At 71.2% G+C, this 57,671-nt stretch carries 42 protein-coding genes and 2 tRNA genes (1 of these 44 running past the window's edge); 30 read left to right on the top strand and 14 right to left on the bottom strand.

Annotated features, from left to right (window positions below; genetic code table 11):
* The 6 genes from ACQEVM_RS29145 to pepN all read right to left on the bottom strand — a co-directional run.
* A protein-coding gene (locus tag ACQEVM_RS29145; RefSeq protein ID WP_433083874.1) for an FG-GAP repeat domain-containing protein crosses the window boundary here: on the bottom strand, nucleotides 1-57 show its 5' end (the start). Its footprint begins 1,704 nt before the window's first position; the window shows 57 of its 1,761 coding nt (coding positions 1-57); the start codon lies at nucleotides 55-57; its stop codon lies off the left edge, out of view.
* Between the two features lie 281 nt (nucleotides 58-338).
* Nucleotides 339-1,367 (bottom strand): aspartate-semialdehyde dehydrogenase, encoded by a 1,029-nt coding sequence (locus tag ACQEVM_RS29140; RefSeq protein WP_433083872.1) that lies wholly within the window; start codon nucleotides 1,365-1,367, stop codon nucleotides 339-341.
* Between the two features lie 298 nt (nucleotides 1,368-1,665).
* Nucleotides 1,666-5,001 carry a S8 family serine peptidase gene (locus tag ACQEVM_RS29135; RefSeq protein ID WP_433083870.1) on the bottom strand — a complete coding sequence of 1,112 codons (3,336 nt, stop codon included), beginning with the start codon at nucleotides 4,999-5,001 and terminating at the stop codon, nucleotides 1,666-1,668.
* Between the two features lie 274 nt (nucleotides 5,002-5,275).
* On the bottom strand, nucleotides 5,276-5,842 hold the full coding sequence (locus ACQEVM_RS29130) for a CGNR zinc finger domain-containing protein (protein WP_433083868.1): 567 nt from the start codon (nucleotides 5,840-5,842) through the stop codon (nucleotides 5,276-5,278).
* 104 nt (nucleotides 5,843-5,946) lie between these two features.
* Nucleotides 5,947-6,909, bottom strand: coding sequence for a hypothetical protein (locus tag ACQEVM_RS29125; protein ID WP_433083866.1), 963 nt, complete (start codon nucleotides 6,907-6,909; stop codon nucleotides 5,947-5,949).
* Nucleotides 6,910-7,165: 256 nt separating this feature from the next.
* Nucleotides 7,166-9,721 (bottom strand): aminopeptidase N, encoded by a 2,556-nt coding sequence (pepN, locus tag ACQEVM_RS29120; protein WP_433083864.1) that lies wholly within the window; start codon nucleotides 9,719-9,721, stop codon nucleotides 7,166-7,168.
* Nucleotides 9,722-9,847: 126 nt separating this feature from the next.
* On the opposite strand from pepN, the gene ACQEVM_RS29115 reads away from it, so the two are divergent.
* Complete coding sequence (locus ACQEVM_RS29115) at nucleotides 9,848-10,495, top strand: mycothiol-dependent nitroreductase Rv2466c family protein (RefSeq protein WP_053674892.1); 648 nt, start codon at nucleotides 9,848-9,850, stop codon at nucleotides 10,493-10,495.
* Between the two features lie 148 nt (nucleotides 10,496-10,643).
* On the opposite strand, the gene ACQEVM_RS29110 is transcribed toward ACQEVM_RS29115, so the two are convergent.
* The 3 genes from ACQEVM_RS29110 to ACQEVM_RS29100 all read right to left on the bottom strand — a co-directional run bounded on the left by ACQEVM_RS29110 (nucleotide 10,644) and on the right by ACQEVM_RS29100 (nucleotide 14,539).
* Entirely contained in the window at nucleotides 10,644-11,300 is a 657-nt protein-coding gene (locus tag ACQEVM_RS29110) for a superoxide dismutase (protein ID WP_433083862.1), read from the bottom strand.
* 241 nt (nucleotides 11,301-11,541) lie between these two features.
* Entirely contained in the window at nucleotides 11,542-12,957 is a 1,416-nt protein-coding gene (locus ACQEVM_RS29105) for an amino acid permease (RefSeq protein ID WP_433083860.1), read from the bottom strand.
* A 184-nt stretch (nucleotides 12,958-13,141) separates the two neighbouring features.
* Entirely contained in the window at nucleotides 13,142-14,539 is a 1,398-nt protein-coding gene (locus tag ACQEVM_RS29100) for an amino acid permease (RefSeq protein WP_433083858.1), read from the bottom strand.
* Nucleotides 14,540-14,822: 283 nt separating this feature from the next.
* On the opposite strand from ACQEVM_RS29100, the gene ACQEVM_RS29095 reads away from it, so the two are divergent.
* On the top strand, nucleotides 14,823-15,407 hold the full coding sequence (locus ACQEVM_RS29095; protein ID WP_433083856.1) for a biotin transporter BioY: 585 nt from the start codon (nucleotides 14,823-14,825) through the stop codon (nucleotides 15,405-15,407).
* Nucleotides 15,408-15,490: 83 nt separating this feature from the next.
* Here ACQEVM_RS29095 and ACQEVM_RS29090 read toward each other — a convergent pair whose 3' ends face one another.
* The gene (locus ACQEVM_RS29090) at nucleotides 15,491-16,924 is read right to left on the bottom strand and encodes an amino acid permease (RefSeq protein ID WP_433083854.1); all 1,434 of its coding nucleotides are present in this window, start codon (nucleotides 16,922-16,924) and stop codon (nucleotides 15,491-15,493) included.
* A gap of 218 nt (nucleotides 16,925-17,142) precedes the next feature.
* On the opposite strand from ACQEVM_RS29090, the gene ACQEVM_RS29085 reads away from it, so the two are divergent.
* The gene (locus ACQEVM_RS29085) at nucleotides 17,143-17,628 is read left to right on the top strand and encodes a ribose-5-phosphate isomerase (RefSeq protein ID WP_433083852.1); all 486 of its coding nucleotides are present in this window, start codon (nucleotides 17,143-17,145) and stop codon (nucleotides 17,626-17,628) included.
* 191 nt (nucleotides 17,629-17,819) lie between these two features.
* Complete coding sequence (locus ACQEVM_RS29080) at nucleotides 17,820-18,626, top strand: Fpg/Nei family DNA glycosylase (protein ID WP_433083850.1); 807 nt, start codon at nucleotides 17,820-17,822, stop codon at nucleotides 18,624-18,626.
* A 55-nt stretch (nucleotides 18,627-18,681) separates the two neighbouring features.
* On the opposite strand, the gene ACQEVM_RS29075 is transcribed toward ACQEVM_RS29080, so the two are convergent.
* Nucleotides 18,682-19,917: a GNAT family N-acetyltransferase gene (locus ACQEVM_RS29075; protein ID WP_433083848.1), complete on the bottom strand. Its 1,236-nt coding sequence runs from the start codon at nucleotides 19,915-19,917 to the stop codon at nucleotides 18,682-18,684.
* A gap of 144 nt (nucleotides 19,918-20,061) precedes the next feature.
* Between ACQEVM_RS29075 and ACQEVM_RS29070 the strand changes: the two genes are divergently transcribed.
* The 6 genes from ACQEVM_RS29070 (at nucleotide 20,062) to ACQEVM_RS29045 (ending at nucleotide 26,839) form a co-directional block, all read left to right on the top strand.
* Nucleotides 20,062-21,177, top strand: a complete 1,116-nt coding sequence (locus ACQEVM_RS29070; protein WP_371591377.1) for a PP2C family protein-serine/threonine phosphatase — start codon at nucleotides 20,062-20,064, stop codon at nucleotides 21,175-21,177.
* Between the two features lie 126 nt (nucleotides 21,178-21,303).
* Entirely contained in the window at nucleotides 21,304-22,167 is an 864-nt protein-coding gene (locus tag ACQEVM_RS29065) for an ABC transporter ATP-binding protein (protein ID WP_433083845.1), read from the top strand.
* Nucleotides 22,167-24,533 (top strand): FtsX-like permease family protein, encoded by a 2,367-nt coding sequence (locus ACQEVM_RS29060; RefSeq protein WP_433083843.1) that lies wholly within the window; start codon nucleotides 22,167-22,169, stop codon nucleotides 24,531-24,533. Before ACQEVM_RS29065 ends, ACQEVM_RS29060 begins: the two co-directional genes overlap by 1 nt.
* Before the next feature lie 101 nt (nucleotides 24,534-24,634).
* Nucleotides 24,635-26,026, top strand: a complete 1,392-nt coding sequence (locus tag ACQEVM_RS29055; RefSeq protein WP_433083841.1) for a pyridoxal phosphate-dependent decarboxylase family protein — start codon at nucleotides 24,635-24,637, stop codon at nucleotides 26,024-26,026.
* Nucleotides 26,023-26,478 carry an HD domain-containing protein gene (locus ACQEVM_RS29050; RefSeq protein WP_433083839.1) on the top strand — a complete coding sequence of 152 codons (456 nt, stop codon included), beginning with the start codon at nucleotides 26,023-26,025 and terminating at the stop codon, nucleotides 26,476-26,478. Before ACQEVM_RS29055 ends, ACQEVM_RS29050 begins: the two co-directional genes overlap by 4 nt.
* A gap of 166 nt (nucleotides 26,479-26,644) precedes the next feature.
* Nucleotides 26,645-26,839, top strand: a complete 195-nt coding sequence (locus ACQEVM_RS29045; RefSeq protein ID WP_388947059.1) for a hypothetical protein — start codon at nucleotides 26,645-26,647, stop codon at nucleotides 26,837-26,839.
* Between the two features lie 410 nt (nucleotides 26,840-27,249).
* Here ACQEVM_RS29045 and ACQEVM_RS29040 read toward each other — a convergent pair.
* Nucleotides 27,250-27,320, bottom strand: a tRNA-Gly gene (locus tag ACQEVM_RS29040).
* Nucleotides 27,321-27,533: 213 nt separating this feature from the next.
* Between ACQEVM_RS29040 and ACQEVM_RS29035 the strand changes: the two genes are divergently transcribed.
* From ACQEVM_RS29035 to clpX, 5 genes are all read left to right on the top strand, one after another.
* A tRNA-Pro gene (locus tag ACQEVM_RS29035) sits at nucleotides 27,534-27,610 on the top strand.
* A 163-nt stretch (nucleotides 27,611-27,773) separates the two neighbouring features.
* Nucleotides 27,774-29,180 (top strand): trigger factor, encoded by a 1,407-nt coding sequence (gene tig, locus ACQEVM_RS29030; protein ID WP_433083837.1) that lies wholly within the window; start codon nucleotides 27,774-27,776, stop codon nucleotides 29,178-29,180.
* A gap of 298 nt (nucleotides 29,181-29,478) precedes the next feature.
* Nucleotides 29,479-30,096, top strand: coding sequence for an ATP-dependent Clp protease proteolytic subunit (locus ACQEVM_RS29025; protein ID WP_053674923.1), 618 nt, complete (start codon nucleotides 29,479-29,481; stop codon nucleotides 30,094-30,096).
* Nucleotides 30,097-30,149: 53 nt separating this feature from the next.
* The gene (locus ACQEVM_RS29020) at nucleotides 30,150-30,824 is read left to right on the top strand and encodes an ATP-dependent Clp protease proteolytic subunit (protein ID WP_053674925.1); all 675 of its coding nucleotides are present in this window, start codon (nucleotides 30,150-30,152) and stop codon (nucleotides 30,822-30,824) included.
* Between the two features lie 153 nt (nucleotides 30,825-30,977).
* A complete protein-coding gene (gene clpX / locus ACQEVM_RS29015; RefSeq protein WP_053674927.1) occupies nucleotides 30,978-32,264 on the top strand; it encodes an ATP-dependent Clp protease ATP-binding subunit ClpX in 1,287 nt (428 codons plus the stop codon).
* An 84-nt stretch (nucleotides 32,265-32,348) separates the two neighbouring features.
* On the opposite strand, the gene ACQEVM_RS29010 is transcribed toward clpX, so the two are convergent.
* Complete coding sequence (locus tag ACQEVM_RS29010; protein WP_433083834.1) at nucleotides 32,349-33,314, bottom strand: hypothetical protein; 966 nt, start codon at nucleotides 33,312-33,314, stop codon at nucleotides 32,349-32,351.
* 194 nt (nucleotides 33,315-33,508) lie between these two features.
* Between ACQEVM_RS29010 and ACQEVM_RS29005 the strand changes: the two genes are divergently transcribed.
* Nucleotides 33,509-36,130, top strand: a complete 2,622-nt coding sequence (locus ACQEVM_RS29005; RefSeq protein ID WP_433083832.1) for a valine--tRNA ligase — start codon at nucleotides 33,509-33,511, stop codon at nucleotides 36,128-36,130.
* Between the two features lie 184 nt (nucleotides 36,131-36,314).
* The gene (locus ACQEVM_RS29000; protein WP_433083830.1) at nucleotides 36,315-37,463 is read left to right on the top strand and encodes a sensor histidine kinase; all 1,149 of its coding nucleotides are present in this window, start codon (nucleotides 36,315-36,317) and stop codon (nucleotides 37,461-37,463) included.
* A gap of 30 nt (nucleotides 37,464-37,493) precedes the next feature.
* Here the strand turns inward: ACQEVM_RS29000 and ACQEVM_RS28995 are convergent, their stop codons facing one another.
* Nucleotides 37,494-38,543 (bottom strand): rod shape-determining protein, encoded by a 1,050-nt coding sequence (locus tag ACQEVM_RS28995; RefSeq protein WP_433083828.1) that lies wholly within the window; start codon nucleotides 38,541-38,543, stop codon nucleotides 37,494-37,496.
* 117 nt (nucleotides 38,544-38,660) lie between these two features.
* Here ACQEVM_RS28995 and folC point away from each other — a divergent pair, with 117 nt between their 5' ends.
* The 13 genes from folC (at nucleotide 38,661) to ACQEVM_RS28930 (ending at nucleotide 57,659) form a co-directional block, all read left to right on the top strand.
* The gene (gene folC, locus ACQEVM_RS28990; RefSeq protein ID WP_433083826.1) at nucleotides 38,661-40,199 is read left to right on the top strand and encodes a bifunctional tetrahydrofolate synthase/dihydrofolate synthase; all 1,539 of its coding nucleotides are present in this window, start codon (nucleotides 38,661-38,663) and stop codon (nucleotides 40,197-40,199) included.
* Nucleotides 40,200-40,203: 4 nt separating this feature from the next.
* Nucleotides 40,204-40,557, top strand: a complete 354-nt coding sequence (locus ACQEVM_RS28985) for a DUF4233 domain-containing protein (protein WP_053674940.1) — start codon at nucleotides 40,204-40,206, stop codon at nucleotides 40,555-40,557.
* A gap of 109 nt (nucleotides 40,558-40,666) precedes the next feature.
* Nucleotides 40,667-41,077: a nucleoside-diphosphate kinase gene (gene ndk / locus ACQEVM_RS28980; RefSeq protein WP_053674942.1), complete on the top strand. Its 411-nt coding sequence runs from the start codon at nucleotides 40,667-40,669 to the stop codon at nucleotides 41,075-41,077.
* Nucleotides 41,078-41,406: 329 nt separating this feature from the next.
* A complete protein-coding gene (locus tag ACQEVM_RS28975) occupies nucleotides 41,407-42,426 on the top strand; it encodes a rod shape-determining protein (RefSeq protein WP_008738981.1) in 1,020 nt (339 codons plus the stop codon).
* Between the two features lie 174 nt (nucleotides 42,427-42,600).
* Nucleotides 42,601-43,542: a rod shape-determining protein MreC gene (mreC, locus tag ACQEVM_RS28970; RefSeq protein WP_433083823.1), complete on the top strand. Its 942-nt coding sequence runs from the start codon at nucleotides 42,601-42,603 to the stop codon at nucleotides 43,540-43,542.
* 13 nt (nucleotides 43,543-43,555) lie between these two features.
* Complete coding sequence (mreD, locus tag ACQEVM_RS28965; RefSeq protein ID WP_433083821.1) at nucleotides 43,556-44,251, top strand: rod shape-determining protein MreD; 696 nt, start codon at nucleotides 43,556-43,558, stop codon at nucleotides 44,249-44,251.
* A gap of 13 nt (nucleotides 44,252-44,264) precedes the next feature.
* Complete coding sequence (mrdA, locus tag ACQEVM_RS28960) at nucleotides 44,265-46,436, top strand: penicillin-binding protein 2 (RefSeq protein ID WP_433083819.1); 2,172 nt, start codon at nucleotides 44,265-44,267, stop codon at nucleotides 46,434-46,436.
* The gene (gene rodA / locus ACQEVM_RS28955) at nucleotides 46,436-47,635 is read left to right on the top strand and encodes a rod shape-determining protein RodA (RefSeq protein ID WP_433083817.1); all 1,200 of its coding nucleotides are present in this window, start codon (nucleotides 46,436-46,438) and stop codon (nucleotides 47,633-47,635) included. The genes mrdA and rodA overlap by 1 nt, the downstream gene beginning before the upstream one ends.
* A 69-nt stretch (nucleotides 47,636-47,704) precedes the next feature.
* Nucleotides 47,705-49,294, top strand: coding sequence for a CHAD domain-containing protein (locus ACQEVM_RS28950; RefSeq protein WP_433083815.1), 1,590 nt, complete (start codon nucleotides 47,705-47,707; stop codon nucleotides 49,292-49,294).
* Nucleotides 49,295-49,386: 92 nt separating this feature from the next.
* Complete coding sequence (locus ACQEVM_RS28945; RefSeq protein ID WP_433083813.1) at nucleotides 49,387-51,312, top strand: TIGR03960 family B12-binding radical SAM protein; 1,926 nt, start codon at nucleotides 49,387-49,389, stop codon at nucleotides 51,310-51,312.
* 136 nt (nucleotides 51,313-51,448) lie between these two features.
* Nucleotides 51,449-52,399: a hypothetical protein gene (locus ACQEVM_RS28940; RefSeq protein ID WP_433083811.1), complete on the top strand. Its 951-nt coding sequence runs from the start codon at nucleotides 51,449-51,451 to the stop codon at nucleotides 52,397-52,399.
* A 127-nt stretch (nucleotides 52,400-52,526) separates the two neighbouring features.
* Complete coding sequence (locus ACQEVM_RS28935) at nucleotides 52,527-53,306, top strand: TIGR03936 family radical SAM-associated protein (RefSeq protein WP_433085445.1); 780 nt, start codon at nucleotides 52,527-52,529, stop codon at nucleotides 53,304-53,306.
* A 237-nt stretch (nucleotides 53,307-53,543) separates the two neighbouring features.
* Nucleotides 53,544-57,659, top strand: coding sequence for an Rne/Rng family ribonuclease (locus ACQEVM_RS28930; RefSeq protein WP_433083809.1), 4,116 nt, complete (start codon nucleotides 53,544-53,546; stop codon nucleotides 57,657-57,659).
* The last annotated feature ends 12 nt before the right edge of the window (nucleotides 57,660-57,671 follow it).

The following is a 57,671-nucleotide window of genomic DNA, read 5'->3' as shown; positions in this document are numbered from 1 at the left end:
GGCGAGGGCGGTGCAGGTGAGCACGCGGAAGCGGCGAGAGGTGGTGCGGGCGTTCATGAAGTTGTCCCCCAGGACTGCTGACTCGACCTCCCCCCCTGGGAGGCAAGATGAAATGTAGATCATGCAAAGCCGCTGGTGGAAGGGGGTTCTGGGGGGCGGGTGGGGCTGCGGCGGCGCGGTGACGGCCCTGTGACGGCGCGGTGACAATCGGGTCGGGAAGGGGTCGTTCCGACACGCCGGCGGACGCCCCGGCCGACACGACGCGGGGGCGGACACGACGCCGGCCCGTCCCACCGAGGCGGTGGGGCGGGCCGGCGTCGTACGGCGGGGCGGGCGGATCAGCCGCGCAGTTCCTCGGCGACCAGCTCCGCGATCTGGACGGCGTTCAGCGCCGCGCCCTTGCGGAGGTTGTCGTTCGAGAGGAACAGCGCCAGGCCGTTCTCGGCCGTCTCGTCGGTGCGGATGCGACCCACGTACGAGGCGTCCTTGCCGGCGGCCTGGAGCGGGGTCGGGATCTCGGAGAGCTCGACGCCCGGGGCGTCCGCCAGCAGCTCGTGGGCGCGCTCGACGCTCAGCGGTCGCGCGAAGCGGACGTTGACCTGGAGCGAGTGGCCGGAGAAGACCGGCACGCGCACGCAGGTGCCCGAGACCTTGAGATCCGGGAGTTCGAGGATCTTGCGGGACTCGTTGCGGAGCTTCTGCTCCTCGTCGGTCTCGAAGGAACCGTCGTCGACGATCGAGCCCGCGAGCGGCAGCACGTTGAAGGCGATCGGACGCTTGTAGACGCCCGGCTCGGGGAAGGTCACGGCCTCGCCGTCGTGCACCAGCGCGGTGGCCTCGCCCGCGACGGCCTTGACCTGGCCGTCGAGCTCCGCGACGCCCGCGACGCCCGAGCCGGAGACTGCCTGGTAGGTGGTGGCGATCAGCGCGATCAGACCGGCCTCGTCGTGCAGGGGGCGCAGCACGGGCATGGCCGCCATGGTGGTGCAGTTCGGGTTCGCGATGATGCCCTTGGGACGGTTCTTGATCGCGTGCGGGTTGACCTCGGAGACGACGAGGGGGACCTCGGGGTCCTTGCGCCAGGCGGAGGAGTTGTCGATCACGACGGCGCCCTGGGAGGCGACCTTCTCGGCGAGGGCCTTGGAGGTGGCGCCGCCGGCGGAGAAGAGCACGATGTCCAGGCCCGAGTAGTCGGCCGTGGAGGCGTCCTCGATGGTGATCTCGCGGCCCTCCCACTCCAGCGTCGAGCCCGCCGAACGGGCCGAGGCGAACAGCCGCAGCTCGTCCACCGGGAACTTGCGCTCGGCGAGGATGCCGCGCATGACTCCGCCGACCTGTCCGGTGGCTCCGACGATTCCGACCCTCACGGTGACTCCTTTTGGTACGTACGACGCGGGCGCGCGTGAAGCCATCATGCGTTCGACCCCACGAGCCTTGTCCAATCCATTGTCCGAGGTGCGGACGGTGTCCTGAACGTGAACGCCCGTGACGACTCCGCGGCGGGAGTGTCGCCCCACCCCGTGAGGGCCGTTTACCCAGCTCAGAGACGATTAGCGCCCGATCGGGCCATGACCGTCATCCGGACACGGCGCATCGGACGTCGAAACGAAGGAGGGGGCGGTGCTCGTCAGAGCACCGCCCCCTGTTCTTCAGGGTCCTACGGGGTTACGGCAGGACCTTCTCGATCTGCACGCTGCCGGTGCCGGCGGCGGTGCCGCGGGCGTTGAGCAGCTTGACCTGGCCGAAGAACTGACGGCCCTCGGGGGCCGCGCTGTTGACCAGGACGTTCGCCGAGACCTGCGCGGTGGCGCCGGTGGCGAGGTTCACCGCGGCGGCCTCGTCGACCTGGACGGAGCCCAGGGCGGCCGAGAAGAACACGTCGCGGTAGTCGTACGTGGTGGTACCGGCCGGGATCGCGTAGCCGATGACCTTCACGGAGTAGGTGCCGGCGGCCGGGTTGACCAGGCTCACGGCCTCCTCGGAGTCGCCGTCGGCGGAGGTGCCGACCTTGACGCCGTCCTTGTAGACCTCGAGGTCGAGGTCCGCACCGGTGTCGGAGACCTTGCCGATCGCGACGTCGAGGCGGGAGACGCCCTCGCCGATCGTGACCTCGCTGGTCTGGGTCTCACCGTTGGCGATGGTCGGCTTGGCGACCTTCGCGGAACCGAGCGGGCCGCCCTGGAGCTTGCCGGCGGAGATGGCCGCGGCCTCGTTCTTGACGCTCAGCTGGACCGGCGCCGGGGTGCCCTGCTTGACCTCGGGCAGCACCTTGACGGCCGGGTCGAAGACCGCGCCGAGGACGGAGACGTCGAGCTTGTACGGGTTGTCGAGCAGCGGCGACGTGCGGCGCGACTCGACCTCGATCTCCCAGACACCGGGCTGCGGCTCGGCGTACGAGCGCAGGTCGGGGCGGCAGGTGTTCGCCGGGTTGTTGTAGTTCGGGTAGCACTGGGTCGTCGCGCTGTCCTCGACGCCCGTGCCGTACGGGTGGATCGAGATGAAGCGCGTCTGGCTGCCGTCCTTCAGACCGCCCAGGGCGACCTCAAGGGTCTTGGCGCCCTGCGGGACCGTCACGAAGTACGACTTGTGGCTGTTGCGCTGCACCGACGAGGTGTCCGACATCGTGAACGACGGCTTCGTCAGCGGGGTGGAGGCGACGACCGTGGCGAGGATCTGCTTGTCGATGCCCTCGGTGGTCGGGTCGTCGAGCTGCAGGATGCCGCTGTGGACGCCGGCCGACTTGGCGTTGGCCTCGACCTTGATGGTGACGGGCTTGTTCAGCGGCAGCGTGACGTAGTCGTAGCCGCCGATGACCTTGAAGGTCCCGTCGTTGTTGCGCCAGGTCAGGTCGTGCCGGGTGCCGTACTTGACGCCCGTGGTGCGGGTGACGACGACGTCGTAGACCTTCTTCTGGCCGACCTTCAGGCCGCCCTCGCGGTCGTAGAGGCCGGTGCCGAAGCCCGGGGTCTTCAGGAACTGGTCGATCGCGGTGTCGACCGGGGCCTTGACCGTGAACTCCTCGGCCTTGGCGTTGCGCTGGATGGACTCCCACGCGCCGACGATGTCGATCAGACCGGAGCCCTGGGCGTGTGCCGGGACGTCGGCGATCTTCTTCGCGGTGCTGGTGAGCGCCACCCGCAGGCTCGCCGGGGTCAGCGCGATGTGCTGCTGCTTGGCGGCCGAGATCAGCAGGGCGCTGGCGCCCGTCGCCTGCGGCGAGGACATCGAGGTGCCCTGGAGCATGGAGTAGCCGGCCGGCAGGGTGTAGCCCGCCTCGGCCACCGGCGAACCGGGCAGCCAGGTCTGGGTGGTGTTGATGGCCGCGCCGGGGGCGGTGATGGTCGGCGTGAAGCCGCCGTCCTCACGCGGACCGCGCGAGGAGAACGGGAACATGTTGTACTTCTTGCTCACGCCGGAGCCGTAGTTGGCCGCCCAGGTGTCCTTGGAGACGGCGGCACCCACGGAGATGACCTTGTCCGCGAGACCGGGGTCGCCGATGGTGTTGACACCGGGGCCCTCGTTGCCCGCCGAGATGACGAGCTGGACACCGTAGGTGTCGATGAGGTTCTTGTAGAGCTCGGAGCGCGCGTTGTTGCCGTCGTTCAGCGCCGGCAGGCCGCCGATCGACATGTTGACGATGTCCACGCCGCGGTTGACGACGAGGTCGATCATGCCCTCGGTCAGCGCGATGTTGGTGCAGCCGCCCGACCAGGAGCAGGCGCGCGAGGAGACGAGCTTGGCGCCGGGCGCCTCGCCGTTCATCTTGCCGCCGAAGAGGCTGTTGGCGGCGGTGATGCCGGCGACGTGCGTGCCGTGCTCGGACTCGATGATGCCGACGTTGACGAAGTCGGCCTTCTTGCCGACCCAGTCACCGCCCAGCGGGTCCATCGGGACGTCCTTGCGGATCTCGATCACGAACGGGATGCGCTCGGCGACGTCGGTCGCCGGGTTGTCCGTGCCGAAGTAGCCGATCTGGTAGCCGTCCTTGTACGGCTTCATCGGCTCGTTGTTCGTGAAGTCGCCGTCCTGGTCGGTGTCGACGCGGACGGTCCCGGCGACCGGGTCGTAGAGCAGGCCGAACCGGTCGGTGGTGTCGCCGTCGCGGTTGACGTCGCCCTTGGCGTCGCCGGTCGCGGTGATCGACTCGCTGAAGCGGCTCCACTGGAAGTTGCCCGCGGGGGCCTTCCAGCTCTGGCCGCCGGCGGTGAAGCTGCCGCCGGAGGGGGTGACCGGGGTGATCTGGGCGCGCCAGGTGGCGTCGTTGTCCGTGATCGGGTCGGTCGCGGTGACCCAGTCGACGATCTTGCGCTCGCCGGTGGTGGTCTTCTGCAGGGCCGGGTGGCCGAGGTCGACACCCGAGTCCATGATGCCGATGGTCACGCCGCGGCCGTCGGCCTGCGGGTTCTTCTTGACGAAGTCGACCGCGCCGGTCTCGAAGGACGGGTTGTACGGGTTCTTCGCGGGGGTGTCCTTGCCCGGCCCCGGGTAGGTCTCGGCCGCGGTCTTCTTGGCCTTGCCGGTGTCCTTGCCCGCGTCGGGACGCGGGTCCGGGAGCTGGATCTCGTGCCGCAGGTCGATGCCGTGCACCGAGGACAGCTTGCCGGCCGCCTTCAGCGCGGCCTCGGCCTTGTCGGTCGGCAGCGTGGCGCGTACGTAGCCCAGCTTGTCGTACGTCCGGCCCACCGAGGCGCCCTGGACGGCGTCGAGCTGCTGTGCGACCTGCTTGGTCTCGCCCGGAGCGGTCGCGACCATGACGGTGACGTTCTTGTCACCCTTGGCCTTGGCCTCCTGGAGCAGTTCGGCGTCGGCCGAACCGAGCTTCTGGTCCGCGGACTTGACCGGCGCGGAGGAGCCGGGGTCAGTGGCTCCCGTCGCGGCGAAGACGGGAACGGCTCCGGTCGCGCAGAGCGCGGCCACCAGGCCTGCGGCGGCCGCGACGCGGGCGACGCGTCTGGCGCCGGGTATGGCCCCGGGCGTGGAGCTGGGGGATTCGAGGGTCATCAGCATCCCTGGCTAAGTGAAAGATACGGTCCGGATTTCGGTGCCGGATGACCGGTCAGCTTTGCGCAAGTGACAGCTGTTTGGGGAGTGTTGTCATTGACCGAGACCTGACATGGCGGACTCCCGCCGGCGCGGGGAACCCGCCAAGGGCCCCGGACCGGGGCATAGCAGGACGCATCGCAGGGGTCGGAGAGTGGATTTATCGACTTACCGGTCGCATGTCGGCATCACGGTGGACTTCAGCCGCGGGGCAGGTGTGACAACTTTCTGGCGTTCAGCGCTCGCGCGTGCGCGCGTTGTGTCGCGGGTCCTCGACGCGGTCGTCGCACGCCGTCGAGCACCACCGTCGGGTGCCGTCGCGCGAGCCGTCGAGGAAGTGCGTCCCGCACGTCGGCGAGGCGCACACACGGATCCGATCCGGGGCGGTGGCCGTCAGGTCGAGGTGGCCGCGGACGGCGGTCCAGGCCGGGCCCCAGGTCGGGTCGGCGAACTCGGCGCGCTCGCCCGTGCCTTCGGCGGTGAGGGTGATCCGGATCCGACCGTGCTCCAACACGGCGTCGAGCAGGGCCCGCGCGCTCGCGTCGGCCGGATCCGCGACGGCCCGCGCCAGGGCCTCGCGGGCGGTCAGCAGGTGGACGAGGGTCGAGGCGTCGGCCCGGAAGCGTTCGGCCAGACCGACGCTCCCCAACCAGACCGCGAGCCCTTGCACCCGGGTCAGCCCGGCGGCGCCCGCGAAGAGGTCGACGGGTTCCCCGTCCTCGATCCATCGGGTGTTCAGCAGGTCGAGCGACACCGGCTCGCCGGTCATCGGGCGCGGGTCCGCGCCGGTCCCTGTCGCCATGCCCCCGCCTCCCGCCGCCCCTCGCCAACCCTGCGAGGGTACGTGACCGCTCCGCCCCGCCGGTGGTTCCGCGTCCGGGGCCCGGGCGCTCGGGCGCTCCGCGCTCACCGGGGAAGGACGACCAGGTAGGCCGCGGGCTCGCGGTCTCCCGATGCCGTCAGGGCCGTCCGTACCACCGAGGCCTGCTGCTCGGGCCAGTCGCGGAGCTTGCGGGGGGTGAGGTGCAGGACGGTCACCCCGAGCCGCTCCAGCGTCTCGCGCTTGCGGGCGCACTCCGACCACTCCTCGTCCTGATCCTGGCGCGGGGCGCGGGTGTCGATCTCGATGGCGACGGCCTGCTCGGGCCAGTACGCGTCGACCCCGCCGAGGTGCGGGCCGCCGGGCAGTCGCAGGTCCACGTTCCAGACGGGCTCGGGGAGGCCGTGGCCCCGAACGAGCTGGTACAGCCGGTCCTCGGCGATGGCCCGGCCCTCGGCGAGCAGGGATTCGACGGCGTCGACGACGTGGGGCCGGTTCAGCAGCCGGGCCACGGTCAGCTCCCGGACGACGGCGGCCGGTTCGCAGTGCCCGCCGCGCACCGCCTCGCTCAGCAGCCGGCGCACGACCCCGGCGTCGGAGATCCGGGCGACGGCGTCGGCGACGGCCCGGGCGACGGGGGCCAGGGGGATGCCGGACACCTCCTGTGACCGGGGCGGGGTGTGGGTCCGCAGGATCCGCACGTCGCCGGTGGAGCGCAGCCGGCGGGTGCCGGGCACGAGGACGTCGATGTGCGGGAGTCCGGCGAGCGGGGGAGCGGCGGTGAACCGGTACAGGGCCAGGGCCGCCATGCCGGTGATCATGGCCTCGCCGGCGCCGCGGCGGCCCGCGTAGAGCAGCGCCGCGTGCAGCCGCTCCTCGCTGGTCGCCGCGCCCGGGTGGAGCAGGAACACCCCGGGCAGGATCTGCCGCCAGGGCCGCCCGGCGGCGTCGGAGGCGCTGACGCCGTGCTCGCGGAGCTGCGCGAGGGTGAGCACGCGGGGACGGCTGCCGGTGAGGTGGGCGAGGGGGAGGGGCGCGTTGTGGTTCATGTGCCGGAGGTTCCCGCACGGCGGGGGCCCGCTAACCCTTGTTACAGTCCCGTCGACAAATCGGGACAACACCGCACTAAAGTACGGGCGTTCGACTGCCGATAGCGCCGTTCGCCCCGGGGCCGTTCACCTGCGCGGACCCGGCGCGTCGGCCCGAGGCCGCCGTCCGACCGCCGTCCGACCGCCGCCCGGCCCCCGAGCTGCCCGCGCCCGCCTCGCGTACGAGGCGGGCGCGGGCTCCGGGACGCCGCGGGGTCTAAGCCGTCGCCGCCGCCGCGTCACAGGCCTGGGCGCGCAGGGCACGGGCCAGGTCGTCGCGGGACTCCAGAACCAGTCGGCGCAGCGCCGGCGGGGCCGACTCGTGTGCGGCCAGCCACGCGTCGGTGGCGTCGACCGTGCTCTGCGAGTCCTGGAGGGACGGGTACATCCCCTTCACCACGTGCATGCCGATCTGGATCGAACGGTCGGCCCACACCCGCTCGATGACCTCGAAGTAGCGGCCCACGTACGGGGCCAACAGCCCCCGCTGCGAGGACTGCTGGGAACCGGAGATGGTCGCCTCGACCAGTGCGTTCGACAGCGCGTCGGACTCCACGACCGCGGCCCACGCCTGGTCCTTGACCGCGGCCGACGGGCGCGCCGCCAGGCACCGGACCTGGTGCCGCTTGCCCGACGCCGTGTCGTCGCGGGCGAGTTCCGCGGTCAGGGCCGCCTCGTCCACCGCCCCGTGTGTCGCCAGCGGCAGCAGGAAGTCCCAGCGCAGCTCCTGGTCCACGTCCAGCCCGTCGATCCGCGCCGAACCGTCCATCAGCCCCAGCAGCAACTGGAAGTCGCCCTCGGTCGCCGCGCTCGCCGCGAAGAACCGGGCCCACGTCAACTGGGACTCGGAGCCCGGCTCGGCCATCCGCAGTTCCTGGAGCGCGACCGCCGACAGCACCCGGCCGCCCTGCTCGCGCCACGGCGCCGCCGCGTAGTGGGAGACCGCCGACAGCGCCTGCGCGTGCAGTTGCTGGAGCACGCCGACGTCCGTCTCGCGCCCCGCGTGCGCCAGCACCAGGGACACGAAGTCCCGGGCCGGCATCAGCCCGTCGCGGGTCAGGTTCCACAGCGCCGACCAGCACAGGGCCCGCGCCAGCGGGTCGGTCAGGCTGCCCAGGTGCGAGCGCAGGGTGGACAGCGAGCGCTCGTCGAAGCGGATCTTGCAGTAGGTGAGGTCCTCGTCGTTGACCAGCACCAGGTCGGGCCGCTCCTGCCCGGCGAGTTCGGCCACGGCCGTCCGCGCGCCCGCCACGTCCGTCTCGGCGCGCGCGAAGCGCACCAGGGCGCCGTCCTCGATCCGGTACAGGCCCACCGCGACCCGGTGCGGACGGAGTTCGTCGCCCTCCTGCACCACCGCGAGTTCGGTGATCCGGCCGCCCGCGTCGTGGGTCACCACCGGCGTCAGCGCGTTCACTCCGGCCGTCTGGAGCCAGGCCCGCGACCACTCGCCCATGTCCCGCCCGGAGACCTCGCCGAGCACCGACAGCAGGTCGTCCAGGGTGGTGTTCCCGTACGCGTTCGCCTTGAAGTAGCGCCGCGCGCCCTCCAGGAACGCCTCCCGGCCGACGTACGCCACGAGCTGCTTGAGGACCGCCGCGCCCTTGGCGTAGGTGATCCCGTCGAAGTTGAGCTTCGCGTCCTCCAGGTCACGGATGTCGGCCGTGATCGGATGCGTGGACGGCAGCTGGTCGGCCCGGTAGGCCCACGCCTTGCGGTTGTTGGCGAAGGTCACCCACGCCTGGTCGAAGCGGGTGGCCTCGACGAGCGCGAAGGAGCCCATGAAGTCCGCGAAGGACTCCTTGAGCCACAGGTCGTCCCACCACTTCATCGTGACGAGGTCGCCGAACCACATGTGCGCCATCTCGTGCAGGATGACGTTCGCGCGGCGTTCGTACGAGGCCTGCGTGACCTTCCCGCGGAAGATGTACTCCTCCCGGAAGGTCACCATCCCCGGGTTCTCCATCGCGCCGAGGTTGTACTCGGGCACGAAGGCCTGGTCGTACTTCCCGAAGGGGTACGGGTAGTCGAACAGCTCGTGGAAGAGGTCGAAGCCCTGCTTGGTGACCAGGAAGACGTCGTCCGCGTCGAAGTGCTTCGCGAGCCCCTTGCGGCACATCGCGCCGAGCGGGATCGTCAGGTCCCCGCGCGTGTAGGTGTCCGTCACGTAGTGGTACGGACCGGCGACCACGCAGGTGATGTACGTGGAGATCGGCGCGGTCTCGGCGAACCGGCGGGTCGGCCCCTCGCGGGACTCCTCGACGCCGTTGCTCCACACCTGCCAGCCCTCGGGCGCGGTCACCTCGAAGCGGTACGGGGCCTTCAGGTCGGGCTGCTCGAAGTTCGCGTACACCCGCCGGGCGTCCGCCGGCTCGTACTGGGTGTAGAGGTAGACCTCGCCGTCCTCGGGGTCGACGAAGCGGTGCATGCCCTCGCCGGTCCGGCTGTACGCGCAGTTCGCGTCCACGACCAGGACGTTCTCGGGGGCCAGCGTGTCCAGTGCGATCCGGGAGCCGTCGAAGACGGCGGCGGTGTCCAGCCCGGTCCCGTTCAGGGTCACGGCGTTCACCGACGGGGCGATCAGGTCCACGAACGTGGTGGCGCCGGCGGTGGCCCGGAAGCGGATCGTCGTCACCGAGCGGAAGGTCCGGGGGCCCTCGGCCGGCTCGGCCTCGTCCACCGCCGACCGCAGGTCCAGGACCACCTCGTACCCGTCGACGGACAACAGCGCGGCCCGTTCGCGGGCCTCGTCACGGGACAGATTCTCTCCGGGCACGTGCACTCCTTCGTGCGTGATCGTCGTCTTCCGTCGAATCCTCGCACGGGGGGAATGCGGGGGGTCCCGGTCTGGTTGGCGAGGGGGAACACGACCAGAGACGCCTTATGTGACTTGAGGAGAGACATGCCCGACACGCAGGTGCGCGAGAAGACCCCGGTCGATTTCTGGTTCGACCCGCTCTGCCCCTGGGCCTGGATGACGTCCCGCTGGATGCTCGAAGTCGAGAAGGTGCGCGACGTCGAGGTCCGCTGGCACGTGATGAGCCTCGGCGTGCTCAACGAGAACAAGCTGGACGAGCTGCCCGAGTCCTACCGCAAGCTCCTCGGCCCCGAGGCCTGGATCCCGGTCCGCGTGGTCATAGCGGCGCAGCAGAAGCACGGCTCCGAGCTGACCGGCAAGCTCTACACGGCGCTCGGCACCCGTATCCACAACGAGGGCCGCGGCAACACCCCCGAGGTGATCGCCGAGGCGCTGGCCGAGGTCGGTCTCCCGGTGGAGCTGGCCGCGTACGGAACCTCCGACGAGTACGACGAGGCCCTGCGCGAGTCGCACAACGAGGGCATCAACCGGGTCGGCCAGGAGGTCGGCACCCCGGTGATCTCGGTGCCCGGCGACAACGGCAAGGACGTCGCCTTCTTCGGTCCCGTCGTCACGCCCGCCCCGCGCGGAGAGGACGCCGCCCGCCTGTGGGACGGCACCCTGCTCGTCGCCTCCACCCCGGGCTTCTTCGAGATCAAGCGGACCCGCGACAAGGGCCCGTCCTTCGAGTAGTCCCGAGAGCGGTACCCGGCCGGTCCGCCGGCCCGACACCACGAAAAGCCCCCGCGAGTCACGTCCTCGCGGGGGCTTTCCGTTGGACACGCCCGTACGTGAAGGTTGAGAAGACGATCACGAGGCGGACGGGACGGTGGCGCGCCGATCAGCCCTTGGCGGGGATCAGCAGCGGGGTGTTGGCCTTGGCGTCGGCGTAGCGCTTGGAGACGTCCTGCCAGTTGACGACGTTCCACATGGCCTCGATGAAGTCCACCTTCTGGTTCTTGTACTGAAGGTAGAAGGCGTGCTCCCAGGCATCGAAGACGAGCACCGGCACGGAGGCCTGGCCGACGTTGCCCTGGTGGTCGTAGACCTGCTCGACGATCAGACGGCCGCTGATGGGCTCGTACGCCAGCACGCCCCAGCCGGAGCCCTGCGTGGCGGACGCGGCGAAGGTCAGCTGCTTCTTGAACTTCGCGAAGGAGCCGAACGATTCGGTGATCGCGTCGGTCAGGTCGCCCAGGCCGTCGGCCGCGGTCGGCTCGCCGCCGCCCTCGCCGGTCTTGGGGCTGGCCATGTTGTGCCAGTAGATGCTGTGGAGGATGTGGCCGGAGAGGTGGAACGCGAGGTTCTTCTCGAGCCCGTTCAGCGCGCCCCAGTTCTCCTTGTCGCGCGCCTCCGCCAGCTGCTCCAGCGTGTTGTTGGCCCCGGTCACGTAGGCCGCGTGGTGCTTGTCGTGGTGCAGCTCGACGATCTGCGGGTTGATCACCGGCTCCAGCGCCGCGTAGTCGTACGGAAGCTCAGGAAGCGTGTAGATGGCCATGCGTGTATCCGGTCCCCTCAGCGTGCCAACCGCTCATGGTGCGACAGTTATTGCAATCAATGCGCAACTGCACGCTAGCAGTATCTATTCCTGACGACGAGTAAGGGTTGCCTCTCTTGTCAAGACCGCCGGAACGTCGAAGGCCGGGCCCGTGCGATCGCACGGGCCCGGCCTTCGACCAGGGGTGGAGCGGGGGTGGAACGGCGGTGGAGGAGCGGTGGAGCGGGAGGGTGTCGGAGGGTCAGACCGCTTCGCGCGACCCGGCCCGACGCTGCATCACGTATCCGGTGACGGCGAGGGCGACGGTCAGTCCGCCGGTGAACAGGACCTGGACCCGGGTGTCGTCACCGCGGACCATCAACGCCAGCACGCCGACGACCCCGGCGAGCGCCACCCAGGTCAGATACGGGAAGCCCCACATCCGCACGACCAGCCTCTCGGGGGCCTCCCGCTCCAACCGGCGGCGCAGCACGAACTGGGAGACGGCGATGAAGCCCCAGACCACCAGGATCACGCCGCCGACCATGTTGAGCAGCCAGGCGAACAGGGTGTCCGGGTACCAGTAGGACAGCAGCACGGTGACGAAGCCGAAGCCCGAGGAGGCGAGCACCGCGCGCCGCGGCACGCCGCCGGAGACCTTGCCGAGCGCCTTGGGGCCCTGTCCGCGGGCGACCAGCGAGTAGGCCATGCGGGAGGAGCCGTAGATGTTGGCGTTCATCGCGGAGAGCAGCGCGATGAGGATGACCACGTTCATGATCTCGCCGGCCGCGGGGATGCCCAGGTGGTCCAGGGTCGCGGCGTACGGTCCGTCCTCGGGCACCGCCGGGTCGTTCCACGGCAGCAGGGTGACGATGACCAGCATCGAGCCGACGTAGACGATCGCGATCCGCCACATGGTGGTCTTCACGGCCCTGGCGACGCCCTTGACGGGGTTCTCCGACTCGGCCGCCGCGATGGTCACCGTCTCCAGGCCGCCGTACGCGACGACCGAGGCGAGCAGGCCGACCAGCAGTCCGTCCATGCCGTTGGGCAGGAAGCCGCCGTCGTGGAGCAGGTTCGCGGAACCGGGGGAGGAGGTCCCGGGCAGCAGACCCAGGACGGCGAGCACGCCCAGACCCAGGAACAGCGCGATGGCGCCGATCTTGAGGGCGGCGAACCAGAACTCGAACTCGCCGAAGTTGGAGACCGCCGCCAGGTTGGACCCGCAGAAGAGCGCCATGAACGCCAGCACCCACATCCACGAGGGGGTGCCCGGGAACCAGCCCGTCATGATGTGCGCCGCGCCGATCGCCTCGATGGCCACGCCCACGCACAGCAGGGTCCAGAACATCCAGCCGGCCGTGAATCCGGCCCACGGGCCGATGGCGCGGTCGGCGTGCACGGAGAAGGAGCCGGAGGCGGGGTTGGCGGCGGACATCTCGCCGAGCATCCGCATCACGAACATCACGAGGATCCCGGACGCGGCGTACGCGATCACGATCGACGGGCCCGCGGCGGCGATGCCGGCCCCGGAGCCCACGAAGAGCCCGGCGCCGATGACCCCACCGAGGGCGATCATCGAGAGGTGGCGCTGCTTGAGGCCGTTGCCGAGGGGGGAGGACCCCGGTTCGGTCGGCGGGGACGGCCGGTCGGACGGGTTCAGGGTGCTCTGACTCATGGGGGTGGTGCCTTGTCCGGTGCGGGGACGGGAGGGCGCCCAGTGTGCCGATCGTCCGATAACCGGACGTTCGCCGTCCAGCATGCGGACGCCCGCCTCACGGGACGTGATCACCCCCGCGCGGAGACGGAACAGGCCCGGGACACCGGTCCCGGGCCTGTTCCGCGTACGGCGTCGAGGGGGCTCAGGCCCGCCGGGCCCGCAGCTCCCGCACTCCCGCCACGACCAGCACCGCGGCGGCCGCGCCCGTCGACCACAGCAACTGCGGTCGCGCCGAGTCGTCGAACAGCATCAGGACCAGCACCACGGCCATCCCGACCAGCGCCGCCCACGTCAGGTACGGGAACAGCCACATCCGCAGCGTCAGCCGCTCCGGCATCTCACGCTCCAGCACGCGCCGCAGCCGCAACTGCGAGACCGCGATCAGCGCCCACACGAACAGCAGCACCGCGCCGACCGCGTTGAGCATGTAGAGGAAGACCGTGTCGGGCCACAGCAGGTTCAGCACCACCGAGACGAACCCGAACGCCACCGAGGCGAACACCGCGCGCCGCGGCACCCCGCCGCCCGAGACCCGCAGCAGCCCCCTGGGCGCCTCGCCCCGTTCGGCCAGCGAGAACACCATCCGCGAGGACCCGTACAGGTTGGCGTTGAGGGCCGAGAGCAGCGCCACGAAGACCACGATGTTCATGATCTGACCGGCCGCCGGGATGCCGATCGAGTCCAGGACGGCCACGTACGGGCTCTGCCCCGGCTCCAGCGAATCCCACGGCAACAGGGTCACGATGACCACCATCGAGCCGACGTAGAAGAAGAGGATGCGCCACACCGCGCTGCGCACCGCGCGGGCGACCGAGCGGGCCGGGTCGTCGGACTCGGCCGCGGCGATGGTGACGACCTCCAGGCCGCCGAAGGCGAAGACCACGGCGAGCATGCCGGCGACCACGCCGCCCATCCCCTGGGGGAAGAAGCCGCCGTGGCCGGTCAGGTTGGCCGCGCCGATCGGGTCCGTGTCGGGCAGCAGCCCGAAGACGGCGAGGGTGCCCAGGATCAGGAAGAGGACGATCGCGCCGACCTTCAGTGCGGCGAACCAGAACTCGAACTCGCCGAAGTTCTTCACGGCGGCCAGGTTGCTCACGGTGAAGACCACCATGAAGATCAACACCCAGATCCACTGGTCGACCGACGGCACCCAGCCGTTGGCGATCTTCGCGGCCCCGGTGGCCTCCACGGCGAGCACCACGACCAGCAGGAACCAGTACAGCCAGCCGGCGGAGAAGCCGGCCCACCGCCCCAGGGCCTTCTCCGCGTACACGGAGAAGGATCCGGAGGCGGGCATCGCGGCCGACATCTCGCCGAGCATCCGCATCACGAGCATCGCGAGGACGCCCGCGAGCAGGTACGAGCAGATGATCGCGGGGCCGGCGATGCCGATGCCGGCGCCGGAGCCGACGAAGAGCCCGGCGCCGATGACGCCGCCGAGGCCCAGCATGGTCAGGTGGCGCTGCTTCAGGCTGTGGCTGAGGGGTTCGGAAGGGAGCTCACCCGTGGTGGCGGGCGGGTCGGGCAGGAGGTCGCGCATGAGGAGTGCTCGTACTCTCGTTCGGCCTGGCGGCGGTGGGGGCTCCGCGACTGGTTGGAGGGAACCTACAGTCTCGCTGGAGGCCGTCCATCCGCGCAAAACGGACGTGCGGGCGGTAGTTGCTCGTGATGCGGATCACTTCAACTGGGGTGTGACCCGGGCTCTTTGTGTACTCCCCACCAAACCGGGGAGTACGGCTTTGTCCCGGCCGGCGGTGGGGCGGAGCCCTGCTCCGGACTAACGTCGGTGATCGTCCCGTCACCACCACCCCCGGAGCCTCCCGATGAGCACCGCTTCCGTCTCCTTCCGACCCGGCGCCGTCCTCGCCGACCTGCTGCCCGCGAGCCGCGTCCGCGACATCGCGCTCGTCGTCGGCGGCGCCGCGCTCACCGGCATCGCCGCGCAGATCGCCGTGCCCGTCCCCGGCTCCCCGGTCCCGGTCACCGGCCAGACCTTCGCGGCCCTGCTGGTCGGCACCGCGTTCGGCGCGCGCCGCGGCTTCCTCGCGCTGGCCCTGTACGCGCTCCTGGGCATGGCGGGCCTGCCGTGGTTCGCGAACGGCACCTCCGGCGCCGGCGGCGCCTCCTTCGGCTACGTGCTCGGCATGCTGCTGGCCGCCACCGTCGTGGGCGCCCTCGCGCGGCGCGGCGCCGACCGCTCGGTCGCGCGCACGGCGGGCACGATGGTGCTCGGGTCCGCGCTCATCTACGCCGTCGGCGTGCCCTACCTGGCGCTGTCCACCGGGATGTCCCTCGGCGCGGCCGTCGCGGCGGGCCTGACCCCGTTCCTGCTCGGTGACGCCCTCAAGGCCGCGCTGGCCATGGGCGCCCTGCCGGCCGCCTGGAAGCTGGCCGGCCGCCGCGGCTGATCCCGCACGCGTCGACCACGACGCAGCCCCCGGACCGCGAGCGGCGGTCCGGGGGCTGCTGTCGTTCACGTGCGGGCAGGTGCTCAGACGCCCGCGATGGCCTTGCGGCGCTTGTCGCGCACCACGCCGATGACCAGCACGACGGCCGCCACCAGCAGCGACAGCAGGACGACCTCGCGGTTGTCCTTGTCGTAGACCATGTAGGCCAGGACGAAGGTGATCATGGCCGCGGTGGCCCAGGTGAGGTACGGGAAGAGCCACATCTTGACCGTGAGCTTCTCCGGGGCCTCGCGCTCCAGGATCTTGCGCATGCGCAGCTGGGTCAGGCAGATGACCAGCCACACGAAGAGGGCGATGGCGCCCGAGGAGTTCAGCAGGAAGCTGAAGACCGTGTCCTTGAAGGCGTAGTTGAAGTAGACGGCGGCGAAGCCGAACACCACGGAGCCCAGGATCGCGGCCGTCGGGACGCCCCGCTTGTTGACCTTGGCGAAGACCTTCGGGGCGTCACCGCGCTCGCCCAGCGAGAACGCCATGCGGGAGGCGGTGTACAGGCCCGAGTTCAGGCAGGACAGCACGGCGGTCAGCACGATCACGTTCATGATCTGGCCGGCGTGGGCGATGCCGATGGAGTCCAGGGCGGCCACGTAGGAGCCCTTTTCGACGATCGACTTGTCGTTCCACGGCAGCAGGGTCAGGACGATGAAGATCGAGCCCAGGTAGAAGATGCCGATGCGCCAGATCACCGAGTTGGTGGCCTTGGTGACCGCGCGGCGCGGGTCCTCGGACTCGCCGGCGGCCAGGGTGACGATCTCGCTGCCCATGAAGGAGAAGACGACCATCAGCACACCGGTGAGGATCGAGCCCCAGCCGTTGGGCATGAATCCGCCCGCGTCGGTGAGGTGCGCGAATCCGGCGCCGGGGTTGTCCGAGCCCGGCAGCACGCCGAAGACGGCCAGCATGCCGATGATCACGAACGCGCCGATGGCGACGACCTTGATGCCCGCGAACCAGAACTCGAACTCGCCGTACGAGGCGACCGAGCCGAGGTTGGTGACGGTCAGGACCGCCATGACGATCAGAGCCCAGGCCCACTGCGGGACGGCCGGGACCCAGCCTTCGAGGATCACCGCGCCGGCGGTGGCCTCCACGGCCAGCACGACGACCCAGAAGAACCAGTACAGCCAGCCGATGGAGAATCCGGCCCAGCGGCCGAGCGCACGGTCGGCGTAAGCGGAGAACGAGCCCGAGTTCGGGCTGGCGGCGGCCATCTCGCCGAGCATCCGCATCACGAAGACGACCATGGCGCCGACGAGTGCGTACGAGACGAGGATGGCGGGACCGGCCTTGGCGATGCCGCCGCCGGAGCCGACGAAAAGACCGGCGCCGATGACGCCGCCAATGGCGATCATGGACAGGTGGCGGTTCTTGAGACCGGCCTTCAGACCGTCGGAGGGCTTGGCGTCGCCGGGGGTGCCGGAGGGGTCGCCTGCCTTCTGAAGGGTCGTCGTGGAGCTCATGGACGATTCCTTAGGTTCTCGGGTTGCGAGCCCCGGCATTCAAACCTGAGTTACCTCCAATACGGAAGAGTTTCTTCCGATGGTTGCCTTGGGCACTGGGTCCGGGACGAAGGTCCCGGCCCGTCCCGTCTGGGTTCTTTGGGTTTATTTGAGCTTGAGACGTGATTTACGCGACACCCGCTGCGAGCCGCGGGCCCGGCTCGTGCCACACTCGACCCATGCGCGTGTACCTCGGATCCGACCATGCCGGCTTTGAGCTCAAGAACCACCTGGTGGACTGGCTCAAGAACAACGGCCACGAGCCCGTCGACTGCGGGCCCCACATCTACGACGCGGTGGACGACTACCCGCCCTTCTGCCTGCGGGCCGCGGAGCGGACCGCAACGGACGGCGAGAGCCTCGGCATCGTGATCGGCGGCTCCGGCAACGGCGAGCAGATCGCCGCGAACAAGGTCAAGGGCGTCCGCGCGATCCTCGCCTGGAGCGTGGAGACCGCCAAGCTCGGCCGTGAGCACAACAACGCCAACGTGATCTCCGTCGGCGGTCGGATGCATACCCAGGACGAGGCCGTCAGCTTCATCGAGGCCTTCCTGGCGACCCCGTACTCCGGCGAGGAGCGCCACACCCGCCGCATCGACATGCTCTCCGCCTACGAGCTGACCGGCGAGCTGCCCCCGATCCCGGCCCACCACCCGCAGGCCTGACACCCCGAACCGCCGCGCCGCCGGAAGCCCCGGTGGCGCGGCGGTTTCGTGTCGCCGTCCGGCCGCTCGGCGCCGCCGCGGTGCGTCCGCCCGGCCGCCCGGCGGTCGTGTCGCCCCGCGGTCGTGTCGTCCCGCCGTCGTGTCGTCCCGCCGTCGTGTCGTCCCGTCGTCGTGTCTCAAGGAGCAGCGCCGTGCCCGAGGGGCATACGATCCACCGCCTCGCCCAGGACCACACCGAGCGCTTCGCCGCCCGCCCGGTCCGGGTCAGCAGCCCGCAGGGCCGGTTCGCCGAGAGCGCCGCACTGCTCGACGGCCGCGAGCTGGAGAGCGCCGAGGCGCACGGCAAGCACCTCTTCCTGGAACTCGGGGACGCCTGGATCCACATCCACCTCGGCCTCTTCGGCAAGCTCGGCTTCGGCCCCGCCCCGGCCCCGCCCGCCACGGACACCGTGCGGCTGCGCCTGCTGAACGCGGACCACTGGGCCGACCTGCGCGGCCCCACCGCCTGCGCGCTGATCGGCGACGGCGAGAAGAAGGCGATACACGACCGGCTCGGCCCCGACCCGCTGCGCCCGGACGACGACCCCGACCGGGCCTGGGCGCGGATCTCCCGCTCCCGCACCACCGTGGCGGCCCTCCTCATGGACCAGAAGGTGATCGCGGGCGTCGGCAACGTCTACCGCGCCGAGGTCCTCTTCCGGCACGGGATCGACCCGTACCGCCTCGGCAGGGACCTCGCCCGCCGCGAATGGGACGCGATCTGGGCCGACCTGGTCCTGCTGATGCGCGAGGGCGTACGGAACAACCGGATCGACACCGTCCGTGACGAACACCTGCCCGAGGCCATGGGGCGCCCGCCCAGGGTGGACGACCACGGCGGCGAGGTGTACGTCTACCGGAGGGCGAACATGCCCTGTCACATCTGCGGGGGCGAGATCCGCACCGCCGATCTCGCCGCCCGCAACCTCTTCTGGTGCCCCGACTGCCAGACGCGCTAGCCGTGTCGTCCCGGCACCGGCCACCGGAACCCGCGCCGCGCTGGAACCCGTGCCGCTAGAACCCGTGCGGCAGCCATGGGGCGACATCGCCCCGGAAGGCGCGCGAGGCCTCCGCCAGGGCGCCCGGGCGCAGCTCGCGGACCCGTCCGGCGGCGGCCAGCGAGCCCAGCGTGATTCCGCCCAGGTAGGCGGACCCGAGCTCCCGGACGGACAGCTCCAGCTCGGCCGGCTCGGCCGTCCGCACGCAGGACGCACCGCCCTTGCCGTCGACGGTCAGCCGCCACCGCCCCTCGTTCCACGGGCAGAACGCGTCCTCCACCTCCAGGACCACGTCCAGCGGCGCCCCGTACGCCCGCGCCTCCAGCGCCGCGCTGACGTCCACGAGCCGCACGTGCAGCGCGTCGCGCGGGAACGGCCGGGACCGTCGGATGTCGCTGACCAGGTGCAGCACCGGATCGTCGACCGGCCGCCTGGTCGCCCGTACGGAAGAGGTCAGGTCGATCTCGAAGAGGTAGCGCCACAGCGCGGCCGTGGCCGCCGGATCCAGCGCGTCCAGGTCGGCCAGGTCGACACGGCCCTCGGCGCCGGTCAGCTCCCAACCGGGCTTCACCCGATAGCGGGCGTACCCGACCACCTCACCGTCCGGGCGCCGTGCCACCACGCACTTCAGCGGAGACGCCCCGTCCCGCATGCTCTGCGGGTCCAACAGCGCCTGCCGCTCCCAGCCCGGCTGCCGGGCCGGCATCCCGGGCCGCCGGGAGACCAGCTCGGCGTACACCCGCTCGCAGTCGGGCAGCGCCTTCTCCGGGTCCGCGAGCCGCAGCACCACCTCGTCCGTGCCCGGCGGCACGGCGAGCCGCACCCGGACCGTGTCGATGTCGACGGCCAGGCCGTACGCACCGGTGCCGTAGCCGAAGCGCCCGTAGATGGCCGGTTCCGAGGCCGTCAGCACGGCGAGCGCCTCACCACCCGCCCGGATGTCGTCCAATTGGCGGCGCATCATCGACGTCAACACCCCGCGCCGACGGTGCGTCGGCGCCACACCCACCATGGTCACCCCGGCCGCCGGCACCACCGAGCCGCCGGGTACGGAGAGTCGGAAGCTGAACGCGCCGGCCGAACCCACGCAGGTCTCGCCGTCCCAGACGCCGAGCGAACGCTCGGCCTCCGTCAGAGACTTGTACAGTTCCCGCTCCGCCGGGGATTCGGGCACACCTCCGAACGCCAGTTCCAAATGGTCGTACCAGGCATCCCACTCATCAGCCTTCAATACGCGCGTCTCAAGAGCCATATGGCCATCCTTACCAGGGCATTCCGTCCCAGTCGAAATGATTTCGACCGGCGATGTGTCCCAGGTCCGGGGGTACCCCTGCGCACGCACAGCCAGGATGGATAGGGTCCCGATGCAATGGCCGGAGCACGTGTGGAGACGCTCATGGCCCGGACACGCATGCTGTGGCACCGGGCCCGCACCACCCTGCGCAAATCGGCGGTCGACTACTTCCGCGGCGACGGCTCGGACTGGCTCGCCTTCGGCGGCCTGCTCCTGACCATTCCCGCGATTGCCTGCGGCACGCTGATGATGCCCGTCTGGTTCTCGCCGGCCGCGCTGGTCCTGCCCATCGTGGCCGGCGGCCTGCTGCTGAGACCCGCCAGCCTGCTCGCGCTCTACGCCGCCTCCGCGGCCGCCCTGATCGTCGAGGCCCTGGTCCTCGGCCCGTACACACAGGGCCCCGCCCGGGTCACCCCGGGCACCGTGCTCGTCGTCGCCGCCTGCGGGTTCTTCGGCCTGGTCATCGCCCAGTTCCGCAGTCGCGTAGGAGTGCCCTGGCGGCGCGGCGGCACCATGCTCTTCGACCTGCGCGAACGGATCCGGGTCCAGAGCAAACTGCCCTCCCTGCCACCCGGCTGGCACCGCGAGATGGCCCTGCGCCCGGCCGGCGGCCAGTCCTTCTCCGGCGACTTCGTCGTCGCCGCCCGCACCAACGGCGGTCGCACCCTGGAGATCGTCCTGACCGACGTCTCCGGCAAGGGCATGGAAGCCGGCTCCCGCGCCCTCCTGCTGTCCGGCGCGTTCGGCGGCCTCCTCGGCGCCCTCCCGCCCCACGGCTTCCTGCCCGCCGCCAACGGCTACCTCCTGCGCCAGGACTGGGAGGAGGGCTTCGCCACCTCCATCCACCTCGTCCTGGACCTGGAGAGCGGCGACTACGAACTGCTGTCCGCCGGCCACCTCCCCGCCCTCCAACTCTCCGCGGGCACCGGCCGCTGGCAGGAGGTCTCCGGCGAGGGCCCGCTCCTCGGCGTCTACGACGGGGCCGAGTTCGAGCCCGCCCGCGGCAACCTCCGGCGCGGCGACGTCCTCATGCTCTTCACCGACGGCCTCGTCGAGACCGCCGACCGCGACATCAGCGAGGGCATCGACCGCCTCACCGGCGAAGCCGACCGGTACGTCGCCGCGGGCTGGGAGGGCGCGGCCTGGCACCTCATCGAGAAGGTCGCCAAGGACGTCAACGACGACCGCGCCCTGCTGCTCATCCGCCGCTCCATGTGACCCGGTGGTGGGGTTTACCCCACCACCGACCCGCCTGGTTCCGCCATGGTCCGCACCCCCGCGTGCTCCGTAGCGTCGGAACCACGATCAGGACCTGATCGGCGGACACGGACGGACGGGCACACCATGGGGATCCTGCGGAACAAGCGGCGGCGCGAGGAGCGGGAGCCCGCGGACTCCCGGTACGGATCCCCGTCCCCGGCACGCGCCCCGTACGACACCCCGTCCCCGACCGCCGCCGTCGAACTGCGCGGCGTGCGGCGACGCTACGGGCGCGGCACCGGCGCCGTGCACGCCCTGCGCGGCATCGACCTCAGCCTGCCGCGCGGCAGCTTCACCGCCGTCATGGGCCCGTCCGGCTCCGGCAAGTCCACCTTCCTCCAGTGCGCCGCCGGCCTCGACCTGCCCACCGAGGGCTCCGTCCGCCTCGGCGGCACCGAGATCACCGGCATGAACGAGAACCAACTGACCGAACTGCGCCGCAGCCGCCTCGGTTTCGTCTTCCAGGCCTTCAACCTGCTGCCCTCCCTGACCGTCGAACAGAACGTCCTGCTCCCGACGCGCCTCGCCGGCGGCGGATCCGCACGCCAGGGCCGGGCCCACGCCGCCGAACTGCTCGCCCGCGTCGGCCTGGAGGGCAAGGGCCACCGCCGCCCCACCGAACTCTCCGGCGGTCAACAGCAGCGCGTGGCCATCGCCCGCGCCCTCGTCACCCGCCCCGACGTGATCTTCGCCGACGAGCCCACCGGCGCCCTCGACACCACCACCGCCGGCGAGGTCCTCGACCTGCTGCGCTCCGCCGTCGACGCCCTCGGCGCCACCGTCGTCATGGTCACCCACGACCCCGTCGCCGCCACCCACGCCGACCAGGTGCTCTTCCTGGCCGACGGCCTCATCGCGGACCGGCTGCCGCGCACCGACGCCACCACCATCGCCGCCCGGATGCGCACCCTCGCCACCCGCCCCGCCCTCGCGGGAGCGGCTGCCTGATGCCCACCCCGAACGGACTGGCCCGCGCCGCCCTGCGGTTTCGCCCCGCGGCGTTCGCCGGCACCTTCATCGCCCTCCTCCTGACCGTCGCCATCGTGTCCGCCTGCGGGATCCTGCTGGAGAGCGGACTGCGGGCGAGCGTCCCGCCCACCCGCTACGCCCGAGCCCCCGTCGTGGTCGCCGCCGACCAGCAGGTCCACCTGCGGGCGGGCGCCGGCGAGGGCACCTACGAGGTCACCGCCGCCGTCCCCGAACGGGCCCGCGTCGACGCAGCCCTGCTGGAGCGGCTCACCCCGCTCGGCCGGACCGTCCCCGACGTGAGCTTCCCCGTACGGGACGCCGCCGGGGCCACCCTCGACGCGTCCGGCTGGGGCTCCACCGCCTTCACCGGCGAGCACCTCGCCGCGGGCCGGGCCCCGACCCGCCCCGGAGAGGTCGCCCTCGGCACGGCCGGCCCCGACCGGATACGCCTGGACACCCCCGCGGGCCCCCGGGAGTTCCGCGTCGTCGGACGCGCCGACCGGCCCGGAGCCTGGTTCTCCGACACCGAGGCCCGCGCCCTGTCCGGCCACCCCGACGCGCTCGACGCCATCGTGCTCCTCGACGCGGACCCGCAGGCCGACACCCCGGCGGTGCGCGCCGCCGTCGGGAACCGCGCCCAGGTCCTCACCGGCCCCGCCCGCGTCATGGACCCGCGGCTGGACGGCGCCAAGGCGCTGCTGTCCGGCCTCGGCGGCTCCTTCGGCGGCGTCGCCACGCTCGTCGCCGTCTTCACCGCAGCAGGCACCGTCGCGCTCTCCGTCGGCCAACGCTCCCGCGAGTTCGCCCTGCTGCGGGCCATCGGCGCCACCCCCCGCCAGATCCGACGCACCGTCGCCACCGAGGCCCTGCTCATCGCACCCGTCGCCGGCGCGCTCGGCTGCGTACCCGGCATCGCCCTGGCCTCCTGGTGGTTCGGGCAACTCCAGGCGAAGGGCGCCATCCCCGACACCGTCGAACTGTCCGTGTCCTGGATCCCCCCGCTGTCCGCCGTCGGCATCGGCCTCGCCACCGCCCTGCTCGCCGGCTGGGCCGCCGCCCGCCGACCCGCCCGGATCCGGCCCGGACAGGCACTCGCCGCAGCCGCCGTCGAGCGCCTGCGCCCCGGCTGGATCCGCACCCCGCTCGGCCTCGCCGCCCTCGCCGGCGGGATCGTCTGCGCGGGCCTGGCCGCCGGGAACACCGGCGAGGACGCCGCCAACGCCTCCCTCGGCGTGGTCATGCTCTTCATGCTCGCCGTCGCCCTGCTCGGCCCGCTCGTCGCCCGCGCCTGCGCGGCCGTGTTCGGCCTCCCGCTGCGCGCCACCGGACCCGCCGGCCGCCTGGCCGCCGCCAACTCCCGTACCAACGCCCGCAGGCTCGCCTCCGCGATCACCCCCATCGTGCTCGCCATGGCCTTCTCCTCGACCCTGGTCTTCCTGCACACCAGCGAGGACCGGGCCACCCGCCGACAACAGGAGGCAGGGCTGATCGCCGACCACGTCGTCACCGACCCGCGCTCCACCGACGGCGGCATCGCCGTCACCCGGACCTCCGTCCTCGCCGTGACGGGCTCCGGCGCCGACCGATGGCTCCAGTCCGCCACCGCCCAGGGCGTCTCCGGCGACCCGACCCCCGTCCAGGACCTGGGCGTACGCTCCGGCTCCCTCGCCCGCCTGCGCCCCGGAACCGTCGCCGTCGACCGCACCCTCGCCGACTCCGCGCACGCCTCGGTGGGCGACCGCATCGACCTGCGGCTCCCCGACGGCACCCCGACCCGCCCCGAGATCACCGCCGTCTACACCCGCGGCCTCGGATTCGCGCAGGTCACCCTCCCCGCCGCGGACCTCGCCGGGCACACCACCTCCGGCCGCCCCACCGAACTCCTCGTCCGCGGTCCCGTACCGGCCGACGCCGGTCCGGCGCTCCCCGCGGCCCGATGGACCGCCGCCCAGAACCTCGACCGCGCCCTCAACGCCTGGGCCAACACCACCATGGCCGCCGTACTCGGCGGCTTCGCGGCCGTCGCCGCCGCCAACACCCTCGTGATGACCGTCCTCGACCGCCGCCACGAACTGCGCATGCTGCGCCTCGTCGGCTCCACCCGCCGGCAGGTCCTGCGCATGCTCCGCTGGGAGGCCCTGCTGATCACCGGCGCGGGCATCGCCCTCGGCTCCGCCATCGCCCTGGTCACCCTGATCCCGCTGACCAAGGCCGTCACCGGTGAGGCCCCGTACGTCCCACCCCTGGTCTACGCGTCCTTCGCGGCGTCCGCGCTGCTCCTGGGCCTCACCGCCACGGCCCTCCCCGGCCGTCTCCTCACCCGCCGCCCGTCGCCGACGACCTGACCCGCGGTCCGGGGGAGGGGACACGACCCGGGCCCAGGGGGCGGGCCAATCCCACCCGATTGGCCCGCCACCGCGGCCCCGCGACGACCTAACGTGCCCCCATGCACCACACGCTCGCCGCCGACCTCGCCCGCCTCCCGGACCTCCTCGACGCCACCCGCCGGGCCGCCGTCGAGGCCCTCGCCGACCTGGACGCGCGTCCCGTCGTACCCCCGCGCCCCGCGACGGACCCGCACCCCGAACCCCTCCCCGTCCAGGGCGCCGGCGCCGCCGCCGCCCTGGACGCCTTCCAACACCGCTGGGCGCCCCTCCTGTCGGCCTCCGCCGGCCCCCGCTACCTCGGCTTCGTCACCGGCGGCGCCACCCCCGCCGCCCTCGCCGGCGACTGGCTGACCGCCGCCCACGACCAGAACTCCAACTCCGCCCTCGACGGCGCCGGCCAAGACCTGGAACGCGAGACCGTCTCCTGGCTCCGCGAGCTGTTCGGCCTCTCCGACGCCCATACCGGCACCTTCCTCAGCGGCGCCACGATGTCCAACACCACCGGCCTCGCCATCGCCCGCGAATGGCTCGGCGAGCGGCGCGGGATCTCCGTCTCCGAGGACGGCGCGGCAGCGCTCGGCCCCGTCCGCGTCCTCTCCGGCGCCCCGCACTCCTCCATCGCCAAGGCCCTCTCCGTCCTCGGCCTCGGCCGCAACGCCCTGGTGCCCGTCCCCACCCTCCCCGGCCGGGAGGCCGTCGACCCCGCCGCCCTGGACCGGGCCCTCGCCGACACCCCCGGCCCGGCCGTCGTCGTCGCCAACGCCGGCACCGTCAACACCGTCGACTTCGACGACCTCCGCGCCATCGCCGCCCTGCGCGAACGCCACGACTTCTGGCTCCACACCGACGCCGCCTTCGGCGCCTTCGCCGCCCTCTCCCCGGAACACGCCCACCTCGTCGACGGGCTCGACGCCTCGGACTCGGTCTGCGTCGACCTGCACAAGTGGCTGAACGTCCCCTACGACAGCGCCGTCCAGTTCACCCGCCGCCGCGACCTCCAGGCCCGCGTCTTCCAGAACGCCGCCGCCTACCTCGGACCGCTCGGCGAACACCCCGACCTGGTCCACCTCACCCCGGAGAACTCCCGCCGACTGCGCGCCCTCGCCGCCTGGTTCACGCTCCACGCCTACGGCCGCGAGGGCCACCGGGAGATCGTCGAACGCGACATCGCCTGCGCCCGCTCCCTGGCCGCGGAACTCGCCGAGGACCCCGCCCTGCGCATCCTGGCCCCGGTCCGCCTCAACGTCGTCTGCCTCACCCTCGCCGAGGCCCCCACCGCGTCCCGCCTGACGGCCCTGCGCGAAGCCGTCCGGACGGAGGTCTTCCTCACCCCCACCGTCTACGCGGGAACCCCCGCCCTGCGCGCGGCGTTCTCCAACTGGCGTACCACGCAGGCTGACGTACGCCGAGCCGCACAGGCTCTCCGCACGGCGGCAAGGGAACTCACATGACCGATCGCGCCCTGACCCTCATCGAGGTCGAGGCCCTCGCCCGCGCGGCGCACGAGGGCCAGACCGACAAGGCCGGCCGCCCCTACGCCGAGCACCTCGCGGCCGTCGCCGAAGGCGTCCGCCTACGCGGAGGCACCGCCGAACAACAGGCGGCGGCCTGGCTCCACGACGCGATCGAGGACGACGCCCTCACCCCGGCCTGGCTGGAATCGGCCGCCCTGCCCACCCCGGTCAAGGACATGGTCCTCGCCCTCACCAAGACCCCGGGCGAACCGGTCGAGGCGTACGCCGCCCGCATCCTCGCCACCCCGGGCGCCCTCCTGATCAAGGAAGCCGACCTGGCGCACAACGCCGACCCGGTACGCCTGTCCGTACTCGACGCCCCCACCCGCGACCGCCTGTCGGCCAAGTACGCGCACGTGCGCGCGCTCCTCGGCCTCACCACCCCGTGACCCCCGCGCCGCGCCCGAAACACGCGACCCACACATCCCATTGACGGCAAAGTCACCATGCCCATTCGTCACGGGACGGATAGTCAGGCCCCGTTGGTGGGAGGATGGTGCATGTGGGGGCATGGGCCCCAGGCCGACCAGGGGACGACCGAAGGTGTGATCAGTAGTGGCCATTTCGCTGTCAGTGGTGGTTCTGTTGGCGATCATCCTGGTGATCCTGATCCGCGGCAAGCACATGAAGGCCGGCCCCGCGATCATCGCGGTCCTCTTCGGCTTCTTCCTGGCGTCCAGCTCCATCGCCCCGGACGTCAACCGCTTCCTCAACTCCCTGGCGGACACGATCGCCGGCATCAAACTCTGAACCCGGGTCGCGCAATCCGAACGAGCCGGCGCACCACGGGTGCGCCGGCTCGTTCGTGACCCCCTGATCCTCCGACGCCCCGGCCCGTCACAAGGTTTCGACCGTCGCGGAGTTGACGATGACCTCGGCCGGACGCCTGTCCCTCGGACCGAGGAGGGGGATCCTCCCGCGTGGGCAGTCTCCGGCTTTGACCACGGCCGGGAGTGTCAGGTATTCCCGCTCGGGCGGATCGCCCCCGTTCAGCCCGGTCACCTGAATCGCGGTTCGGATGCTCATGCCCTCCCCCAAGAGGTCCTCTCCAGGGGACGCTCCCGCCCGCCCCGCCGACTTCGGCTCCGGGCGGGCCTTCCCGGGAACGACGAAGGGCCAGGTCGAGGAAACATCCTCTGACCTGGCCCTTTTCGCTTCAGAGCGGGTGACGGGAATCGAACCCGCGTAGCTAGTTTGGAAGACTAGGGCTCTACCATTGAGCTACACCCGCAAGACGTGCGACGCAGGTCCGGGGACCGCGGCACGGACAGCATCCTAGCGGGTCGTGGCGGGGGATCGCACACCGCTTTCCGGGGTGGCGTCGCGTTCGGTGTCGGTCCGCGGCCGCGTGCGTGTTTCGGTCCGCGGCCACGCGCGCGTACGCCTCTGTGGGAAACGCGCGCGTCGGAGGGTCTCCGGGCATGTACCCTACGTGTCGCACCGACGGGGTGTGGCGCAGCTTGGTAGCGCGTCCGCTTTGGGAGCGGAAGGTCGTCGGTTCGAATCCGGCCACCCCGACCAGCCAGCCTTACCCGCACGATGATCGCGTTGTGGGCTGATTGCCGCTTGCGGTTACTATGCAAGCTGCGTGCCCGTGTGTCCGATGCCGGGCCGAATCCGCTGAACCGCTGAATCACAGCGTGACGGCAGAACCCCCAGCAGTCAGCCACAAGGAGACCGAACCGTGAAGAGCGCCGTGGAGACCCTGAACCCGACTCGGGTTCGGCTCACTGTTGAGGTGCCCTTCGAGGAGCTCAAGGACAGCCTCGACGCGGCCTACAAGAAGATCAACCAGCAGGTCACGGTGAAGGGCTTCCGCAAGGGCAAGATCCCGGCCCGCGTCATCGACCAGCGCTTCGGCCGCGGTGCGGTGCTGGAGGAGGCCGTCAACGACGCCCTCCCGAAGTTCTACACCGAGGCCGTCAACGAGGCCGACCTGAACCCGCTGGGCCAGCCCGAGGTCGACATCAAGGAGCTGAAGGACGGCGAGCTGCTGTCCTTCACCGCCGAGGTGGACGTCCGCCCCGAGATCGAGATCCCGGACTTCGCCGGCATCGAGGTCGAGGTCGACGCGATCGACGTCTCCGACGAAGAGGTCGAGAAGGCCGTCGAGCAGCTGCGCGGTCGCTTCGCGTCCTCCAAGGACGTCGAGCGCGCGGCCGAGGACGGCGACGTCGTCACCATCGACCTTGAGGCCAAGGTCGACGGCGAGGTCCTCGAGGACGGCGTCGCCCAGGACGTCTCCTACACCATCGGCTCGGGCGAGCTTCTCGAAGGCATCGACGAGGCCGTCAAGGGCCTGGAGGCCGGTGGCGAGGCCACCTTCACCTCCCAGCTGAAGGGCGGCTCCGCCGAGGGCCAGGACGCCGAGGTCACCGTCAAGGTCACCAAGGTCTCCGCCCGTGAGCTGCCGGAGCTGGACGACGAGTTCGCGCAGATGGCGAGCGAGTTCGACACCCTCGACGAGCTCAAGGCGGACAGCCGTACCCGCCTGGAGAGCCAGAAGCAGTTCGACCAGGCCACCCAGGCCCAGGAGCGCGTGCTGGAGAAGTTCCTGGAGCTCGCGGAGATCCCCGTTCCCGAGAAGCTGCTCGCGGACGAGGTCCAGACCCGCAAGCACAACCTGGAGCACCACCAGCTCGGCCAGATGGGTCTGACCATCGAGAAGTTCCTGGAGATCCAGGGCAAGACGGTCGAGGAGTTCGAGGCCGAGACCGGCGAGCAGGCCGTCAAGGGCATCAAGACCCAGTTCCTGCTGGACGCCCTGGTCAACAAGGAGAAGCTGGGCGTGACCCAGGAGGAGCTCACCGAGCACCTCATGCGCCGCGCGCAGTCCTCCGGCATGTCCCCCGACCAGTTCGCCCAGGCGGTCGTCGAGGGTGGCCAGGTTCCGATGCTGGTCGGCGAGGTCGCTCGCGGCAAGGCCCTCGCGGTCGTCGTCGAGAAGGCCAAGGTCACCGACACCAACGGTGAGGTCGTCGACCTGTCCGACGAGGACGAGGACGAGGCCGCCGTCGAGGCGAACGCCGAGGTCGTCGAAGCCGACGCCGACGCGGATGCCGACGAGGCCAAGGCCGACGAGGCCAAGTAACACCTCGGGCGACGCCTCGCGCGGAGCCCGCCCCGCATTGGCGTGAAACATGCCCCGAAGGGCCCGGACGCAGCAGCGTGCGGGCCCTTCTGCGCTTGTCGGCGAGGGCTCTGACCTTGCGCTCCGAGCGAACAGTTCGGGAAGCGGGATGGCGTTGTCCCACCTGCGCGTTAGGGTCCATGAATACGAGGGCACGGGAGTACCCGAAGCCGGCGGACGTCGTCCGTACCGGTTGGTCCGCGCCCCAGAACGAGACGCTGAGACGGCATGTGGCCGTCGGAGACGAGCAGGTGGATACGTGACGAATCTGAAGCCTTACGCCGCGGGTGAGCCGTCCATCGGTGGCGGCCTCGGCGACCATGTCTACAACCGGCTGCTCGGCGAGCGCATCATCTTCCTCGGCCAGCAGGTAGACGACGACATCGCGAACAAGATCACGGCGCAGCTCCTGCTCCTGGCCGCCGAGCCGGAGAAGGACATCTTCCTGTACATCAACAGCCCCGGCGGCTCGGTGACGGCCGGCATGGCGGTCTACGACACCATGCAGTACATCCCCAACGACGTCGTCACCATCGGCATGGGCATGGCGGCCTCCATGGGCCAGTTCCTGCTGACCGGTGGCGCCAAGGGCAAGCGCTTCGCCCTGCCGAACACCGACATCCTGATGCACCAGGGTTCCGCCGGCATCGGTGGCACCGCGTCCGACATCAAGATCCAGGCCCAGTACCTGCTGCGCACCAAGCAGCGCATGGCCGAGATCACGGCGTTCCACTCGGGCCAGACTGTCGAGGCGATCATCCGCGACGGTGACCGCGACCGTTGGTTCACCTCCGAGGAGGCCAAGGAGTACGGCCTCATCGACGAGATCATCTCGGCCGCGTCCAACGTTCCGGGCGGCGGCGGCACCGGGGCCTGATCCCCGGCAAGCACCGTCAGTCCCCAGTCGACAGCCCGCAGAACGCCACCAGGATGGTGAACACCCAGATGCACATGAACAACCTCTCTCCCGCGAGCGGCCTTTACACCGGCGCTCAGGTGGACAACCGCTACGTCATCCCGCGCTTCGTCGAGCGCACCTCGCAGGGCGTGCGCGAGTACGACCCGTACGCGAAGCTCTTCGAGGAGCGCGTGATCTTCCTCGGCGTGCAGATCGACGACGCCTCCGCCAACGACGTGATGGCGCAGCTGCTGTGCCTGGAGTCGATGGACCCGGACCGCGACATCTCCATCTACATCAACAGCCCCGGTGGCTCCTTCACCGCGCTGACGGCGATCTACGACACCATGCAGTTCGTGAAGCCGGACATCCAGACGGTCTGCATGGGCCAGGCGGCCTCCGCCGCCGCGGTCCTGCTCGCCGCCGGCAGCCCCGGCAAGCGCATGGCCCTTCCGAACGCCCGTGTGCTGATCCACCAGCCCTCCGGCGGCACCGGTCGCGAGCAGCTCTCCGACCTGGAGATCGCGGCCAACGAGATCCTGCGCATGCGCGACCAGCTGGAGACCATGCTGGCCAAGCACTCGACGACGCCGCTGGAGAAGATCCGCGACGACATCGAGCGCGACAAGATCCTGACGGCCGAGGACGCCCTCGCGTACGGCCTGATCGACCAGATCGTTTCCACCCGCAAGAGCAACGCGGTCTGATCCTTGCCGCCAGTTGGCGTGGGCGTGTCGTCGGACGAGGCGATGTGAACCACGTCAAGGGGGCCCCGCAGGGGCCCCCCGGCAAGGTACCGTCGGATATGAGGCACCAGGAGCGCTGAACCAGGCGTCTCCCAGGCGAAGGGGAAGCACCTCGTGGCACGCATCGGTGACGGCGGCGACCTGCTCAAGTGCTCGTTCTGCGGAAAGAGCCAGAAGCAGGTGAAGAAGCTCATCGCAGGACCCGGTGTGTACATCTGCGACGAGTGCATCGACCTCTGCAACGAGATCATCGAAGAGGAACTCGCGGAGACCTCCGAGGTTCGGTGGGAGGAACTCCCCAAGCCCCGTGAGATCTACGAGTTCCTGGAGAGCTACGTCGTCGGCCAGGAGCCGGCGAAGAAGGCGCTCTCCGTCGCGGTCTACAACCACTACAAGCGGGTCCAGGCCGGCGAGAACGGCGGCGCGCAGGGCCGGGACGACGCGATCGAGCTCGCGAAGTCCAACATCCTGCTGCTGGGCCCGACGGGTTCCGGCAAGACGCTGCTGGCGCAGACGCTGGCCCGCATGCTCAACGTCCCGTTCGCCATCGCCGACGCGACGGCGCTGACGGAGGCCGGCTATGTCGGCGAGGACGTCGAGAACATCCTGCTCAAGCTGATCCAGGCCGCTGACTACGACGTCAAGAAGGCCGAGACCGGGATCATCTACATCGACGAGATCGACAAGGTCGCCCGCAAGAGCGAGAACCCGTCGATCACCCGCGATGTGAGCGGGGAGGGCGTGCAGCAGGCCCTCCTGAAGATCCTGGAAGGCACGACGGCCTCCGTCCCGCCGCAGGGCGGGCGCAAGCACCCGCACCAGGAGTTCATCCAGATCGACACGACGAACGTGCTGTTCATCGTGGGTGGCGCGTTCTCGGGTCTGGAGAAGATCATCGAGTCGCGCGCGGGCGCCAAGGGCATCGGCTTCGGGGCGACGATCCGCTCGAAGCGCGAGATCGAGGCGAGCGACCAGTTCCACGAGGTCATGCCGGAGGACCTGGTGAAGTTCGGGATGATCCCCGAGTTCATCGGCCGTCTGCCCGTGCTGACCTCCGTGCACAACCTGGACCGCGAGGCCCTGCTCCAGATCCTGATCGAGCCGCGCAACGCCCTGGTGAAGCAGTACCAGCGGCTGTTCGAACTCGACGGTGTCGAGCTGGACTTCGAGCGCGAGGCGCTGGAGGCCATCGCCGATCAGGCCATCCTCCGCCAGACGGGTGCGCGAGGCCTGCGCGCCATCATGGAAGAGGTCCTGATGTCGGTGATGTACGAGGTCCCGTCCCGCAAGGACGTGGCCCGAGTGGTCATCACCGCGGACGTGGTCCGCTCCAACGTCAACCCGACGCTGGTCCCGCGGATCGTCCCGAAGGACCAGGGCCCGCACGAGAAGTCGGCGTAGCCGCACGGCAGTCACGCGAAAAGGGGGCGCCCCGGCCGACCGGCCGGGGCGCCCCCTTTCGTCACGTCGTGTGACGCGTCCGGTTCACTTCTTGACGCGGGCGCTCTTGTACAGCTTGGCCGTGAAATCGGCGTTCTGTTCCAGCGTGTAGCCCGTCTTGCCCGTCAACACCGCACCGTTGTCGACCGCGCTGACGACGCCGAGGGTGCTGTAGTCGGCCCAGATGCACACCGGGAGCGTGAGTTCCTTCGGCCCGGGAGTCGTGGACTTGGTGGCCTTGATCTTCAGCTCCTGGCACTTCATGACCGCGCCCTTGAAACCGGACGGATTGATCTCCTTCGGGCTGCCGAGGAGTTCGGCCTCCACGTCGGAGCCGCCCTTGGCGATGCCGAGCTTCGCCAGGGCGAAGTACCCGTCCACGGACTTCTCCGGGTCGGCGATCTCGCCGTAGAAGCCCTGGAAGTCGACGGACTTGCCCGCCAGCGGGTTGGTCGGGTCACCGCCCTGGTAACCCATGCCCACCTGGGTGGGGTTCTTGACGCCCGCCGCCTCGACCTCCTTGCGGCTCTCGTCGGTGAACGGCTTCTGCTTGTACTTCGGGTTCTGCTTGAAGTCGTCCACGTTCGCCGGGGCGACCAGCTTGTAGCCCTTGGTGTCGTCCGACACCGCGCCCGCGCCGCCGCTGCCCAGGAAGTACCAGGCGCCGCCCGCGATGGCCGCCACCAGGACGACCGACAGGACGATCACGCCGGCCTTGGACTTCTTCGGCGGCTGCTGCGGCGGCATCCCGCCGTACGGAGGCTGCTGGGGCGGGATCCCCGGCTGCTGCGGGTAGCCGTAGCCCGGCTGCTGCGGGGGCTGCTGCGGGTAGCCGGGCTGCTGCGGGTACCCCTGGGGGGCGCCCGGCGGGGGCGGCTGCTGGGGGTAGCCGTAGCCGGGCTGCGGGGCAGGCTGCCCGTACGGGTTCGGCTGCTGCGGAGGCGGGCCTCCGTAGGGTCCGGGCTGCTGCGGCTGCCCGCCGCCGTACGGTCCCGGCTGGTTGTAACTCATGACCGCGTCCCCCTTTAGGAACTTCTTATGTTGCTCTCATCCTGACGGAAGCACGGGGGGTTCCGGCCGCCGGGGCCCCAGGCGTTACGGAACCACGACGCCGGCGCCGCCCCGATCGGCGACGTCGTCGGGGCGCGGGCCGGGCGACGGAATGGATTCGTGACTGGGGCGGGGGCGCCCGTATCCTGTGCCCCGTGACCGAGAACACGCAGACACCCAGCGCCCCCACCTCCGAACTGCCGACCCAGTACGCGCCGGCCGAGGTAGAGGGAGAGCTCTACGAGCGCTGGGTGGAGCGCGGTTACTTCACCGCCGATCCGGCGAGCGAGAAGCCCCCGTACACCATCGTCATCCCGCCGCCGAACGTCACCGGCTCGCTCCACCTGGGACACGCCTTCCAGCACACGCTCATGGACGCCCTCACCCGCCGCAAGCGGATGCAGGGTTACGAGGCGCTGTGGCTGCCGGGCATGGACCACGCCGGCATCGCCACCCAGAACAAGGTCGAGCAGCAGCTCGCCGAGGAGGGCAAGTCCCGCCACGACCTGGGCCGCGAGGAGTTCATCGAGCGCGTCTGGCAGTGGAAGGAAGAGTACGGCGGCAAGATCCTCGGCCAGATGCGTCGCCTCGGCGACGGCGTCGACTGGTCGCGTGAGCGCTTCACCATGGACGAGGGCCTGTCCAAGGCCGTCCAGACCATCTTCAAGAAGCTCTACGACGACGGTCTGATCTACCGCGCCGAGCGCATCATCAACTGGTGCCCCCGCTGTCTGACCGCCATCTCCGACATCGAGGTGGAGTACCAGGACGACGCGGGCGAGCTGGTCTCGATCCGCTACGGCGAGGGCGAGGACAGCCTCGTCGTCGCGACGACCCGCGCCGAGACGATGCTCGGTGACACCGCCGTGGCCGTCCACCCCGACGACGAGCGGTACAAGCACCTCGTCGGCACCCGGATCAAGCTTCCGCTGACCGACCGGACCATCCCGATCGTCGCCGACACGCACGTCGACCCGGAGTTCGGCACCGGCGCCGTCAAGGTGACGCCCGCGCACGACCCGAACGACTTCGCGATCGGGCAGCGCCACGACCTCGAATCCATGACGATCATGGACGAGCGGGGCGTCATCACCGTCCACGGTCCCTTCCAGGGCCTGGACCGCTTCGAGGCCCGTTCGGCCGTCGTCGGCGCACTGCGCGAGCAGGGCCGCATCGTCGCCGAGAAGCGCCCGTACCAGCACTCCGTGGGGCACTGCTCCCGCTGCCGCACCACCGTCGAGCCGCGCCTGTCCCTCCAGTGGTGGGTCGGCGTCAAGCCGCTCGCCACGGCGGCCGGTGACGCGGTCCGCGACGGCCGGGTCGCGATCCACCCGCGCGAGATGGAGAAGCGCTACTTCGACTGGGTCGACAACCTCAACGACTGGTGCATCTCGCGCCAGCTGTGGTGGGGCCACCGGATCCCGATCTGGTACGGCCCGGAGGGGCAGATCGTCTGCGTCGGACCGGACGACGAGATCCCGACCGGCGAGGGCTGGACGCAGGACACCGACGTCCTCGACACGTGGTTCTCCTCCGGCCTGTGGCCGTTCTCCACGCTCGGCTGGCCGGAGAAGACCCCGGACCTGAAGAAGTTCTACTCCACCGACGTCCTGGTCACCGGCCACGACATCATCTTCTTCTGGGTCGCCCGGATGATGATGTTCGGTCTGTACGCCATGGACGGCGAGGTCCCCTTCAAGACGATCGCGCTGACCGGCCTGGTCCGTGACGAGCGCGGCAAGAAGATGTCGAAGTCCTTCGGCAACGTGGTCGACCCGCTGGACTGGATGGACAAGTACGGCTCCGACGCCGTCCGCTTCACCCTCGCCAAGGGCGCCAACCCCGGCACCGACGTCCCGATCGGCGAGGACTGGGTCCAGGCGTCCCGGAACTTCGCCAACAAGATCTGGAACGCGACCCGCTTCGCGCTGATGAACGGCGCCACCGTCGAGGGCGAGCTGCCGGCCCCCGAGCAGATGTCGGCGACCGACCGCTGGATCCTGTCGCGGCTGAACAAGACCGTCGAGCAGGTGGACGCGTACTACGACGACTTCCAGTTCTCGAAGCTCAGCGAGGCGCTCTACCACTTCGCGTGGGACGAGGTCTTCGACTGGTACGTCGAGCTGTCGAAGACGACGTTCTTCGCGGGCGGCGAGGGCGCCAAGGTCTCCGGTCGCGTCCTCGGCGAGGTCCTCGACGTCACGCTGCGCCTGCTGCACCCGGTGGTCCCCTTCGTCACCGAGACCCTGTGGACCACGCTCACCGGCGGCGAGTCCCTCGTCATCGCCGACTGGCCCAAGGACAGCGGCTTCCGCGACGAGGCCGCCGAGCGCGAGATCGAGAACCTCCAGGCCGTCGTCACCGAGGTCCGCCGCTTCCGGGCCGACCAGGGCCTGCAGCCGGGCCAGAAGGTCCCGGCCCGCCTGGACCTGGCCGGTACCGAGCTGGCCGCGCACGAGGGTGCGATCCGGCAGCTGCTGCGCCTCCAGCCGGAAGGCGAGGACTTCAACGCCACCGCGACCCTGCCGGTCGCCGGCGCCACCGTCGCGCTCGACCTGTCGGGCACCATCGACGTGGCCGCCGAGCGCAAGCGGCTGTCGAAGGACCTGACCGCCGCGGAGAAGGAGAAGCAGCAGGCGGAGGGCAAGCTCGGCAACGAGGCCTTCCTGGCCAAGGCCCCCGACAACGTCGTGGACAAGATCAAGGGCCGGCTCGCCAAGGCCGAGTCGGACATCATCCGGATCCAGGCCCAGCTGGGGACGCTGCCGCCCGCGTAGCGGCCGGCAGGACGGGCCGAGGCCCCCACACCGTCGCGCGGCGTGGGGGCCTTCGCCGTACTCGGCCCCGCCACCCCGGTGGGGCCGACCGGCCCTGCCGGAAATCATCCCGAGTGCCACAAATCACTTCTTATGCCCCGTCATCTCATTCGATCGGGGCCGCTCACCACGGATGATGGGGGACATGCACGCCAAGCCCGTCGTCTCGGCGCTCCGCCAAGCCGTGGCCATCGGCCGCCGGCTCGGCGAGGGCTGGACCGGGTCTCCCCGGGCCATGGACGTCCTGACCGCCCTGAGCTGCCTCGCCCTGATGGCGTTGGACCTGCCGGGCCTGGCCGCCGCCGACAATTCGCTCAACGGCTGGATGGCCGCCGCCGTTCTCACCGCGGGCTGCGCGAGCCTGCTGGTACGGCGCCGCATGCCCTGGCTCGCATACCTCATCGCCCTGTTGTTCGTCGGATGGCTGCACGAGCTGACGCTGATCCAGTTCGCCCTGTACTCGGTCGGCCGCTACCGGGGCCGGCGGGCCGGAATCCTGGCCACCCTCGGCTACGTGGCCTTCGCGCTCGCGGTGTTCAGCATCCCGGGATGGCCCGAGCCGCGGGCGCAGAGCCTCAGCGCCTTCCTCGGCCTGGTCGTGCCGATCGGGGTGCTCGCCTCGGCCGTCGGGATCGCCGCGTACCGGCACGACCTGGTGCGGGAGCTCGACGTACGGCGGGCCGAGTCGGCCGTCTTCCGGGCCGTGCAGCAGGAGCGGACCTCCGTCGCCCGGGACGTGCACGACTTCGTCGGGCGGGAGCTGACCCTGCTGACCGTGCGCTCCGAGGTGCTGTCGACGCGGGCGCGCGAGACGACGTACGCGAAGGACTTCGAGGAGCTGGCCGACACCGCGCGCCGCGCCCACCTGGTGCTGAACGAGATCATCGTGCAGCGCGGCGGACCGTCCGCGACCCCCGGTGTCGAGGGCCTGGCGGCGCTGGCGCAGGAGAGCGGACGGGCCGGTTCACCGGTGCGCCTGGTGATGGATCCCGAGGTGCACGAGGTGTCGCCGCTGCGCCAGGCGGCGGTCTACCGGGTGGTGCAGGAATGCCTCACCAACGCGGCCAAGCACGCCCGGGGCGAGACGATCGACGTGTCGATCGAGGCCGCCGGCCCGCACCTGCGGATCGCCGTCATCAACAGCCTCCCCGAGCGCACCCCGACCCGCGCCCCCGTCTCGGCGGGCTCGGGCACGGCGAGCATGTCCGAACGCGTGCGCAGCCTCGGCGGAACCCTGAAGGCGAAGCGGACCGACGAGTCGTACGTGGTGATCGCCACGCTGCCGCGCGGATAGGCGTCGGTTCGCGGGGCGCGGAGCGACCGGTCAGGCCTTGGCGGGGGACAGCAGGCCGTTCAGGGTGTCGAGGTCCTCGACGCACTTGCCCGACCCCAGTGCCACGCAGTCCAGCGGGGCGTCCGCGACGAACACCGGGATGCCGGTCGCGGAGGCCATGCGCAGGTCCAGGCCCGGAAGCAGGGCGCCGCCGCCGGTGAGGACGATGCCGTGCTCCATCACGTCGCCGGACAGTTCCGGCGGGCACTCCTCCAGGGTGCCGCGCACGGCGGCGATGATCGCCTCGACCGGTTCGTCGAGGGCGGCCCGTACGTCGACGGCGGTCAGTTCCAGGGTCTTCGGCATTCCCCCGACCTTCTCGCGGCCCCGCACGGTGAAGGCGCGGGTCTCCGAGTCCGGCCGCTCCGGGACCGGCCAGGCCGAGCCGATGGCCACCTTGACGTCCTCGGCGGTGCGCTCGCCGATGAGCAGCCCGTGCTCCTTGCGGACGTGGTCCGTGATCGCCGCGTCCAGCCGGTCCCCGCCGACCCGCAGCGATCGGGAGGTGACGATGCCGCCGAGCGAGATGACGGCCACCTCGGTGGTTCCGCCGCCGATGTCCACCACCATGGAGCCGCGCGCCTCGGACACGGGCAGCCCGGCGCCGATCGCCGCCGCCATCGGCTCCTCGATCAGGTGCACGGTCTTGGCGCCGGCCCGGGTGGACGCGTGCACGATGGCCCGTCGTTCGACCGGGGTAACCCCGGACGGCACGCAGACCACCATGCGGGTGCGCGGCCGGCGGCCCGGGACGGCCTTGCGGACGAAGTGCCGGATCATCTCCTCGGCGGCCTCGTAGTCGCAGATCACCCCGCCCTGGAGGGGACGGATCGCGGTGATGGAACCGGGGGTGCGGCCGATGGTCTCCTTGGCCTCGGTCCCGACGGCCAGCGCGGTGGTCGTGCCGGCCTTCACGGCGACCACGGACGGCTCATTGAGGACGATGCCGTGGCCCCGGGCGTAGACGAGCGTGTTCGCGGTCCCCAGGTCGATCCCTATGTCGCGGCTGGAATTCGTCTTGTTGCTGCTGGCCTGCGGCATTTGTTCCCCTATCTCCTGCCCGCAAGGCTTGCATAACGATCCGGTCGCTTTGATCGCCGAAGGTCCCGAAGCGGCCGGGCCGAAAGTCCTGCGGGTCCTCGTCCGTAGACTGGCCCCGTGAGTGAGCAGCAGCCCGAGAGCCATGGCCCCGATGAACCGGGCCGCCCCTTCGACGGGATCGACGAGTTCGACCAGATCATCGCGGAGGAGTCCGACCGCGACCCCGACCTGGCGGTGATCGAGGCCGGCAGTCGCACCCTGCGCGCACACGGCGGAGCGCCGCTGGGCGACCAGGTGCCCGCCGTCCCCACCGACCCGGAGGCGGCCAAGGCGCTCCAGGAGGTGGAACAGGAGCTGGCCGGCCGCTGGGGCGAGACGAAGCTGGAGCCGTCCGTCTCGCGGATCGCCGCGCTCATGGACGTCCTCGGCGAGCCGCAGCGCGCGTACCCGTCCATCCATGTCACCGGCACCAACGGCAAGACCAGCACCGCACGCATGATCGAGGCCCTGCTGAACGCCTTCGAGCTGCGCACCGGCCGCTACACCAGCCCGCACGTGCAGTCCGTCACCGAGCGGATCAGCCTGGACGGGGCGCCGATCACCCCCGAGCGGTTCGTGGAGACCTACCACGACGTCAAGCCGTACGTGGAGATGGTCGACGCCGCCCAGGAGTACCGGCTGTCGTTCTTCGAGGTGCTCACCGGGATGGCCTACGCGGCCTTCGCGGACGCCCCCGTGGACGTGGCGGTCGTCGAGGTCGGCATGGGCGGCACCTGGGACGCCACCAACGTGATCGACGGCGTGGTCGCCGTGGTCACCCCGATCAGCCTCGACCACACCGACCGGCTCGGCTCCACCCCCGGCGAGATCGCGCAGGAGAAGGGCGGCGTCATCAAGCAGGACGCCACCGTCATCCTGGCGCAGCAGCCGGTCGACGCGGCGCAGGTGCTGCTGAAGAAGGCCGTCGAGGTCGACGCGACCGTGGCCCGCGAGGGCATGGAGTTCGGGGTCGTCTCCCGCGAGGTGGCGGTCGGCGGCCAGATGCTGACCCTGCGCGGCGTGGGCGGCGAGTACGACGGCATCTTCCTCCCGCTGTACGGCGCCCACATGGCGCACAACGCGGCCGTGGCGCTGGCGGCGGTCGAGGCCTTCTTCGGGGTCGGCGCGGAGCACGCGCGGGAGCTGGACACGGACACCGTGCGCAAGGCCTTCGCCTCGGTGACCTCGCCGGGCCGCATGGAGGTCGTCCGGCGCAGCCCCACCGTGGTCCTGGACGCGGCCCACAATCCGGCGGGGGCCCGGGTGACCGCCGAGGCCGTCACCGAGGCGTTCGGCTTCAGCCGACTGATCGGGGTCGTGGCCGCCAGCGAGGGCAAGGACGTCAGGGGGGTCCTGGAGGCCTTCGAGCCGATCTTCGCGGAGATCGTGGTCACGGAGAACTCCAGCCACCGGGCGATGTCGGCCGACGAACTGGCGGGCGTGGCGGTGGAGGTCTTCGGGGCCGACCGGGTGCAGGTGGAGCCGAGGCTGGACGACGCCCTGGAGGCGGCGATCACCCTGGCGGAGGAAGAGGCCGAATACGGCGGGGCCGGGGTCCTGGTGACCGGCTCGGTGATCACGGTGGGCGAGGCCCGCCTGCTGTTCAAGAGGGGCTGAGGGAATGCGCACGCTCTGCGCGAGCACGCTGATCGGCGAGTTCTTCGTGATCGGTTTCGCGGGCCTGGTGGCCATGAAGGACCCGGACCTGACCCAGGCGACCGTGTGGACGGTGTGCGGCGTCGCGATGCTGCTGTCGATCCTGCTGTGCGGGATGCTGTCGCGGCCCGGCGCGGTACAACTGGGATGGGCCCTCCAGGTGGGCCTGATCCTCAGCGGTTTCGTGGTGCCGACGATGTTCTTCCTCGGGGCGGTCTTCGCCGGGCTGTGGTGGTGCTCCGTGCACTACGGACGCCGCATCGACGACGTGAAGGCCCGTTGGGCCGCCGCCCATCCGGAGCACGAGGCGCAGGCCTGAGGTCACGGCTGCGTCACCCCCGGGCGGCCGGCACCCGGCGGGGGCGGTCCGGCCCCGGAGCACCTGTAGATTCGTCCCACCGCACCCGTTTGCCGCAAGGAGTTCCCACATGACCCAGCGCACGCTCGTCCTGCTCAAGCCCGACGCCGTCCGTCGTGGCCTGATCGGCGAGATCATCGGCCGCATCGAGCGGAAGGCCGGCTGGACCATTCCCGCGCTGGAGCTGCGCACGCTCGACCAGGAGACCCTGGAGGCGCACTACGGCGAGCACAAGGGCAAGCCGTTCTACGAGCCCCTCATGGGCTTCATGTCCGGTGGCCCGGTCGTCGCCCTCGTGGTCGAGGGCGAGCGCGTGATCGAGGGCGTCCGCGGCCTCGCCGGCCCGACCGACCCGATCGCCGCGGCGCCCGGCTCGATCCGCGGCGACTTCGGTTCCATCACCCGGGAGAACCTGATCCACGCCTCGGATTCCGAGGAGTCCGCGGAGCGCGAGCTGAAGCTGTTCTTCCCCGCGCTCTGAGGCGGTTCCCCCGTCAAGCGGAACGCTGTCATCGCAGTCTCCTCTGACGCGAGATCAGCCGAATAGCGCTCACGACCTGGGGCGACCGAAGTAATTTCGGTCGCCCTTCGGTATTACCGGCGCCGACGGGGAACGCATGTGCAGGACACGACGTCACCACTAAGGGGGCGGGTATCCGTTCCGGCGGGATTGCCGGAGTCCCGTCGCGCGATGTCCGTACGTGCGGCACTACGATGGGGCCTCCACCCACACACCCACCTCGCCGACCTGACAGCAGCCGCTATCAACTGGAAGGCCAGACGCTCCTCATGGGGAACAAGGGGAACACTATGTCGTTCATCGGCCGTGACATGGCGATCGACCTCGGGACCGCCAACACGCTGGTGTACGTGAGGGGCCGGGGGATCGTCCTGAACGAGCCGTCCGTGGTCGCCATCAACACGAACACCGGTGGCATCCTGGCGGTCGGCTCCGAGGCGAAGAAGATGATCGGCCGGACGCCCGGCAACATCGTCGCCGTCAGGCCCCTCAAGGACGGCGTCATCGCCGACTTCGAGATCACCGAGCGCATGCTCCGGTACTTCATCCTCAAGATCCACAAGCGCCGTTACCTGGCGCGTCCGCGCGTCGTGGTCTGCGTTCCCTCCGGCATCACCGGAGTGGAGCGCCGCGCCGTCATCGAGGCGTCCACGCAGGCCGGCGCCCGCCAGGTGCACATCATCGAAGAGCCCATGGCCGCCGCCATCGGCTCGGGCCTGCCCGTCCACGAGGCCACCGGCAACATGGTCGTGGACATCGGCGGCGGCACCACCGAGGTCGCCGTCATCTCCCTCGGCGGAATCGTCACGGCGCAGTCCATCCGGGTGGCCGGTGACGAACTGGACAACGCGATCATCCAGCACATCAAGAAGGAGTACTCGCTCCTCCTCGGTGAGCGCACCGCCGAACAGATCAAGATCACCATCGGTTCGGCGTACGACCTCGACAAGGACGAACACACCGAGATCCGCGGCAGGGACCTGGTGTCCGGGCTGCCGAAGACGGTCGTGATCTCGGCCGCCGAGGTCCGCAAGGCCATCGAGGAGCCGGTCAACGCCATCGTCGACGCGGTCAAGACGACGCTCGACAAGTGCCCGCCGGAACTCTCCGGCGACATCATGGACCGCGGCATCGTCCTGACCGGCGGCGGCGCGCTGCTGCGCGGCCTGGACGAGCGACTGCGCCGTGAGACCGGCATGCCGATCCACATCGCGGAGGATCCGCTCGACTCGGTCGCGCTGGGCTCCGGCAAGTGCGTGGAGGAGTTCGAAGCACTCCAGCAGGTCCTGGACGCCCAGCCCCGACGGTGATCGACTCCCCGTCCACGGGGCACGCGGAACACAAGGATCCGCCGTACGGGTGCTAGCGCGCCGGTGCGGCGGATCGTTGATATACAGGCAACAGTCCGGTGCGATCACAGCTGCACGTCGCACCGGAGCGGCTCTGCCGCACGGGTATCTACGAGGAAGGCACGGCCGCCGCACGTGAGGGACACACGAGAGAGCCGGCTGCTCCTGGTGCTTCTGATCGCCATCGCGTTCGCATTGATCACGGTGGACATCAGAGCGGGCGAGGAGTCACCGGTCGACGGTGCCCGACAGGCCGCCGCAGCGGTCTTCGGCCCCGTCGAGAAGGGCGTGGCGACGGCGGTGGATCCGGTCGCCCACGCCATAGGAGCCGTACGCGACTCCGGCGAGCGCCACAACAGGATCGCGACGCTGGAACGCGAGAACACCGCGCTCAAGGCCAAGCTCGGCAGTGACGACCAGAACCGCAGCCGCGTCCGCGAGCTCGACGAGATGCTCAAGCGTGCCGGCGCGGGACAGTACGGGATCAAGGGCGCCGAGGTCATCGCGATAGGAGCGGCCCAGGGCTTCTCCTGGACCGTCACCATCGACGCGGGCAGCAAGGACGGCATCGAGCGCGACATGACCGTCCTCAACGGGGAGGGCCTCGTCGGCCGGGTCTCCACCGTCGGCCCCGACACCGCCACCGTGGTCCTCGCCAACGACCCCGACTTCACCGTCGGCACCCGACTGGAGAAGACCGGCGAACTCGGCTTCGCCACCGGCCAGGGCGACCGTGCCCTGTCCGTGCAGATGCTCAACGGCAAGGCCAAGATCAACCCCGGCGACCGGCTCGTCACCTTCGGCTCGCGCGGCAACAAGCCGTTCGTGCCCGGCGTGCCGATCGGCGAGGTGGTCAAGGTGGACCCCTCCCGCGGAGACCTCACCCGTACCGTCTGGGTGCGCCCGTTCGTGGGCTTCTCACGCCTGGACATCGTCGGCGTCGTCGTGATGCCGCCGCGCGAGGACCCGCGCGACGCGGTCCTCCCGCCGAAGCCCGCGGCCCCCAAGCCCACCCCGACGGTCACCGTCACGGTCACCCCGTCCGCCAGTGTGCCCGGCAAGCCGGACGACGAGTAGGAGCTGACCGTCCATGCGTTTCAACCGGATCCTGCTCTCGGCCACGCTCGTGGTGGTCGCCCTCGTGGTCCAGGTCGCCGTTCTCGGCCGGCTCCAACTGCCCGGCGCGGTACCCGACCTGGTCCTCCTCACCGTCGTCGCCCTCGCCCTGGTGTACGGCCACCTCAGCGGAGCCGTCATCGGCTTCGGCGCCGGCCTGCTCGCCGACCTGGCGCCGCCCGCCGACCACGCCGCCGGCCGGTACGCGCTCGTGCTGTGCCTCATCGGCTACCTCGTCGGCCTGGCCCGACCCGACAACGGGCGGTTCCGCTCGGTCTGGGGGCCGATGCTGACCGTCGTCGCCGCCGCGATCGGCTCCACCCTGCTGTACGCGGGCGTCGGCGCCCTCGTCGGGGACACCGCCGCCCGCCACGTCGGCCTGGCCGGCCTGCTGTTCACGGCGACCCTGTACGACCTGCTGCTCGCGCCCTTCACCGTGCCGTTCATCATGGCGCTCGCCCGGCGCGCCGAGAACGACCCGATGGCCGTCGAGGCCGGTGGCGGCCCGCCCCAGGGCAAGGACGTCTCCTCCGGCTGGCTGGCCGGCGGCACGGGGCTGCGCATCGGCAGCCAGCGCGGTGGACTGCGCCTGAAGACCGCACGCGGACGCGCCAACCGGGCCGGCCGCATAAAGGGCGTCAAGGGTGTGAAGAGCGTCAAGAAACTGTGAGGGAGGAGAAGGCGTGAGCAACAACCCCGAGACCGGCCGCACCTCCCGGGTGCGGATCCGACTCGTCATCATCCAGGTGCTCGTCTTCTCCCTGCTCCTCACCCTCGGCGGGCGCCTCTGGTACCTCCAGATCCGCAACGGCGACGAGTACTACCACGAGGCGAAGAACAACCACGTCCAGCAGGTCGTCCAGCCGGCCGTGCGCGGTTCGATCCTCGACGCGCGCGGCGTCGCGCTCGCCGACAACGAGACCCGCCTGGTCGTCTCCGCCAGCCGCACCGAGCTGATGAAGATGAAGGACAAGGGCAAGGGGGTCCTCACCCGGCTCTCGGACGTACTGGACATGACACCGCAGGACGTCATGGACAAGGTCCGGCTCTGCGACTCGCGGACCCCCCAGCCCTGCTGGAACGGCTCCCCCTACCAGCCGATCCCGGTCACCAACAAGGCCACCACCCAGCAGGCCCTGCAAATCCGCGAGCGCCCCGAGGAGTTCCCCGGCATCACCGCCGAGCCCACCGCCGTCCGCCGCTACGCCGCCCCCGGCGGCGCCAACACCGGACAGGCGCTGGGCTACCTCTCCCCGGTCACCGACGGCGAGATCACCCGGGCGAAGGACACCAACTCGCCCTTCCTGCGCTCCGACCAGGTGGGCCGCTTCGGCCTGGAACGCACCTACGACAGGCCCCTGCGCGGCAAGTCCGGCGTGACCCGCTACGAGGTGGACAACCTGGGCCGGGTCATCGGCATGGCCCAGAACGATCCCGCGATCCCCGGCGCCAACCTCGTGACGAGCATCGACGCACGCGTCCAGGCCGTCGCCGAGTTCGAGCTGAACGCGGCCATGGTCGAGGCGCGCAAGCAGATCGACCGCAACACGGGCGTCCCCTACAAGGCCGACGCGGGCGCCATCGTCGTCCTGGAGTCCAAGACCGGCCGCGTCGTCGCCATGGCCTCCAACCCGTCCTACGACCCGAACGTCTGGGTCGGCGGGATCTCCGCCAAGGACTACGCGAAGCTGACCGCCAAGGACTCCAACGTCCCGCTGATGAACCGGGCGATCCAGGGCCAGGCCGCGCCGGGCTCCATCTTCAAGGTGATCCCGACCGCCGCCGCCGTCAACGCCGGGTACAAGTTCGACGGCGAGTACCCCTGCCCCAGCTCGTACTCCATCGGCGGACAGGTCTTCAAGAACTTCGAGTCCCAGGGCCACGGCTCCATCACCCTCGGCCGGGCACTGGAGGTCTCCTGCGACACCGTCTTCTACGCCCTCGGCCACCAACAGTGGCTGAAGGACGGCGGGCTCAAGCCGAAGAAGCGCCCGGCGGAGATCTTCTACAAGACCGCCCACCAGTTCGGGCTCGGCGCCGAGACCGGCGTGGACCTGCCGGGCGAGGAGAAGGGCCGGGTCCCCGACCGCCAGTGGAAGCAGCGGTTCTGGGCGGCCAACAAGGACATGTGGTGCAAGACGGGGAAGAAGGGCGGCACCTACGTCGAGCTGCTGTCCTACGAGAACTGCCTCGAAGGCAACCTGATGCGCGCCGGTGACGCCGTCAACTACTCCATCGGCCAGGGCGACACCCTCGTCACGCCGATCCAGATGGCCACCATCTACGCGGCCATCGCCAACGGCGGCACCATGTGGAACCCGACCATCGGCAAGGCCGTCATCAGCGCCGACGGCAAGCGGGTCGAGAAGATCCCGCCGCGCGCCCACGGCCGACTGCCGGTCACCCCGGAGACCCTCCGCAAGATGGACGGGGCCCTCGCGGGCGTCGCCACCGAGGGCACCGCCGCCTGGCGGTTCGGCGGCTGGCCGCAGAAGGAGATCCCGATGCACGCCAAGACCGGCACCGCCGAGGTCTACGGCAAGCAGACGACCTCCTGGTTCGCCACCTACACCTCGGACTTCACGATCGTCATGACGATCTCCCAGGGTGGTACCGGTTCCGGGGCGTCCGGCCCCGCCGTGCGCAACGTGTACAACGCCATCTACGGTCTGGACATGGCCGGCAAGCAGGACGTGAAGCGCGCCCTGTTGATCAAGCCGGAGGCGAACCTGCCGACCATCCAACCCGACGGATCCATCGACGCCCCCGCGGTCAGGCCCTACGTGCCCCCGTCCCCGGAGGAGGTGCCCGCCCTCGCCGGGCCGCCCGCACCGCCCGCAGCAAGGCAGGACTGATGCAGACCGCGAACAAGTTCTCCGTATCCCGGTACGCCCCGGAACGCGGAGCCATGGCCAAACTCACCGCCCGCGACTCGGTGGTGCGCCGGCTCGACTGGCCGATACTGCTCTGCGCGCTGGCGCTGTCCTTCATCGGCTCCATGCTGGTGTGGTCGGCGACCCGCAACCGGACCTCCCTGAACCAGGGGGACCCGTACTACTTCCTCTTCCGGCACGCCCTGAACACCGGCATCGGCCTGGTGCTGATGGTCGGCACGATCTGGCTCGGACACCGCACCCTGCGCGGCGCGGTCCCGGCCCTCTACGGGCTCTCGCTGCTGCTGATCATCGCCGTGCTCACCCCGCTCGGCGCGACCATCAACGGCGCGCACGCGTGGATCGTGATCGGCGGCGGATTCTCCCTCCAGCCCTCCGAGTTCGTCAAGATCACGATCATCCTGGTCATGGCGATGCTGCTGGCCACCCGGGTGGACGCGGGCGACCTCGCCCACCCCGACCACCGCACCGTCGTCAAGGCGCTGTGCCTGGCCGCCGCCCCGATGGGCATCGTCATGCTGATGCCCGACCTCGGCTCGGTCATGGTGATGGTCGTCATCGTGCTCGGCGTGCTGCTGGCCTCCGGCGCCTCCAACCGCTGGGTGCTGGGCCTCATCGGCGCGGGCGCCGGCGGGGCCATCCTGATCTGGCAGCTCGGCGTCCTCGACGAGTACCAGATCAACCGCTTCGCGGCCTTCGCCAACCCCGAACTCGACCCGGCCGGCGTCGGCTACAACACGAACCAGGCGCGCATCGCCATCGGCTCCGGCGGACTGACCGGCTCGGGCCTCTTCAAGGGCTCGCAGACCACCGGCCAGTTCGTGCCGGAGCAGCAGACCGACTTCGTGTTCACGGTCGCGGGGGAGGAGCTGGGCTTCCTCGGGGCCGGGCTGATCCTCGTCCTGCTGGGCATCATCCTGTGGCGGGCCTGCATCATCGCCCGCGAGACCACCGAGCTGTACGGGACGATCGTCTGCGCCGGGATCATCGCCTGGTTCGCCTTCCAGTCCTTCGAGAACATCGGGATGACGCTGGGGATCATGCCGGTCGCGGGACTGCCGCTGCCGTTCGTGTCCTACGGAGGCTCGTCGATGTTCGCCGTGTGGATCGCGGTGGGGCTGCTGCAATCGATCCGGGTGCAACGGCCGCTTTCGGCCTGATCACCCGGGCGGCGGGTTTGGCTCCTGCCGACCTTCTCGCCGCCGGCCGGGCGGGACTAGATTCGACGCATGGCCGAGACCAAGCGCGAGATCGAGCGGAAATTCGAGTTCACGCGAGCCGAAGCGGATCAGGGGAGCGGTTCGGGCTCCCCGGACCCGTCCGGTCCCCCCGGCCGGAAGCCGGCCCGGGAGGCCCGTCCCCGGGTACCGGACCTCACGGGCACCGCGGGCGTCGAGACCGTCTCCCCACAGGGAACCGTCGACCTCGACGCCGTCTACTGGGACACCCCCGACCAACGGCTCGCCGCCGACGGGCTGACCCTGCGCCGCCGCACCGGCGGCGCCGACGCCGGCTGGCACCTCAAGCTCCCCGTCTCCCCGGACGTCCGTGACGAGGTCCGGGCACCGCTCAGTGACACCGTCCCCGACCGGCTCGCCGAACTGGTCCGCTCCCGGGTACGCGACGGCCGTCTGGAGCCGCAGGTACGCCTGCGCTCCTCCCGCGAGGTCAGCCATCTGCTCGACGCCGACGGAGCCGTGCTCGCGGAACTGTCCACCGACACCGTCCGGGCCAGGCGGGGCAAGGCCAGGGCCACCTGGACCGAGGTGGAGGTGGAACTCGCCGACGGGGTGGACCCCGAACTGCTCGACGCCGTCGAACGGCGTTTGCGCGAAGGGGGCCTGCGGGTCTCCGACGCCCCCTCGAAACTGGCCCGGGCGCTCACGGAGACGGGCGGCGCGCCCCCCGCCCGACCCGAGACCGGGCCCGCCGAGGACACGGCCGGCGCGCAGGTGCTCCGGTACCTGCGCGAACAGCGCGACACCCTGGTCGCCCAGGACCCCGCCGTCCGCCGCGACCTGCCCGACTCCGTCCACCAGATGCGGGTCGCGATGCGGCGGATGCGCAGCGCCTTCAAGACGTACCGCAAGGTCCTCGACCGGGCGGCCACCGACCCGCTCGGGGAGGAACTGCGTCGGCTCGCCGCCGAACTCGGCGTCGCCCGCGACCAGGAGGTCATGGCCGAACGCCTCCTGACGCACCTCGGCCAACTCCCCGACACCCTGCGGCTCGGCCCGGTCCGAGGCCGGCTGCGCGTCTGGGACACCACCCGCGGCCACGCCGCCCGTCAACAGGCCCTCGCCGCACTCGACAGCGACCGGTACGTCGCCCTGCTGGACGCCCTCGACGCCCTGCTCGCCGACCCGCCCCTGCGCGAGGCCGCCGGGCATCCGGCGGCCGACGTCCTGCCCAAGGCGGTGACGCACGACTTCGACCGGCTCGCCGGCCGGGTCGAGACGGCACTCGACCTCGACCCGGGACACGACCGCGACCTGGCCCTGCACGCCGCCCGCAAGGCCGCCAAGCGGGCCCGCTACGCGGCGGACGCGGCCGTACCCGCCCTCGGCAAGCCCGCCGCACGCCTGTCCAAGGCCGCGAAGAAGGTCCAGACCCTCCTCGGTGACCACCAGGACGGCGTGGTCGCCCGCGAGGCCCTGCGCGCCCTCGCCGTCCAAGCGGCAACCGCGGGCGAGTCCGCCTTCACCTGGGGCCTGCTGTACGGCCACGAGGAAGCGCTGGCCGAGCGGAGCGAACGCCGGCTCCCGGAGGTCTGGCGCAAGGCGGCGGCCGTGCGGGAGCGGGTGGACCTCCGCGGATAGGTCCCGTCGCGGCCGGTGATCTCGGCGGCGGGTGGCTGCCGGGCATCGGGGTACGCTTGAGAGTCGCCCCCTGCCCGCTTCACGAAAGTCGCGTGATGTCCGAGTCGGTCTTCCCACAGCTCGAAGCTCTGCTCCCGCATGTGCAGAAGCCCATCCAGTACGTCGGTGGGGAGCTGAACTCCACCGTGAAGCCCTGGGACAGCACGGACGTCCGCTGGGCGCTCATGTACCCGGACGCGTACGAGGTCGGTCTGCCCAACCAGGGCGTCATGATCCTCTACGAGGTGCTGAACGAGCGCGAGGGCGTCCTCGCGGAGCGCACGTACAGCGTGTGGCCGGACCTCGAAGAGCTGATGCGCGAGCACAAGGTCCCGCAGTTCACCGTCGACTCCCACCGCCCCGTCGGTGACTTCGACGTCTTCGGGCTCTCCTTCTCCACCGAGCTCGGCTACACCAACATGCTCACGGCGCTGGACCTCGCGGGCATCCCGCTGGAGGCCCGCAACCGCACGATCGACCACCCCATCGTCCTCGCGGGCGGCCACGCGGCCTTCAACCCCGAGCCGATCGCGGAGTTCATCGACTGCGCCGTCATCGGCGACGGCGAGCAGGCCGTCCTCGACATGACCGAGATCATCCGCGCCTGGAAGGCCGAGGGCCGGCCCGGCGGACGCGAGGAGGTGCTGCTGCGCCTCGCCAAGACCGGCGGCGTCTACGTCCCCGGGTTCTACGACGTCGAGTACCTGCCCGACGGCCGTATCGGCCGCGTCGTCCCGAACCGCTCCGGCGTGCCGTGGCGCGTGTCCAAGCACACCGTCATGGACCTCGACGAGTGGCCCTACCCGAAGCAGCCGCTGGTACCGCTCGCCGAGACCGTCCACGAGCGGATGTCCGTGGAGATCTTCCGCGGCTGCACCCGCGGCTGCCGTTTCTGCCAGGCCGGCATGATCACGCGCCCCGTGCGGGAGCGAAGCATCACCGGCATCGGCGAGATGGTGGAGAAGGGCCTCAAGGCGACCGGTTTCGAGGAAGTCGGCCTGCTGTCGCTCTCCTCGGCCGACCACACCGAGATCGCCGACATCGCCAAGGGCCTGGCCGACCGCTACTCGGACGACAAGGTGGGCCTGTCCCTCCCGTCGACCCGCGTGGACGCCTTCAACGTGGACCTGGCCAACGAGCTGACCCGCAACGGTCGCCGCTCCGGCCTGACCTTCGCCCCCGAGGGCGGCTCCGAGCGCATGCGCAAGGTCATCAACAAGATGGTCTCGGAAGAGGACCTGATCCGCACCGTCGCCACCGCCTACGGCAACGGCTGGCGCCAGGTGAAGCTGTACTTCATGTGCGGCCTGCCGACCGAGACCGACGAGGACGTCCTCCAGATCGGCGACATGGCGGTCAACGTCATCGCCAAGGGCCGCGAGGTCTCCGGCCAGAACGACATCCGTTGCACGGTGTCGATCGGCGGGTTCGTGCCGAAGCCGCACACCCCCTTCCAGTGGGCGCCGCAGCTGAGCGCCGAGGAGACCGACGCCCGGCTCACCAAGCTCCGCGACAAGATCCGCGGGGACAAGAAGTACGGCCGCTCCATCGGCTTCCGCTACCACGACGGCAAGCCCGGCATCGTCGAGGGCCTGCTCTCCCGCGGCGACCGCCGCATCGGTGACGTCATCCGCGCCGTGTACGAGTCCGGCGGTCGCTTCGACGGCTGGCGCGAGCACTTCAGCTACGACCGCTGGATGCAGGCGGCCGAGAAGGCGCTGCCCGCGTACGGCGTGGACGTCGCCTGGTACACGACCCGTGAGCGCACCTACGAGGAGGTCCTGCCCTGGGACCACCTGGACTCCGGTCTCGACAAGGACTGGCTCTGGGAGGACTGGCAGGACGCCCTCGACGAGACCGAGGTCGAGGACTGCCGCTGGACCCCGTGCTTCGACTGCGGTGTCTGCCCGCAGCTCGACCTCGACATCCAGATCGGCCCCACCGGCAAGAAGCTGCTGCCGCTCACGGTCGTCAAGTGATCGTCCCGCGAAGGCCGTGATCCGACGGCCGTTGAAGACGGCCATCGGATGACGCGCCCGGTCACGTCCGGTAACACCTCGGTCTCGACAGGCCCCCACCCGCAACGGTGGGGGCCTGTCCCGTGTCCCTACCTGCATGGAACTCGACAAGGGGCGGCCGGTGAACGGCGGCGAGGGCTGCCTCGTCGGCGTCGTCCGCATCCCCGTGAAGATCGCGGCCGTGCTCGTCGTACTCCCCGTACGGGTGGTGTGGGACCTGCTCGTGGCGTTCGGGCGGACGCTGAACCGGCACCTGTTCGGCCCGATCGGCCGCGGCCTGTCCTGGTGCCACCGCACGGTCGTCCGCCCGGTGGCACGCGCCCTCGGCCTGGTCCTCACGACCCTGCTGAAGCTGGTGTTCGTGTGGCCCTGGGTGGGGCTGTGGCGGTACGTGCTGGTCCCGATCGGACGGGGCCTGGCCCTGCTCGGGAACGCGCTGACCACCCACGTCCTGGCCCCGCTCGGCGGCTCGCTGCTGCGGTACCTGCTCCGGCCCGCCGGACAGGGGATCTCCCGGCTGGCCCGAGCCGTGTACGCCCACCTGCTCACCCCCCTCGGCCGCGGGTCCGCCCGCCTCCTGTCGTTCCTGGGCAAGGTCCTGTTCGTATGGCCCTGGGTGGCCTCGTGGCGGTACGTCGTCGCCCCGATCGCGGTCGGCGCGTACCGGTACCTGCTCGCCCCGGTCGGGCGCGGGCTGTACGCGTACGTCCTCACCCCCCTCGGACACCTGCTGCGCGGAGCCTGGCACCTGGCCGGCCGGATCAGCCGCGCCCTCGGTCGCGGCCTGCTCCTCCTGTGGCGCGGGCTCGTGGTCCGGCCCGCCCGCTGGGCGCACCGGCGGATCGCCACCCCCGTCGGACACCTGGTCCGGGAGGTGTGGCGGACCTCCCGCACCGCGGTGCGGGAGGCGCGTGCCGAGGTGCGACGGGCGCTGTTCGGTACTCCTCCCCGGGAACCGGCGAGGTCACGGGCGCGTAGTGTGGGTAGTACGACAGCCGCAGGCAACACGCCCGCCCCCGAGATCTCCCTCCACAAAAGGCAGGGGTGAGCCGGCCGGTGGGGCGTGGCCGGCAGGCTCACCAGGCCTCAGGGCGACGCGCGAGCCGCGGAGCCCCGCACAAGGAGAAGAACCACTGGGCAAGCGCCAGCCCGAAGGCCCGCCTCCCGCACCGGTGGTGCAGCGCATCCGACTGCGCTACACCAAGCGCGGCCGCCTCCGGTTCACCAGCCACCGAGACTTCCAGCGTGCCTTCGAGCGGGCCCTGCGCCGTTCCGAGGTGCCCATGGCGTACTCGGCCGGCTTCACCCCCCACCCCCGGGTCTCCTACGCGAACGCCGCACCCACCGGCACCGGCAGCGAGGCCGAGTACCTGGAGATCGCCCTCGCGGCACCCCGCGACCCCGACAAGCTCCGGGTCCTGCTCGACGAATCGATGCCGGTCGGCCTCGACATCGTCGACGCGGTGGAGGCCAGGACGTCCGGGCTCGCCGAGCGACTGACCGCCTCCGTGTGGGAGCTGCGCCTGGACGGCGTCGAGCACGCGGACGCCGAACGGGCCGTGGCCGCCTTCCTCGCGGCCGACGCCGTCGAGGTCCAGCGCCGCACCAAGAACGGCATGCGGACCTTCGACACGCGCGGCGCCGTGGTCAGTCTCGAAGCACATCCGGCCCCGGCTGATAGGCCTCTGGACAATGCCTGTGCGATACTGCGGCTGGTTGTTCGGCATTTGACACCTGCCGTACGACCCGACGACGTCCTGTCCGGTCTCCGAGCTGTGGCCGACCTGGCGCCGCCGGTCCCCGCAGCGGTGACCAGGCTGGCGCAGGGGCTCTTCGACGAGGAGTCCGGCACGGTGACCGACCCGCTCGCGCCCGACCGCGAGGCTGTCACGGCCGCCCCACCCACGGGCGCCGTGGCCGCCGACGCGAAGGCGCCGGAAGGTCCCGCCGCGTAAGGAACGCCGTTGTCGCGCCGCCCTGGCACTCGGTAGCCACCTGGGCCGGGCAGCGCACACAGACCTGAAGACTTCCGCCAGGCCGTACGGACAACACGTACGGAACCGGCGGCCATGAAACTGAGCTCCCGTGTGGCGAACGCGCCCCGGAGGCCGGTTCCGCGCTCATTACGCGGAGCCGTGCCGGACCGGATGTCAGCCGCGGCGCCCGGGAGCGTGACGGGAGAACCGCCCGCAATGCTCAACAACGAAACGTCTGACAACAACAACACCGCCGGCAACGCCGACGGTGGAAGCCCCAGCGACAACCTGCCCCCGCGCAGGCGTCGCCGCGCCGCCTCCCGGCCCGCGGGCCCGCCCGGCGCCACCGCCGCCGAGGCCGTGACCGAAACCCCGGCCGCCGCCCCCGCCGAGGAGGCCGAGGAGACCGCCCCGGCCGCGGCCCCCGCGCCGCGTGCCCGTCGTCGGGCCACCCGCGCCGTCGCGGCTCCGGCCGCTCCCGCCGCCGAGGCCGCCGCCCCGGCGCCCGCGGCCGAGACCCCCGCGCCGGCCGTCGAGGCCCCGGCCGCTCCCGCCGTCGAGGAGCCCGCGGCCCCTGCGCGTGCCCGTCGCCGTGCCACCCGCGCCGTCACCGCCCCGGAGGCACCCGCCGCCGAGGTCGCCCTGGAAGAGCCCGCCGCCGTAGAGGACCCGGTCGCCCCTGCGCCGCGTTCCCGTCGTCGTGCCACCCGCGCCGTTGCGGCTCCGGCCGCTCCCGCCGCCGAGGCCGCCGCCCCGGCGCCCGCGGTCGAGACCCCCGCGCCGGCCGTCGAGGCCCCGGCCGCTCCCGCCGTCGAGGAGCCCGCGGCCCCTGCGCCGCGTGCCCGTCGCCGTGCCACCCGCGCCGTCACCGCCCCGTCCGCTCCGACGGCCGAGGCCGTCGTCGAGACCCCGGTCGAGGCGCCCGCCCCGGTCGAGGCCCCGGTCGTCGAGGAGCCCGCCGCCCCGGCGCCGCGTGCCCGTCGTCGGGCCACCCGCGCCGTTGCGGCTCCGGCCGCTCCCGCCGCCGAGGCCGCCGCCGAGGCGCCCGCCGTCGAGGCCCCCGCGCCGGCCGCCGAGGCCCCGGTCGCCTCCAAGGCCACCGTCACCGTCGCCGACGCCGTGGACTCCCCGAAGCGCGGCGGCCGTCGCCGCGCCACCCGCTCCGGAGCCGTCACCCCCGCCGCCCCCGCGCAGCCCGCCGCCGAGGCCGAGGCGTCCGCCGCGCCGGCCCAGTCCCGCGCCGGCCGTCGTGCGGCGCGCCCCGCCGTGGCCGTGTTCCAGGCCCCGGTGTTCGCCGAGCCGATGTTCCAGACCCCGGAGACCGCCGCCATGGCGGCCGCTGCCGCTGCCGCCGCCGGCCAGGTCGACGACGAAGAGGACGAGGACGACACGGAGGCCGTGGCCGAGGCCGTACAGGCCCCCGCCGCCCAGCCGGCCGGCCGTCGCCGTCGCCGCGGTCGCGGCGCCGCCGAGCCCGCGGCCCCGGCCGTCGAGTCCGCCCCCGTCTCCCTCGCCGACGTGGAGCTCCACGAGGCCGAGGAGACCGAGGCCGACTCCGCCGACCTCGACGAGGACGACAACGAGAACGACGGCGAGCGTCCCTCGCGCCGCCGCCGTCGTGGTGGCCGTCGCCGCCGTCGCGGCGAGGCCGCCGACCTCGACGAGTCCACCGACGAGGACACCGAGGCCGAGTCCGCCGACCAGGACAGCGAAGAGGAATCCGCCGAGGAGGACGACGAGTCCGACGAGGGCGCCCTCGGCTCCAGCTCCAGCCGCCGTCGCCGGCGTCGCCGCCGTCGCAGCGGTGACGGCGGTACCGACGCCGACGCCGCCGAGGACGACGGCGTACGCACCGTCGTCAAGGTCCGCGAACCGCGCCCCGCGCGCGAGCGCTCCGAGTCCGCCGCCGGTTCCGGCTCCACCTCCTCCGACGAGGTCCAGTCCATCAAGGGCTCGACCCGCCTGGAGGCGAAGAAGCAGCGCCGTCGCGAAGGCCGCGAGCAGGGCCGCCGCCGCGTGCCGATCATCACCGAGGCCGAGTTCCTGGCCCGTCGTGAGGCCGTCGAGCGCGTGATGGTCGTCCGCCAGGCCGGCGAGCGCACCCAGATCGGCGTCCTCGAGGACGACGTGCTCGTCGAGCACTACGTCAACAAGGAGGAGGCCACCTCCTACGTCGGCAACGTCTACCTGGGCAAGGTCCAGAACGTGCTGCCGTCGATGGAGGCCGCCTTCATCGACATCGGCAAGGGTCGCAACGCGGTCCTCTACGCCGGTGAGGTCAACTTCGAGGCGCTCGGCATGGCCCACGGCCCCCGCCGCATCGAGTCCGCCCTCAAGTCCGGCCAGTCGGTCCTGGTGCAGGTCACCAAGGACCCGATCGGCCACAAGGGCGCCCGCCTGACCAGCCAGGTCTCGCTGCCCGGCCGCTACCTCGTCTACGTGCCCGAGGGCTCGATGACCGGTATCAGCCGCAAGCTGCCCGACACCGAGCGCGCGCGTCTCAAGACCATCCTCAAGAAGATCGTCCCCGAGGACGCGGGCGTCATCGTGCGCACCGCCGCCGAGGGCGCGAGCGAGGACGAGCTGCGTCGTGACGTCGAGCGCCTCCAGGCCCAGTGGGAGGACATCCAGAAGAAGTCGAAGCAGATCTCGACCTCTTCGCCGAGCCTGCTGTACGGCGAGCCGGACATGACCGTCCGCGTCGTGCGCGACATCTTCAACGAGGACTTCTCGAAGGTCATCGTCAGCGGTGACACCGCCTGGGAGACCATCCACGGCTACGTGAACCACGTGGCCCCGGACCTGGCCGACCGGCTCTCGCGCTGGACCTCCGAGGTCGACGTCTTCGCGACGTACCGGATCGACGAGCAGCTCGCCAAGGCGCTCGACCGCAAGGTGTGGCTGCCCTCGGGCGGCTCCCTCGTGATCGACAAGACCGAGGCGATGATCGTCATCGACGTCAACACCGGCAAGTTCACCGGTCAGGGCGGCAACCTCGAAGAGACCGTCACCAGGAACAACCTGGAGGCGGCCGAGGAGATCGTGCGCCAGCTGCGGCTGCGCGACCTGGGCGGCATCGTCGTCATCGACTTCATCGACATGGTCCTGGAGTCCAACCGCGACCTGGTCCTGCGGCGCATGCTGGAGTGCCTGGGCCGCGACCGCACGAAGCACCAGGTGGCCGAGGTCACCTCGCTGGGCCTGGTCCAGATGACCCGCAAGCGGGTGGGCCAGGGCCTCCTGGAGTCCTTCTCCGAGACCTGCGTCCACTGCAACGGTCGCGGCGTCATCGTCCACATGGAGACCCCGACCGTGGTCGGCGGTGGCGGCAACGGCAAGCGCTCCAAGCGCCGCGGCGGCCGTGCCCAGGACCACGATCACGACGTCGAGTCGACCGACACCGGTGACGCCGAGGTCTACGAGACCGAGGAGGAACTGGCCGCCGAGGTCTCCGCGCCCCGCGCGCTGCCCGAGCCGGAGTTCGTCCCGGACGAGGAGCTGTACGGCAGCCGGGCCGAGGCGGAGGCCGCGGCCTCCGGCGTGAGCGGTCGACGCAACCGTCGCCGCGCGACCCGCAAGGCGACCGCCCCGGCGGGCGCCCCGCGCGGCGCGGTGGCCCCGGAGCGGGCCCCGGCCGCGGTGGCCGAGCCCGAGCCGGTCGTGGAGGCCGTCGCCGAGCCGGTGGCCGTCGTCGAGCCCGAGCCCGTCGCCCCGGTCGAGACCGAGGTCGTCGCGGAGCCCGTGGTCGAGGAGGCCCCCAAGGGCCGTACGCGTCGCCGTGCGACCCGCAAGGCCACCGCCCCGGCGGGTGCCCCCGCGGCCGCCGCCGTCGCGGAGCCGGAGCCGGTCGTGGAGGCCGTCGTCGAGCCCGTCGTCGAGCCCGAGCCCGAGCCGGTCGTCGAGACCCCGGCCGAGCCGGTGGCCGAACCCGTCGCGGACGCCGCTCCGGCCCGCCCGCGTCGCCGTGCCACCCGCAAGGCCACCGCACCCGCCGGTTCCCCGGCGGGCGCGGCCGAGGCGGCCGTCCTGGTCGTCGAGGCGGCTCCCGCGGCAGCCGAGTCGGAGCCCGAGGCGCCGGTCGAGGCCGACGCCGAGCCCGAGGCGCCGGTGAAGAAGAAGGCCGCCCGCAAGGCTCCGGCCAAGAAGGCGACCACCGCGGCGAAGAAGGCCCCGGCCAAGAAGGCGGCGGCCACCAAGACCGCCGCGAAGAAGACCGTCGCCAAGAAGGCCGCCACCCCGGCCAAGAAGGCGCCGGCGAAGCGGGCCACGAAGAAGACCGCGGCGGCGGAGCAGCAGGCGCTCCCGTCCGTCTCGGCTCCCACCGAGGCCTGATCCGCGTCACAC

The organism is Streptomyces sp. CA-243310 (assembly GCF_050936775.1).
Lineage (GTDB): Bacteria > Actinomycetota > Actinomycetes > Streptomycetales > Streptomycetaceae > Streptomyces.
The sequence above is the reverse complement of the archived record's forward strand: the minus strand, read 5'-3'. Positions and strand labels throughout refer to the sequence as shown.

Excerpts from the sequence above, each read along its gene's own strand:
- ACQEVM_RS29050 (WP_433083839.1), top strand. The coding sequence starts at position 26,023 with ATGACCGATCGCGCCCTGACCCTCATCGAGGTCGAGGCCCTCGCCCGC.
- ACQEVM_RS29115 (WP_053674892.1), top strand. The coding sequence starts at position 9,848 with ATGCCCGACACGCAGGTGCGCGAGAAGACCCCGGTCGATTTCTGGTTC.
- ACQEVM_RS29085 (WP_433083852.1), top strand. The coding sequence starts at position 17,143 with ATGCGCGTGTACCTCGGATCCGACCATGCCGGCTTTGAGCTCAAGAAC.
- ACQEVM_RS29055 (WP_433083841.1), top strand. The coding sequence starts at position 24,635 with ATGCACCACACGCTCGCCGCCGACCTCGCCCGCCTCCCGGACCTCCTC.
- ACQEVM_RS28975 (WP_008738981.1), top strand. The coding sequence starts at position 41,407 with ATGTCGTTCATCGGCCGTGACATGGCGATCGACCTCGGGACCGCCAAC.
- ACQEVM_RS28995 (WP_433083828.1), bottom strand. The coding sequence starts at position 38,543 with ATGCCGCAGGCCAGCAGCAACAAGACGAATTCCAGCCGCGACATAGGG.
- ACQEVM_RS29090 (WP_433083854.1), bottom strand. The coding sequence starts at position 16,924 with ATGAGCTCCACGACGACCCTTCAGAAGGCAGGCGACCCCTCCGGCACC.
- ACQEVM_RS29060 (WP_433083843.1), top strand. The coding sequence starts at position 22,167 with ATGCCCACCCCGAACGGACTGGCCCGCGCCGCCCTGCGGTTTCGCCCC.
- ACQEVM_RS29105 (WP_433083860.1), bottom strand. The coding sequence starts at position 12,957 with ATGAGTCAGAGCACCCTGAACCCGTCCGACCGGCCGTCCCCGCCGACC.
- ACQEVM_RS29075 (WP_433083848.1), bottom strand. The coding sequence starts at position 19,917 with ATGGCTCTTGAGACGCGCGTATTGAAGGCTGATGAGTGGGATGCCTGG.
- rodA (WP_433083817.1), top strand. The coding sequence starts at position 46,436 with ATGCAGACCGCGAACAAGTTCTCCGTATCCCGGTACGCCCCGGAACGC.
- ACQEVM_RS29070 (WP_371591377.1), top strand. The coding sequence starts at position 20,062 with ATGGCCCGGACACGCATGCTGTGGCACCGGGCCCGCACCACCCTGCGC.
- ACQEVM_RS28985 (WP_053674940.1), top strand. The coding sequence starts at position 40,204 with ATGCGCACGCTCTGCGCGAGCACGCTGATCGGCGAGTTCTTCGTGATC.
- ACQEVM_RS29010 (WP_433083834.1), bottom strand. The coding sequence starts at position 33,314 with ATGAGTTACAACCAGCCGGGACCGTACGGCGGCGGGCAGCCGCAGCAG.
- ACQEVM_RS28930 (WP_433083809.1), top strand. The coding sequence starts at position 53,544 with ATGCTCAACAACGAAACGTCTGACAACAACAACACCGCCGGCAACGCC.
- ACQEVM_RS29130 (WP_433083868.1), bottom strand. The coding sequence starts at position 5,842 with ATGGCGACAGGGACCGGCGCGGACCCGCGCCCGATGACCGGCGAGCCG.
- ACQEVM_RS28940 (WP_433083811.1), top strand. The coding sequence starts at position 51,449 with ATGGAACTCGACAAGGGGCGGCCGGTGAACGGCGGCGAGGGCTGCCTC.
- ndk (WP_053674942.1), top strand. The coding sequence starts at position 40,667 with ATGACCCAGCGCACGCTCGTCCTGCTCAAGCCCGACGCCGTCCGTCGT.
- ACQEVM_RS29135 (WP_433083870.1), bottom strand. The coding sequence starts at position 5,001 with ATGACCCTCGAATCCCCCAGCTCCACGCCCGGGGCCATACCCGGCGCC.
- ACQEVM_RS28950 (WP_433083815.1), top strand. The coding sequence starts at position 47,705 with ATGGCCGAGACCAAGCGCGAGATCGAGCGGAAATTCGAGTTCACGCGA.
- ACQEVM_RS29000 (WP_433083830.1), top strand. The coding sequence starts at position 36,315 with ATGCACGCCAAGCCCGTCGTCTCGGCGCTCCGCCAAGCCGTGGCCATC.
- mreD (WP_433083821.1), top strand. The coding sequence starts at position 43,556 with ATGCGTTTCAACCGGATCCTGCTCTCGGCCACGCTCGTGGTGGTCGCC.
- ACQEVM_RS29020 (WP_053674925.1), top strand. The coding sequence starts at position 30,150 with ATGGTGAACACCCAGATGCACATGAACAACCTCTCTCCCGCGAGCGGC.
- ACQEVM_RS29095 (WP_433083856.1), top strand. The coding sequence starts at position 14,823 with ATGAGCACCGCTTCCGTCTCCTTCCGACCCGGCGCCGTCCTCGCCGAC.
- ACQEVM_RS29125 (WP_433083866.1), bottom strand. The coding sequence starts at position 6,909 with ATGAACCACAACGCGCCCCTCCCCCTCGCCCACCTCACCGGCAGCCGT.
- ACQEVM_RS29100 (WP_433083858.1), bottom strand. The coding sequence starts at position 14,539 with ATGCGCGACCTCCTGCCCGACCCGCCCGCCACCACGGGTGAGCTCCCT.
- ACQEVM_RS29065 (WP_433083845.1), top strand. The coding sequence starts at position 21,304 with ATGGGGATCCTGCGGAACAAGCGGCGGCGCGAGGAGCGGGAGCCCGCG.
- ACQEVM_RS29110 (WP_433083862.1), bottom strand. The coding sequence starts at position 11,300 with ATGGCCATCTACACGCTTCCTGAGCTTCCGTACGACTACGCGGCGCTG.